The sequence below is a fragment of the Halococcus salifodinae DSM 8989 genome (assembly GCF_000336935.1).
Classification (GTDB): Archaea; Halobacteriota; Halobacteria; order Halobacteriales; family Halococcaceae; genus Halococcus; species Halococcus salifodinae.
Window position 1 is genome coordinate 225,596 of sequence record NZ_AOME01000054.1, and the last position, 55,802, is coordinate 281,397.

Annotated in this window: 52 protein-coding genes, 1 tRNA gene and 2 pseudogenes (1 of these 55 cut by a window edge); 25 read left to right on the forward strand and 30 right to left on the reverse strand. The window is 66.2% G+C overall.

The window, feature by feature from the left end; all coding sequences use genetic code 11:
• From arsN2 to C450_RS10850, 5 genes are all read right to left on the reverse strand, one after another.
• On the reverse strand, positions 1-69 hold the beginning of the coding sequence (gene arsN2 / locus C450_RS10830; protein WP_005043411.1) for an arsenic resistance N-acetyltransferase ArsN2. 543 nt of this gene lie to the left of the window's left edge; only the first 69 of its 612 coding nucleotides appear in the window; its start codon is at positions 67-69; its stop codon lies off the left edge, out of view.
• A 144-nt stretch (positions 70-213) separates the two neighbouring features.
• The gene (locus C450_RS10835) at positions 214-1,518 is read right to left on the reverse strand and encodes an ABC transporter ATP-binding protein (protein WP_005043412.1); all 1,305 of its coding nucleotides are present in this window, start codon (positions 1,516-1,518) and stop codon (positions 214-216) included.
• Positions 1,515-2,585: an ABC transporter ATP-binding protein gene (locus tag C450_RS10840; RefSeq protein WP_005043413.1), complete on the reverse strand. Its 1,071-nt coding sequence runs from the start codon at positions 2,583-2,585 to the stop codon at positions 1,515-1,517. The genes C450_RS10835 and C450_RS10840 overlap by 4 nt, the downstream gene beginning before the upstream one ends.
• Positions 2,582-3,583 (reverse strand): ABC transporter permease, encoded by a 1,002-nt coding sequence (locus tag C450_RS10845; protein ID WP_005043414.1) that lies wholly within the window; start codon positions 3,581-3,583, stop codon positions 2,582-2,584. The genes C450_RS10840 and C450_RS10845 overlap by 4 nt, the downstream gene beginning before the upstream one ends.
• Positions 3,580-4,017: an ABC transporter permease gene (locus C450_RS10850; protein WP_241430344.1), complete on the reverse strand. Its 438-nt coding sequence runs from the start codon at positions 4,015-4,017 to the stop codon at positions 3,580-3,582. Before C450_RS10850 ends, C450_RS10845 begins: the two co-directional genes overlap by 4 nt.
• A 37-nt stretch (positions 4,018-4,054) precedes the next feature.
• Here C450_RS10850 and C450_RS22930 point away from each other — a divergent pair.
• Positions 4,055-4,156 (forward strand): annotated as a pseudogene (locus C450_RS22930) (cytochrome c oxidase subunit 3); the annotation flags it as partial.
• Positions 4,157-4,333: 177 nt separating this feature from the next.
• On the opposite strand, the pseudogene C450_RS22935 reads toward C450_RS22930, so the two are convergent.
• Both C450_RS22935 and C450_RS10860 read right to left on the reverse strand, forming a co-directional pair.
• Positions 4,334-4,576 (reverse strand): annotated as a pseudogene (locus C450_RS22935) (glutathione ABC transporter permease GsiC); the annotation flags it as partial.
• 1 nt (position 4,577) lies between these two features.
• Positions 4,578-6,296 (reverse strand): ABC transporter substrate-binding protein, encoded by a 1,719-nt coding sequence (locus tag C450_RS10860; RefSeq protein ID WP_005043415.1) that lies wholly within the window; start codon positions 6,294-6,296, stop codon positions 4,578-4,580.
• A 152-nt stretch (positions 6,297-6,448) separates the two neighbouring features.
• Between C450_RS10860 and C450_RS10865 the strand changes: the two genes are divergently transcribed.
• A complete protein-coding gene (locus C450_RS10865) occupies positions 6,449-7,159 on the forward strand; it encodes a helix-turn-helix domain-containing protein (RefSeq protein ID WP_049910078.1) in 711 nt (236 codons plus the stop codon).
• A 1-nt stretch (position 7,160) separates the two neighbouring features.
• A complete protein-coding gene (locus tag C450_RS22090) occupies positions 7,161-7,334 on the forward strand; it encodes a hypothetical protein (protein ID WP_161606953.1) in 174 nt (57 codons plus the stop codon).
• Here the strand turns inward: C450_RS22090 and C450_RS10870 are convergent.
• On the reverse strand, positions 7,318-8,184 hold the full coding sequence (locus C450_RS10870; protein WP_005043417.1) for a cytochrome c oxidase subunit 3: 867 nt from the start codon (positions 8,182-8,184) through the stop codon (positions 7,318-7,320). The genes C450_RS22090 and C450_RS10870 overlap by 17 nt on opposite strands.
• 146 nt (positions 8,185-8,330) lie before the next feature.
• Between C450_RS10870 and C450_RS10875 the strand changes: the two genes are divergently transcribed.
• Complete coding sequence (locus C450_RS10875; protein WP_005043418.1) at positions 8,331-8,561, forward strand: hypothetical protein; 231 nt, start codon at positions 8,331-8,333, stop codon at positions 8,559-8,561.
• 24 nt (positions 8,562-8,585) lie between these two features.
• On the opposite strand, the gene C450_RS10880 is transcribed toward C450_RS10875, so the two are convergent.
• Positions 8,586-8,882 (reverse strand): DUF6684 family protein, encoded by a 297-nt coding sequence (locus tag C450_RS10880; protein WP_005043419.1) that lies wholly within the window; start codon positions 8,880-8,882, stop codon positions 8,586-8,588.
• A gap of 135 nt (positions 8,883-9,017) precedes the next feature.
• On the opposite strand from C450_RS10880, the gene C450_RS10885 reads away from it, so the two are divergent.
• Positions 9,018-10,883: a glycoside hydrolase family 15 protein gene (locus C450_RS10885; protein WP_005043421.1), complete on the forward strand. Its 1,866-nt coding sequence runs from the start codon at positions 9,018-9,020 to the stop codon at positions 10,881-10,883.
• Positions 10,884-10,906: 23 nt separating this feature from the next.
• On the opposite strand, the gene C450_RS10890 is transcribed toward C450_RS10885, so the two are convergent.
• Positions 10,907-12,256: a PGF-CTERM-anchored ABC transporter substrate-binding protein gene (locus C450_RS10890; RefSeq protein ID WP_005043422.1), complete on the reverse strand. Its 1,350-nt coding sequence runs from the start codon at positions 12,254-12,256 to the stop codon at positions 10,907-10,909.
• A 58-nt stretch (positions 12,257-12,314) separates the two neighbouring features.
• Here C450_RS10890 and btuC point away from each other — a divergent pair, with 58 nt between their 5' ends.
• Entirely contained in the window at positions 12,315-13,424 is a 1,110-nt protein-coding gene (btuC, locus tag C450_RS10895) for a vitamin B12 ABC transporter permease BtuC (protein ID WP_005043423.1), read from the forward strand.
• Positions 13,421-14,662: a heme ABC transporter ATP-binding protein gene (locus C450_RS10900; RefSeq protein ID WP_005043424.1), complete on the forward strand. Its 1,242-nt coding sequence runs from the start codon at positions 13,421-13,423 to the stop codon at positions 14,660-14,662. Before btuC ends, C450_RS10900 begins: the two co-directional genes overlap by 4 nt.
• A gap of 2 nt (positions 14,663-14,664) precedes the next feature.
• Here C450_RS10900 and C450_RS10905 read toward each other — a convergent pair whose 3' ends face one another.
• Together C450_RS10905 and C450_RS10910 are read right to left on the reverse strand one after the other, a co-directional pair.
• Positions 14,665-14,925, reverse strand: a complete 261-nt coding sequence (locus C450_RS10905; protein WP_005043425.1) for a hypothetical protein — start codon at positions 14,923-14,925, stop codon at positions 14,665-14,667.
• Between the two features lie 2 nt (positions 14,926-14,927).
• Positions 14,928-15,470: a PH domain-containing protein gene (locus C450_RS10910; protein ID WP_005043426.1), complete on the reverse strand. Its 543-nt coding sequence runs from the start codon at positions 15,468-15,470 to the stop codon at positions 14,928-14,930.
• A gap of 237 nt (positions 15,471-15,707) precedes the next feature.
• Between C450_RS10910 and C450_RS10915 the strand changes: the two genes are divergently transcribed.
• The 3 genes from C450_RS10915 to C450_RS10925 all read left to right on the forward strand — a co-directional run bounded on the left by C450_RS10915 (position 15,708) and on the right by C450_RS10925 (position 18,168).
• The gene (locus C450_RS10915; protein WP_005043428.1) at positions 15,708-16,460 is read left to right on the forward strand and encodes a polyprenol monophosphomannose synthase; all 753 of its coding nucleotides are present in this window, start codon (positions 15,708-15,710) and stop codon (positions 16,458-16,460) included.
• A 66-nt stretch (positions 16,461-16,526) separates the two neighbouring features.
• Positions 16,527-17,852, forward strand: coding sequence for an arylsulfotransferase family protein (locus C450_RS10920; protein ID WP_005043429.1), 1,326 nt, complete (start codon positions 16,527-16,529; stop codon positions 17,850-17,852).
• Positions 17,853-17,979: 127 nt separating this feature from the next.
• A complete protein-coding gene (locus tag C450_RS10925) occupies positions 17,980-18,168 on the forward strand; it encodes a hypothetical protein (RefSeq protein WP_005043430.1) in 189 nt (62 codons plus the stop codon).
• A 46-nt stretch (positions 18,169-18,214) separates the two neighbouring features.
• Here C450_RS10925 and C450_RS10930 read toward each other — a convergent pair whose 3' ends face one another.
• Positions 18,215-19,567, reverse strand: a complete 1,353-nt coding sequence (locus C450_RS10930; RefSeq protein WP_005043431.1) for a sulfatase-like hydrolase/transferase — start codon at positions 19,565-19,567, stop codon at positions 18,215-18,217.
• A 306-nt stretch (positions 19,568-19,873) separates the two neighbouring features.
• Between C450_RS10930 and C450_RS10935 the strand changes: the two genes are divergently transcribed.
• From C450_RS10935 to C450_RS10950, 4 genes are read left to right on the forward strand one after another with little or no spacing between them, the layout of a single operon-like run.
• Complete coding sequence (locus tag C450_RS10935; RefSeq protein ID WP_005043432.1) at positions 19,874-20,917, forward strand: glycosyltransferase family 4 protein; 1,044 nt, start codon at positions 19,874-19,876, stop codon at positions 20,915-20,917.
• Positions 20,914-21,408 (forward strand): GtrA family protein, encoded by a 495-nt coding sequence (locus C450_RS10940; protein ID WP_005043433.1) that lies wholly within the window; start codon positions 20,914-20,916, stop codon positions 21,406-21,408. Before C450_RS10935 ends, C450_RS10940 begins: the two co-directional genes overlap by 4 nt.
• Positions 21,401-23,473 (forward strand): DUF2079 domain-containing protein, encoded by a 2,073-nt coding sequence (locus C450_RS10945; protein WP_005043434.1) that lies wholly within the window; start codon positions 21,401-21,403, stop codon positions 23,471-23,473. Before C450_RS10940 ends, C450_RS10945 begins: the two co-directional genes overlap by 8 nt.
• Positions 23,470-25,488 (forward strand): DUF2079 domain-containing protein, encoded by a 2,019-nt coding sequence (locus C450_RS10950; protein ID WP_005043435.1) that lies wholly within the window; start codon positions 23,470-23,472, stop codon positions 25,486-25,488. The genes C450_RS10945 and C450_RS10950 overlap by 4 nt, the downstream gene beginning before the upstream one ends.
• A gap of 35 nt (positions 25,489-25,523) precedes the next feature.
• Here C450_RS10950 and C450_RS10955 read toward each other — a convergent pair whose 3' ends face one another.
• From C450_RS10955 to C450_RS22425, 3 genes are all read right to left on the reverse strand, one after another.
• A complete protein-coding gene (locus C450_RS10955; RefSeq protein WP_005043436.1) occupies positions 25,524-27,596 on the reverse strand; it encodes a PQQ-dependent sugar dehydrogenase in 2,073 nt (690 codons plus the stop codon).
• 117 nt (positions 27,597-27,713) lie between these two features.
• Positions 27,714-28,430, reverse strand: coding sequence for a helix-turn-helix domain-containing protein (locus tag C450_RS10960; RefSeq protein ID WP_005043437.1), 717 nt, complete (start codon positions 28,428-28,430; stop codon positions 27,714-27,716).
• Positions 28,423-28,587, reverse strand: coding sequence for a DUF7563 family protein (locus tag C450_RS22425; protein ID WP_005043441.1), 165 nt, complete (start codon positions 28,585-28,587; stop codon positions 28,423-28,425). The genes C450_RS10960 and C450_RS22425 overlap by 8 nt, the downstream gene beginning before the upstream one ends.
• A gap of 121 nt (positions 28,588-28,708) precedes the next feature.
• Between C450_RS22425 and C450_RS10965 the strand changes: the two genes are divergently transcribed.
• Positions 28,709-30,190: an HPP family protein gene (locus C450_RS10965; RefSeq protein WP_005043443.1), complete on the forward strand. Its 1,482-nt coding sequence runs from the start codon at positions 28,709-28,711 to the stop codon at positions 30,188-30,190.
• Positions 30,191-30,267: 77 nt separating this feature from the next.
• On the opposite strand, the gene C450_RS10970 is transcribed toward C450_RS10965, so the two are convergent.
• Positions 30,268-30,342, reverse strand: a tRNA-Thr gene (locus tag C450_RS10970).
• Positions 30,343-30,426: 84 nt separating this feature from the next.
• Complete coding sequence (locus C450_RS10975) at positions 30,427-31,404, reverse strand: class I SAM-dependent methyltransferase (RefSeq protein WP_005043444.1); 978 nt, start codon at positions 31,402-31,404, stop codon at positions 30,427-30,429.
• A 129-nt stretch (positions 31,405-31,533) separates the two neighbouring features.
• Between C450_RS10975 and C450_RS10980 the strand changes: the two genes are divergently transcribed.
• Together C450_RS10980 and dph5 are read left to right on the forward strand one after the other, a co-directional pair.
• Positions 31,534-32,040: a pyridoxamine 5'-phosphate oxidase family protein gene (locus C450_RS10980; protein ID WP_005043445.1), complete on the forward strand. Its 507-nt coding sequence runs from the start codon at positions 31,534-31,536 to the stop codon at positions 32,038-32,040.
• Between the two features lie 24 nt (positions 32,041-32,064).
• Positions 32,065-32,823 (forward strand): diphthine synthase, encoded by a 759-nt coding sequence (gene dph5, locus C450_RS10985; protein WP_005043446.1) that lies wholly within the window; start codon positions 32,065-32,067, stop codon positions 32,821-32,823.
• A gap of 197 nt (positions 32,824-33,020) precedes the next feature.
• On the opposite strand, the gene artA is transcribed toward dph5, so the two are convergent.
• The 6 genes from artA to C450_RS11015 all read right to left on the reverse strand — a co-directional run bounded on the left by artA (position 33,021) and on the right by C450_RS11015 (position 40,990).
• The gene (gene artA, locus C450_RS10990) at positions 33,021-34,001 is read right to left on the reverse strand and encodes an archaeosortase A (protein ID WP_005043447.1); all 981 of its coding nucleotides are present in this window, start codon (positions 33,999-34,001) and stop codon (positions 33,021-33,023) included.
• Positions 34,002-34,102: 101 nt separating this feature from the next.
• Positions 34,103-36,091, reverse strand: coding sequence for a DUF7282 domain-containing protein (locus C450_RS10995; protein ID WP_241430346.1), 1,989 nt, complete (start codon positions 36,089-36,091; stop codon positions 34,103-34,105).
• Positions 36,092-36,240: 149 nt separating this feature from the next.
• Positions 36,241-36,870 (reverse strand): fibrillarin-like rRNA/tRNA 2'-O-methyltransferase, encoded by a 630-nt coding sequence (locus tag C450_RS11000; RefSeq protein ID WP_005043449.1) that lies wholly within the window; start codon positions 36,868-36,870, stop codon positions 36,241-36,243.
• On the reverse strand, positions 36,857-37,744 hold the full coding sequence (locus C450_RS11005; protein WP_005043450.1) for an NOP5/NOP56 family protein: 888 nt from the start codon (positions 37,742-37,744) through the stop codon (positions 36,857-36,859). The genes C450_RS11000 and C450_RS11005 overlap by 14 nt, the downstream gene beginning before the upstream one ends.
• 27 nt (positions 37,745-37,771) lie before the next feature.
• Positions 37,772-38,977: an alanyl-tRNA editing protein gene (locus tag C450_RS11010; RefSeq protein ID WP_005043451.1), complete on the reverse strand. Its 1,206-nt coding sequence runs from the start codon at positions 38,975-38,977 to the stop codon at positions 37,772-37,774.
• A 108-nt stretch (positions 38,978-39,085) separates the two neighbouring features.
• On the reverse strand, positions 39,086-40,990 hold the full coding sequence (locus C450_RS11015) for a BCCT family transporter (RefSeq protein WP_049910114.1): 1,905 nt from the start codon (positions 40,988-40,990) through the stop codon (positions 39,086-39,088).
• Positions 40,991-41,200: 210 nt separating this feature from the next.
• Between C450_RS11015 and C450_RS11020 the strand changes: the two genes are divergently transcribed.
• Both C450_RS11020 and C450_RS11025 read left to right on the forward strand, forming a co-directional pair.
• Positions 41,201-42,463 carry an NAD-binding protein gene (locus tag C450_RS11020; RefSeq protein WP_005043454.1) on the forward strand — a complete coding sequence of 421 codons (1,263 nt, stop codon included), beginning with the start codon at positions 41,201-41,203 and terminating at the stop codon, positions 42,461-42,463.
• A 134-nt stretch (positions 42,464-42,597) separates the two neighbouring features.
• Positions 42,598-43,062, forward strand: a complete 465-nt coding sequence (locus C450_RS11025; RefSeq protein ID WP_005043456.1) for a universal stress protein — start codon at positions 42,598-42,600, stop codon at positions 43,060-43,062.
• A gap of 333 nt (positions 43,063-43,395) precedes the next feature.
• Here the strand turns inward: C450_RS11025 and C450_RS22095 are convergent, their stop codons facing one another.
• On the reverse strand, positions 43,396-43,545 hold the full coding sequence (locus tag C450_RS22095) for a hypothetical protein (RefSeq protein WP_206536849.1): 150 nt from the start codon (positions 43,543-43,545) through the stop codon (positions 43,396-43,398).
• Positions 43,546-44,242: 697 nt separating this feature from the next.
• On the opposite strand from C450_RS22095, the gene C450_RS11035 reads away from it, so the two are divergent.
• Together C450_RS11035 and C450_RS11040 are read left to right on the forward strand one after the other, a co-directional pair.
• Positions 44,243-44,827 carry a hypothetical protein gene (locus tag C450_RS11035; RefSeq protein ID WP_005043459.1) on the forward strand — a complete coding sequence of 195 codons (585 nt, stop codon included), beginning with the start codon at positions 44,243-44,245 and terminating at the stop codon, positions 44,825-44,827.
• Positions 44,828-44,926: 99 nt separating this feature from the next.
• The gene (locus C450_RS11040) at positions 44,927-45,169 is read left to right on the forward strand and encodes a hypothetical protein (RefSeq protein WP_005043461.1); all 243 of its coding nucleotides are present in this window, start codon (positions 44,927-44,929) and stop codon (positions 45,167-45,169) included.
• Positions 45,170-45,288: 119 nt separating this feature from the next.
• Here the strand turns inward: C450_RS11040 and C450_RS11045 are convergent, their stop codons facing one another.
• The 3 genes from C450_RS11045 to C450_RS11055 all read right to left on the reverse strand — a co-directional run bounded on the left by C450_RS11045 (position 45,289) and on the right by C450_RS11055 (position 51,101).
• Positions 45,289-47,079, reverse strand: coding sequence for a BCCT family transporter (locus C450_RS11045; RefSeq protein ID WP_005043463.1), 1,791 nt, complete (start codon positions 47,077-47,079; stop codon positions 45,289-45,291).
• A gap of 274 nt (positions 47,080-47,353) precedes the next feature.
• The gene (ilvA, locus tag C450_RS11050) at positions 47,354-48,592 is read right to left on the reverse strand and encodes a threonine ammonia-lyase (protein ID WP_005043464.1); all 1,239 of its coding nucleotides are present in this window, start codon (positions 48,590-48,592) and stop codon (positions 47,354-47,356) included.
• A gap of 1 nt (position 48,593) precedes the next feature.
• Positions 48,594-51,101, reverse strand: coding sequence for a GcvT family protein (locus C450_RS11055; RefSeq protein ID WP_005043466.1), 2,508 nt, complete (start codon positions 51,099-51,101; stop codon positions 48,594-48,596).
• Positions 51,102-51,356: 255 nt separating this feature from the next.
• Here C450_RS11055 and C450_RS11060 point away from each other — a divergent pair, with 255 nt between their 5' ends.
• Positions 51,357-52,247, forward strand: coding sequence for a bifunctional 5,10-methylene-tetrahydrofolate dehydrogenase/5,10-methylene-tetrahydrofolate cyclohydrolase (locus C450_RS11060; RefSeq protein ID WP_005043467.1), 891 nt, complete (start codon positions 51,357-51,359; stop codon positions 52,245-52,247).
• A gap of 68 nt (positions 52,248-52,315) precedes the next feature.
• Positions 52,316-52,702, forward strand: a complete 387-nt coding sequence (locus C450_RS11065; RefSeq protein WP_005043468.1) for a hypothetical protein — start codon at positions 52,316-52,318, stop codon at positions 52,700-52,702.
• Here C450_RS11065 and C450_RS11070 read toward each other — a convergent pair.
• Positions 52,689-53,096 (reverse strand): hypothetical protein, encoded by a 408-nt coding sequence (locus tag C450_RS11070; RefSeq protein WP_152424477.1) that lies wholly within the window; start codon positions 53,094-53,096, stop codon positions 52,689-52,691. The genes C450_RS11065 and C450_RS11070 overlap by 14 nt on opposite strands.
• A 150-nt stretch (positions 53,097-53,246) precedes the next feature.
• On the opposite strand from C450_RS11070, the gene C450_RS11075 reads away from it, so the two are divergent.
• Both C450_RS11075 and C450_RS11080 read left to right on the forward strand, forming a co-directional pair.
• The gene (locus C450_RS11075) at positions 53,247-53,510 is read left to right on the forward strand and encodes a hypothetical protein (RefSeq protein WP_005043470.1); all 264 of its coding nucleotides are present in this window, start codon (positions 53,247-53,249) and stop codon (positions 53,508-53,510) included.
• A gap of 254 nt (positions 53,511-53,764) precedes the next feature.
• Positions 53,765-55,399, forward strand: coding sequence for an MFS transporter (locus C450_RS11080; RefSeq protein WP_005043472.1), 1,635 nt, complete (start codon positions 53,765-53,767; stop codon positions 55,397-55,399).
• Between the two features lie 42 nt (positions 55,400-55,441).
• Here C450_RS11080 and C450_RS22100 read toward each other — a convergent pair.
• Positions 55,442-55,802, reverse strand: a 361-nt coding sequence (locus C450_RS22100) for a hypothetical protein (RefSeq protein WP_005043473.1), incomplete at its 5' end; no start/stop codon positions are given.

Here is a 55,802-nt window from a genome sequence, read left to right on the forward strand (position 1 = left end):
CAACAAGGCCTCGATGTACGAACAGTGGCTGTCGTCGGCTTGCTGGATCGTGATCGTTTCACCGCTCATGCCGGATGAACGCGATCGTGGGGCAAATATGCTTTCGGCGGCGTCGGGACAGGTCTCCCCGCCCACGATGTGCAGCCACTCGGACGTCCAGAGCCCCCGGACGTCCGTGAGAGCACCGTCGGCGATGCTCTCGATCGGCCACGTTCACTCCTCGACCCGGTGGCAGGCCGCGGTGTGGCCCGGACTCGCCTCCCGGCTTTGCGGGACCTCGCGTTCACAGGGCGAGGGGAACGCCTCGGCGACGATCGTCTCCGCGCGGTCGCGGTTGCCGGCCGCGAGCTCGTCGGCGGCCTCGCGGATGGCGTCGGCTGCTGCCGACGGCAGATCGGCGGGCTCTCGGGACAGCAGCTGTTCGACGAAGTACCCGGCGACGCTCCCCTCGTCGGTTCCCCGATCTTCCGAGCGGAGGCGGTCCTTCGCGGCCTCGCGGTCGAGCTCCGCCGAGAGTACGTGGTTCCGGAACGAGAACGCGTCGCGGAACGCTTCCTCGGTTCCGGGCCACTCCTCGGGCGGGATCACGGCCGGACACCGGGTGTGGAACCGACAGCCGGACGGCGGGTCCATCGGTGACGGCACCGTCCCTTCGAGGATGATGCGCTCGTCGCGGTCGCCGGGATCGATCCGCGGGACCGCCGACAGCAGCGATCGCGTGTAGGGATGGGCGGGGTTCTCGAACAGCTCGTCGACCGGTGCGGTCTCGACGATCTCGCCGAGATACATTACGGCTACCCGGTCGGCGACGTGGCGAACCACGCTCAGGTCGTGGGCGATGAACACCAGGGAGAGACCGAGGTCGGCCTGGAGCTCGTCGAGTAGGTTCAGGATCTGGGCCTGGACCGAGACGTCGAGCGCGCTCACCGGCTCGTCGGCGATGATGAGTTCGGGTTCGAGCGAGAGTGCCCGCGCGATGCCGACGCGCTGTTGCTGGCCGCCGGAGAACTGGTGTGGGTAGCGGGTGGCGTGGCCGGGCTTCAGCCCGACGCGTTCGAGCAGGTCGCGTGCGCGCTCCGTGCGGTCGTCGGCGTCCGTACCGATGTCGTGGACCTCCATCGGCGCGGTCAGGATCTCGCCGACGGTCTGGCGCGGGTTCAGCGCTGCTAGCGGGTCCTGGAAGATCATCTGGAGGTCGCGGCGGTGCGGCCGCATTTCGCCGGCCGAGAGTCCGGTGAGTTCCTCACCGTCGTAGTGGACCGATCCCGCGGTCGCGTCGTCGAGATTGAGGATCGTCCGGCCGAGCGTCGACTTCCCACAGCCGGACTCGCCGACGACCGCGAGCGTCTCGCCCGCCTCGACGGCCAGGTCGACGCCGTCGACCGCACGGACGGTCGTATCGTCGCCAACCAGGCGGTCGAGAACCCCGCCCGACTGATCGAAGTGTTTCTTCAACCCCTCGACCGCGAGCAGGGGGTCGTCGGTGCGTTCGTCGGTTCGGGTCGTTTGCAGGCTCATAGCTGCTCCTCCTCGGGTCCACGGCGGAGACAGGCCGCCACGTGGTCGCCCCACTCGTCGTCGGGCATCGTTCCGTCGTCGAGGGTTCGCCCGACCGGCCTGAAGTCGGGCGGAACCTCGTAGCACTCGCGTTTCGCCTCCGGACACCGCGGCGCGAAGTGACACGCGTAGGGGATATCGATCAGGTCGGGGACGTTCCCCTCGATCGGCTGGAGGTCCTCCGTCGGTGTGTCGAGTCGCGGCGTGCTGGCGATCAACCCCTGGGTGTAGGGATGCTGTGGGTTGTCGAACAGCTCGCGGGCCTCCGCGCGTTCGACGATCTCGCCGGCGTACATCACGTTCACCCGGTCACAGACCTCGGCGACCACCGAGAGGTCGTGCGTGATGAGCAGGATCGAGGTGTCGAAGGCGTCCTTCAGCGCCCGGAGCTCGTCGAGGATCTGGGCCTGAATGGTGACGTCCAGAGCAGTGGTGGGCTCGTCGGCGATCAGGAGATCGGGCTCGGCCGCGAGCGCCATCGCGATCATCGCGCGCTGGCGCATCCCACCGGAGAACTCGTGGGGGTAGTCGACCGCCCGGCTCTCGGGTTCGGGGATCTCGACGGTTTCGAGCATCTCGATCGCGCGCCGCCACGCCTCGCTGTCTTTCGCCGCGCCGAGGATCTTGCGCTTCACCTCCGCCGACAGGCGCGTCGACTCGCCGCCGTGGCCGTGGAGTCGGACCGACTCGGCGATCTGCTCACCCACCGTCAGGGTGGGGTTGAGGCTGTTCATCGGATCCTGAAACACCATCGAGATCGCCCCGCCGCGCATCTCGCGGCGCTCGGCGTCGGACATCGCCAGCAGCGACTCGTCGTGGAGTCGGACGTCGCCGTCCGCGATCTCGCCCGACTCCTCGACGATACCCGCGATGCTGTCGGCGAGCACGCTCTTGCCGGAGCCGGACTCGCCGACCAGCCCCACGATCTCGCCCGATCGGATGGTGAGATCGACCTCGTTCACGGCGTCGACGGTGCCGCGCGGGGTCGGGAACCGGGTGTGAAGCCCGTCGACTTCGAGCAGGCTCATCGGTTCTCGACCTCCCCTTCGCTCACGTCGAAGACGTCGCGCAGCCCGTCACCGAGCGTGTTGAACGCGAGCACGACGAACATGATGGCGAAGCCGGGCATCACGCTGATCCACCACGCCTGACTGATGAACTGCCGGCCGTCCGACAGCAGGAGCCCCCACGTCGGCGTGGTCGGCTTGACGCCGAGTCCGAGGAAGGACAGGCCCGCCTCCGCGAGGATCGCGAGCGGGATCATCAGCGTCGCCTGAACGATCAGCGGCGCGACCGCGTTCGGCAGGATCTCTCGCGTCATGATCCGCCGATCGGTCATCCCGATCGCGCGCGCCGCGGTGACGTACTCCTCCTCGCGCAGCGACAGTACCTCGCCCCGAATCAGCCGGGCGAAGTCGTCGATGTACGCGATCCCGATGGCGATGATGACGTTCTGCACCCCCAGTCCGCCGGAGATGGCGATGATCCCGACCCCGAGGATGAGTTCGGGAAACGCCCACTGGAAGTCGACGTACCGCATCAGCGCGCTGTCGATCCAGCCGCCGTAGAACCCGGCGAGCAGCCCGATCGACGTCCCGATCGTGAACGCGACCGCGACGGTAGCGAGCGCCACGAGCAGCGAGACGCGCGCACCGTAGATGATGCGCGAGAGCAGGTCGTGACCGACCGAATCGGTTCCGAGAGGATGCCAGACCCGTTCGGTGCCGGGGTCGTCGTCGAAGTTCCCGACCGAGTGGCTGTTCGGCTCCTGCATCACCCCGAAGGTCGCTTCGGGATCGTGCGGGGCGAGAAACGGCGCGAACACCGCGACGACGACGAACAGCACGACGACCACGGCCCCGAACAGCGCCAGCTTGTCCGCCAACAGCCCCTCGACGATCCGCTGGCGGGTGGTGCGGTGCTCCTCGACTGCATCGCCGGTGTCGCGGTACTCCGGCGGGACGTCCGTCGGCCCCGGTTCGGCGGGCGTGTTTGGCCCGACACCGGACTCGGTAGCGTCGCTCATGCGCCTTGACCCCCTCCGTAGCCGATACGCGGATCGAGGACCGTGTACGCGAGGTCGACCGCGAGATTCGTGAACACCATCACGCCAGCGACGAGCAGGATGACCGCCTGGGTCACCGGGTAGTTGCGATCGAGCATCGAGTCGACCAGCAACCGACCGAGGCCCTGGATGCCGAACACGATCTCGACCGTGACGCTGCCGACGAGCACGAGCGCGAGCTGGATGCCGGCGACCGTGACGACCGGGATCAGCGCGTTCTGGAGTGCGTGCTTGTAGAGGGAGGTACGGTCGCTCACGCCTTTGGCGCGCGCGGTTCGCATGTACGGCTCGTTCAGGACTTCGAGCAGCGACGATCGCATCATCCGCATCACGACCGCGGCGTACGGCAGCCCGACTGCGATCCCCGGCAGCAGGATGCTCTTCAGCCACGGCACGACCCCGCAGGCGGTCGCCGCGCTACGTGCCGAACTCGGCCTGAANTGGAGCGCCTTCTACGGTCTCACCGGGCTCCACGGTCTCCACGTCGCGCTCGGGACCGTTCTCCTGGGAATCCTCGTCGTTCGCGCGCATCGAGACCCCGAGGAAGGCCGTGATCGTCGCGACGTAGTCCGCGGGCTCGCCCTTCCGGGTCGCGCTCACGATGCCGGCCGGGATGGCGATGCCGAGTCCGACGACGATGGCGAACAGAGCGATCGAGATCGTCCGCGGTGCGGCCTGGCTCACGAGCGTCGCGACCGGCTGGCTGGTGCTCAAGCTCTGACCGAACTGGAGCGTCGCCATGTCGCCCAGCCACTCGACGTACTGGACGTACAGCGGCTGATTCAGGCCGAGTTCGGCACGTAGCGCGGCGACCGCCTGCGGGGTCGCCTCCTGGCCGAGCATGGACCGGACGGGACCGCCGGGGATCAGCCGGAGCCCGACGAACACCGTGGTGGCGACCATCCACATCACGAGGACGGCGTGGCCGACGCGCTTCGCGATATAGCGGCGCATGCTACTCGTCGACCCACGTGGTGTGGAAGTTGCGCAGGTAGGGGATGTGGGTGAACCCCTTCACGCTCGACTGCTTCGCCGCGAGGTCGTCCTGGTGCATCAGGTAGGCGTGTGGTGCTTGCTCGATGAGACGGTCTTCGAGGGTGTGGAGCACCTGCGCGCGCTGCTCGCGGTCGGTCGTCCGGCGCTGTTTCGCGAGTAGCTCGTTGACCCGATCGTCGACGAAGTTGATCCAGTTCAGCGAGCCGCCATCGTCGGGTTTGCGGTAGAACTGGTAGAGCGACTGGTCGGGGTCAGGGTCGCCGACGCTGCCGCTGACGGTCGTGTCGTAGTTGCCTTTCTCGTACCGCGACCAGTAGGTCGAGCTCGTGACCTGCTCGATGTTCACCGAGAAGCCGGCCTCGTTCAGCTGCCGGCGCACCTCCTTCGCCGAGCGCAGGTTGCTCTTGGTGGCGAGGATGCTGAACGAGGCTCCCATCGCCCCCGACTCCTCGAGTAGCTGCTGGCCCCGCTCCGGATCGTAGTCCTGTGCGCTCGGTTTGTCCTCGCGCCACACCCACTCCGTCGCCTTGTTGATCGGGCCGACATCGGGGAGGGCGTTGCCGAAGTACGCCGTCTGTACGAACTGCTCGTTGTTGATCGACTTGGCGATCCCGAGCCGGGTCTTCTTGGACCCGAACGGCTCGCGGCGCTCGTTCATCGCGAAGCCGTACCAGTTGACGCCCGGCGCGGAGAGCTTGCTCACGCCGCTCGCGCTCTCGACCTTGTCGACGTTCTGGAGCGGGACGAGGTTCGAGAAATCCACGTCGCCGCTCCGGAGCGCGTTGACCAGCGTCGCGGGCTCCGGGATGGGCTGGATGTCCACGCCGTCGAGGTACGGCAGCGAGTTGCCCTCGGCGTCGGTCCCGAAGTAGTCGTCGTACGCATCGAGCGTGATTCCGGAGCCGACCTGGTGATCGGTCACCTCGAACGGGCCGGTGCCGACGGGCGTGACCCGGTACTGATCCTTGCCCATCTCCTCGATGGCCTGCTTGCTCACGATGGTCGCCGCGCGGCCCGGACCGCGGGTCAGGTAGATGAGCGCGGGGGCCAGCGGTTCTTCGAACCCGATCTCGACGGTGTAGTCGTCCTGCACCACGACGCCACCGTCGTCGATCGGCTTCAGCGTCGACAGCTTCGGGGCGGCGGGGGTCTCCTCGGAGATGGTGCGGTCGATGGTGTACTTCACGTCCTCGGCGGTGAACTCGGCCCCGTTGTGGAACGTCACACCCTCTCGGAGGTCGAACGTGAACGTACTGCCGCCGTCGGTGACCTCCCAGTCCTTCGCGAGATCGCCCCGGACGGTGAGGTCCTCCTTCAGCGTGACGAGACCGTTGAACACGTTGGAAGCCACCTGGAAGTACTGCCCGACAGTGATGTACGGCGGGTCGAGGATGTCGATGCTCCCGGTGTACCACGCGGCCGAGAGGCGACCGCCACGCTGGCTCGACGAGGGCGTCGCCCCGCTGGCGTTTCCGCCGTCACCGGAGCCGTTGCCGGAGCCACCGGAACCGCCGCTGCCGCCGGAACCGTTGCCCGAATCACCGCCACCGCCACTACCGCCGCCGGTACAGCCGGCGAGGGCTGTCATGCCGGCCGCGCCGAGTAGCTCGATCGTCGTCCGCCTGTCGACGACCGGCCCGCTCAGATCCGCGTCGGTAATCGTGTCATCTGATCCCATGAGACGATGGTACGGAGTGATCGACTTCGCTATACACCCGAATATAGCCGGGTCGGAGCAGGAACGATGGTGACATGGCGTCCCATTCGATCCGAACCCGCCTCACAGCGCGTCGAGCAACGTTCAACTCCGTGGACACCGTAGGGTGTTCAATGCGAGAAGTGACCCTCCGGGTGCGCCACCACGGCGAACCCGAGAGCGACGTCAGCGCCGACCATCCCGACCTCACCCTCAAATCGGTGTCGTCGATGACGGGGAGTGCCGCCGAACGAAAACGTATTATCGAAATTTCAGGGTCGGAGACATCGATCGAGGACTTTCTCGCGGATTTCAGGGCGGCCGATGCCGTGCTCGATGCGTCGCCGCTGACGCCGCTCGCCGTCCCACGGGTGCTGATCGACATCACGTACGACAGCTATCGGTGGGACAGCATCTCCCAGCGCCTCGCCGACATGGGTGTCCACTACCGGACCGGGACGACGATCACCGCCGGCTGGGAGCGCTGGACGGTGTACCTCGACGAAGGCGACGATCTCCACGAGATCATCGACTCGCTCGAACACGCCGGCAACGAGACCGACCTCGTTCGGAGCGTCGAACTCGACGAGGTGAACGAGCGCGAGCAGCTCGAACTCTCCCCCGTCGTCGACGAGCTGACGCGCCGCCAGACCGAGGTTCTCGCCACTGCGATCGACCTCGGCTACTACCAACACAAGACCGACACCAGCATCGAGGACATCGCCGCCGCGGTCGACATCGCCTCCACGACGGCGTGGGAACACCTCGCACGGGCCGAATCGAAGGTGATGGCCACGATCGGAGGCCACCTCGCCTCGGTCAGTCACGCGTCCTCTGATCGGTAGGGTGATCCCCAGCGCCGACGCGAGCGACGAGAACACCCACAAGCACGACCAACAACGCTACGGACGAGTCGTACAGGAGTACGACACCGTGGCGGCGGTACGAGCGCGCCGATTCGGGCAGGTGTCGAGCACGCCGGTTCAGACGGGTGCCGAGCGCGTCAGAAAATCGGTGTGACCGACGCGCCGACGTAGAGAACGGCGACGAGGAACACCCAGACGATGTCGACGAAGTGCCAGTACAGCGAGACCGTCGCGATCGAGGTGTCACGGCCAGCCTCGTACTGGCCGAGATGCGCGCGAACGACGAGGATTCCCAGGAGAACGGTCCCGAGCGCGACGTGGAGACCGTGGAGCCCGGTGAGACCGTAGAAGGCGCTCCCGAAGATCCCCGACGCGATCGTGAACCCCTCGCCGACGATGAGGTCGTGATACTCGTAGATCTGCCCCCCGACGAACAGCAGACCGAGCACGAACGTCGTCACGAGCAGGAACCCGAACCGTCGCCGGTTGCCCGTTTCGAGCGCCGAGTGGGCGAAATGCAGTGTGAAACTGCTTACCACCAGCAGTGCGGTGTTCACGACCAACACCGTGGTCAGCAACTCGGGGATCTCGCCGGGTGGCCAGCCGCCCGCCCGGATGAAGAAGTAGTAGATGAACCCGCCGGCGAACGTGAACACGTCGGTCGCGAGGAAGAGGTACATCGCGCCCCGGAGCGATCCCGGCTCGCGTTCGTCCGTCGCGCGCGTCCAGAAATCCGCGATGAACCCCTGATACAGCCAGCCGAACAGCCCAGCCAGGAAGACGAGCGCGCCGCCGCCGAACACTACCGGCCCGACGAACCCGGGAATGATCGCGACCTCGCCGTGGCCGAGAAAGTAGAGCCCGGCTCCGAGATACAGCCCGGTGGCCCCGATCGCACAGACGATCGGCCACCACGTCGCCTCGCTTCGCCCGAGCGGGAAATCCATCCCGACCGGTGGCTCGTGGGCGTCCGTGTCCTCGCCAGTGTCGGTCGCCGTTCCCATGTACTCGGGTTGGACGCAGTCCGGCAAAAAGACCCTGGCTGCGCCCCGCCACTGTCCGCGATCGGTCAGCCGTGGTTCACTGCTCTCCTCCCTCTTCGGACGGGCGATTTATCTCCCCGGCCGTCGGATTCGAAACGACGCCATCGATGACGTCCACACCGAACACTCCCGTCGTCGCGTCGCCCTCGTGGCGGGTCGCGATCGGGCTGATCGCCGCCACGGTGGGCTACCTCGTCGTTCTCCTCGGCGTTGGGCTCGCCGCGTGGGGTGGGATCGACGCCGTGTATCGAATCCCGATTCTCGCCGTCCCTGCCGCGGGCCTCGTGCTCGCTGTCGCTGGCGGCGTGTTGATCCAGCGCGAGCGCTCGGCCGGCTGAACGGCTCCGCGACGCCTCGCTCGATCACCCCTCGTCCTCGTCTGACTCCTCGCCAGTGACGAGGGCGGTGATCGCCCTGGCGGTCTCGGAGTGGCCCGTCCGCTCGCTCTCGGCGATGATCCGGCCGGTGATATACGTGATGCCCACGAGCGCGACGAACGGCACCACGAGCAGCGCCTGACTGACGAGCCGCGCGACCGGGGCCGGGCCGCCGACGGTGGTCCCGGCGAACAGGAGGATGAAAAACAGCAACATCCCGAGCGGGATGAAGTTGACCGTGAGATCGAGCAGCGTTTCGCGGTCGAAGACACGCTCTGCCATCGACGCGGTGTAGACGCCGGAGCGGTATGTAGCTACCGAGAGGCACGTCGAACTCGGACCGTCGGCCGACTCGGTTCTGGCCGTCGTATCTGATGCAAGGACGAGCTATTTGTGGCCCCTCCATCCACACGAGGCATGGGATTCACGCCGATCGAGGACTACGGCGTCATCGGGAACCTCGAAACCTGCCCGCTGATCGGGAACGACGGTTCGATCGACTGGTGTTGTTTCCCCCACATCGAGTCGTCGAGCGTTTTCGCCGGGATCCTCGACGACGACGGCGGTGGCCACTTCGCCATTCAGCCCAGCGGGGCGTTCGAGTCGACACAGGAGTACGTCACCCGGACGAACGTGCTTCGGACGACCTTCGAGACCGACTCGGGAACGATGACGCTGACCGATTTCATGCCCGTGGTCGACGGGGTAGAGCTCGGCCACACCACGAGCGCGATCTACCGGAAAGTGACCTGTACCGAGGGCACCGTCGAACTGGATGCCGAGTTCGATCCACGGTTCGACTATGAGCGCGTCGGCACCACGGTCGAGCAGACCCACGAGGGCGTCCTCGCCCGCGGCAACGGCGAACAGCTCTACCTCTGGAGTCCGGCGTCGTTCGAGTCCTCGGAGGGTGAGGAAGAACACGCCGAGGCGACCGAACGTCTCGGCACCGACGAGACGATGTGGTTCGTGCTCCAGTACAACGACCGCGAACCGGTCGATGCCGCCGACTGCGCGGCACTGCTGCGCGAGACCATCGATTACTGGCAGGACTGGACCCACCAGTGTCTCGATGCATCAGGCTGCCCATTCGAGGGTCCCTATCACGACGACGTGATCCGATCGGGGCTCGTGCTCCGGCTCCTGATGAACCCCCAGACCCACGCCATCGCGGCCGCGCCCACCACCTCGCTGCCCGAGGAGGTCGGTGGCGTTCGCAACTGGGACTACCGCTACGCGTGGATTCGGGACGTCTCCTACACCATCCAGGCACTCAACGAGCTCGGCCACGAGCGCGAGGCGCGCAACGGGTTCGACTGGTGTCTCACGATGTGTCACAAGGACGATCCGGGCGAGATCGCCCACCCGCTGTACGGCCTCCACTACGAACCCGAGATGATCGAGGAGGAACTCGACCATCTTTCGGGGTACCGACACTCCAAACCCGTCCGGATCGGCAACGCAGCCGGCGACCAACAACAGCTCGACACCTACGGCGAACTCGTCACCGCGATCTACACCGCGACCGACTACGGCGAGGAGATCTTCGCGGGCGAGTGGGAGGTCATCGAGGAGGTGATCGATCACGTCTCCGGGGTCTGGACGAACAAGGACAAGGGCATCTGGGAGGTCCGAAACGAACCGAAACACGTCGTCCACTCGAAGGCGCTGTGCTGGGCGGCGCTCGACAGGGGGATCAAGATCGCGGAAGACAACGACTTCGACGCCCCCACCGACCGTTGGAAGGGCGAACGCGATGCGATCCGCGAAGCCGTCCTCGAAGAGGGGTTCGACGAGGAACTCGGTTGCTTCACGCAGACGTTCGAGGGCGAAACCGTCGACGCGGCCGCGCTCAGACTCGGCAGCATCGGTTTGTTACCCTTCGATGACGACCGGATGCAGAGCACGATCGACGCCGTGATCGACCACCTCGTGACTGATGACGGCCTCGTGATGCGCTACGAGGGCGACGACGGCCTGCCTGGCGAAGAGGGTGCGTTCGTGCTGTGTTCGTACTGGCTGGTCGAGTGTCTCGCGCTCTCCGGCCGTGTCGAGGAGGCCCACGACGTCTTCGAGAGCGTGACGGATCATCTGAGCCCGCTTGGACTGTTCGCCGAGGAGATCGATCCCGATACCGGCGAGCACCGCGGCAACTTCCCGCAGGCGTTCAGCCACATCGGACTGATCAACGCCGTGCTCTACCTCAACCGGGCCGAACCGGGCGAGGTCCTCGATCCGATCGGCAGGGGAGCGACCGAGATCACCACCGATTCGAAAAAGTAGCTCCGAAAGGTCAAAAATCGACGCTATCGTCCGTTTCGTCCGGCCAGGAGCACCGTTCCGGCGAGGAGTGCGATGGCCGCGACGACAGGCCCGAAGCCAGGACCGCTGCCCGAGCTGGTCGTCGTCGCGTTGCTGCTACCGCCGGTCGTGGCCACTTCGGCGTCGCCGTCGGCGGTCGCGGTGGTCGCTTCTTCGGTCGTCATCGATGCGTTGCCGGTTTCGGTCGACGTCGCGTTGCCGGTCGTTCCGTTGGCGGTCGCCCCAGCGGCCGTCTCGTTCTCGTCAGCCGTTCCGTTGCTGTCGGTCGTTTCGTTACCGTCGGCCGTCGCGTTTCCACCGTCGGTCGCGGCTGCGGTCGCGTTCGACGCCGTGAGGTTCGCGGGGCCGATGGCGGACTCGGTGAGGTTCGCCGCTTCGATCGCGTCCGGATGGAGCTGCTGGGCCATCTCGGTCAGCGGCAGCACAACCCGGGGTGCAGGCTGGCTGACGTAGCTGTTGTTCACGACGATCGTCTGGTTCTGCTGGACGGCGGTCGTGTCCGCCCACGGCGTGCCGTTCGGGATCATCGCCGGGCTGGTCGTCACGAGCCACTCGGGATCGCGCTGGGCGACGACCTCGTCGCTGATCTGCTTGTACCCCTCGATGCTGGCGTTCGCCGCGAGATTCGATCCGCCGGCAGTCTCGATCATCGAGCCGATGAACGTGTTGTTGCCCGCGACGTACCCGCCACTCAGCAGGTAGAGCGTCCGTGGCGTGGATTCGTTGGCGACCGCGTCGCGAACCGACTCGACGCGGGAGTCCATCGTGTCCGCGATGCGGTTCGCGCCCTCACACGCACCGACGAGTTCGCCGGTGAGTCGCGTCTTCTCGGTGACGTCTTCGATTGAGCCGGCAAAGCCGAACTTGAACACGGTCAGCCCGGCGCTACGGAGGCTTTCGACCGTCTCGTTCGGGACCACGTTCGGCGCGAGCACGAGGTCGGGTTCGAGTCCCACGACTGACTCGACGTTGGCGTACTGCTGACCCGCGCCCGAGACGTTCGTCCGCGTCTCGGCTCCGTCGAGGTAGCTGGCGTACTTCGTGAGTCCAACGACTTTCTCGCGCGCGCCGATCTCCCACATCGTCTGGGCGGCGCTCGGCGAGAGCGTGACGACCGATTCGGGCTCGCCCTCGACGGTGACTTCGGTGCCGGTCGCGTCGGTCGCCGTCGTCGGGAACGAGCAGTTCGCCTGTTGGACCGCCGGTGCCGTCGGACCACCGATCGTTTCGGTCGTCGTCTGTGCGGTCGCCGCGCCGGTCGCCGCCGCAGCCGGCCCGACTGCACCGAGCAGTACCACCGCAGCAAGAACCATCGAAAGAACGTTGCTTCGCATAGCGGGACGGTGCGACCGACACAATAAATATTTACCTAAAGCAACCCGGGTTGCAGTCATGGGTACGGGGACGCGAACCGGAGCCGAAACTGCCACAGCCACGGAGGCCGACGCCGACACGGACGCTGGCCCCGACACGGACGCGGCGGGATCGGGCGTGGTTCGACGCGCGGTCGCGTGGTCCGCCGGCCTCGCGATCGCGTTGATCGCGGTGGTGCTCGCCGGCGCGACGGTCGGGCCGGTCGGGATCGAGTACGGCGTGGTCGCGAAGGCCGTACTCGACGCGCTCCCGTGGTTCTCGGTTCGCGTCCCCGAAACCGCAGCGACGATCGTGCTCGGCATTCGGCTGCCCCGGATCGCGCTCGCGGCGGTCGTGGGGTGTGCGCTCGGCGGTGCGGGCACCGTGATGCAGGGCTTCTTCAGAAATCCGATGGCCGATCCCTCGATCATCGGGGTCTCGACCGGCGCGGCGGTCGGCGCGGTCGCGTCGATCGTCTTCCCGCTCGCGATCCCGTTCGGCCTCGGCCTCCAGGGTGCGGCGTTCGCCGGCGCGCTGATCGCGGCCTTTGCGGTCTACGCCATCGCCACCGAGGGCGGCCGGACGCCGGTGGCAACCCTCCTGCTCGCGGGCGTCGCGATCCAGACGTTTCTGGGAGCGGTGATCTCCTATATGCTGATCCAGTCGGGCGAGAGCCTCCGGCAGGTGACTTACTGGCTGATGGGTCACCTCCACAACGCGGGCTGGGACGAGGTCGCGATCACCCTCCCGGTCGTCGTCCTCGCTCTCGCCGTCCTACTCGCGTACAGTCGCGATCTCAACGTCCTCCTGCTCGGCGAGAACGATGCCCACGCGCTCGGAATCGAGGTCGAACGCACCAAGCGCGTGCTGCTTGCGGTGTCGAGCGTGCTGACGGCGGCCGCGGTCGCGGTCACGGGCGTGATCGGGTTCGTGGGACTGATCGTCCCGCACGTGATGCGGCTGCTCGTCGGCCCCGATCACCGAATCTTGCTGCCGACCAGCACGCTCGCCGGCGGGGGATTCCTCGTCGCCGCCGACACCCTCGCTCGGTCGGGGTCTGCCGAACTCCCTGTCGGAATCGTGACCGCAGCGGTCGGCGCGCCCTTCTTCCTCTACTTGCTCCGCCGCCAGGAGGTCCACGCGCTGTGATCGACATCGAGGATCTCTCGATCGCGTTCGGGGACATCGAGGCAGTAAGCGACGCCAGTCTCGCCGTCGACCGTGGCGAGATCGTCGGGCTGGTCGGCCCGAACGGCGCGGGCAAGACCACTCTACTGAGCGCGATCAACGGGCTGATCGACCCCACCGAAGGAAGTGTTCACATCGCCGGCGACGACGTCGGCGACCTCTCGGCGCGCGCGATCGCCCGCCGGGTCGCGACCGTGCCTCAGGAGACGAGCCTCTCCTTTGCGTTCCCGGTCCGCGAGGTGGTGGCGATGGGCCGGACGCCCTACCGCTCGCGGTTCGAGCGCGCTTCGGCGACCGACCGCGAGCACACCCGGCGCGCGATGGAGCGAACAGGGGTGAAGCGCTTCGCTGACCGCACCATCGACGAAGTCAGCGGCGGCGAGCGCCAGCGCGTGGTGCTCGCCCGAGCGCTCTGTCAGGATCCACAGGTATTGGTTCTCGACGAGCCGACCGCGAGCCTCGACATCAACCACCAGGTCCGCACGCTGTCGCTCGTCCGGGAGTTCGTCGCCGACGGCCGGGCGGCGCTGTGTGCGATCCACGATCTCTCGCTCGCCGCACGCTTCTGTGATCGGCTCGCCCTGATCGCTGAGGGGCGGATCGTCGCCACCGGCCCGCCCGAGGCGGTGCTGACCGAGACACACGTCGAGCGTGCGTTCGACGCCGACGCTGCCGTGACCCGCCACCCCGTCACGGGAGCGGTCGACGTGACCGCGACGACGGATCGAGCGGAGCGCGACAGCCGGGTTCACGTTCTCGGTGGCGGACGGACGGCCGCACGAGCCATCGTCACGCTCGCCGAGGCCGGGTTTGCGATCTCGGCGGGCGTTCTCCCGAGCGGCGACGTTGCGACCGAGGCCGCCACCGCCCACGGAGCCGAGACCCTCACCGCGGAGCCGTTCGCACCGATCGACGAGCGCACCCGTGAACGGGCTGCGGGGGCGGTTCAGGAGGCCGATATCGTGGTGTTGGCTGGCCCCACGGACGAAACGAACCGTGCGCTCGCCGCCGAGGCCGGCCGGCTGGTCGTCGTCGAGAACGACACATCGGACACCGAAACGCGGGCGACCACGGGCGCGCTGGACGGTCGGCTCCGGCCCGCATGTGTCGTCGACATTGAGGAGCTCCCTGCCGGTGTCGAGACGTCACTCCAGACCACGACCGATCCAGAACGGCCCGAGGCGGCGGCCGACGACTGAGGTCACTCGTCGATGTACCGCTCGTAGAGCAGGTCAGCGACCCGTATGGCGATCGCGAGTGGCGGGACGATCGAGAACGCCGCCAGCAACGCCAGTGTGAGCTCCCGGCTCGAAGGGACCCCAGTCGCAGTGAGAAGATCGACGTACGCGAACAGCGTCTCGTGGAACAACGCAACGAAGGGGACGAACACCACGACGACGGTGACGAGCCTGATCGCGGTCCGTGGATCGACGCCGTAGATCGATCGGGGCGGTCGTGACACGGCTACGTCGTCGGCTGGCCGGCCTCCGCCACCTCGCGGTCGGTCCCGCTGGCGGCCGACTCGCTGAGCTGTGTGGTCACCAGTCCGTTCACGTGCTCCGGATCGGGCACGTTGCTGAGCGCGAGGTTCACGCCGCCCGAGCCGGCAGTGTACACCGCGATATCGCCGTACGAGAGCGTGCGTTCGACCACCGACTGATCGAAGGCAGTGTTCTGGACTCGCCCGATCGGGATCCGTGTGACCGAACGCGAGAGCACGCCCGTCTTCTCGTAGATCGCCTTCGTCGTGAACACGTACCGGGTGCTCCACCGCGTGAGATACGCCCACGCGACGATCGCGAGCCCGATCGGGACGAGGACGAGTGCGACCCACTCGGGCACTCTCGGAACCTCGATCTCGCGCGAGAGCCACACACCGACCATGCTCAGCCCGAACCCGATCGCCATCGGGAGCGTCGCCGGGGCGAGGCTCGGCGTCCCGGCCCAGAGCACCTCCTCCCCGGCGGTGAGGGGGAGCCAGTCGGTCGATTCGACGCCCGAGGTCATCCCTCGAAACCATGGCGAGCACGGACTTACGCGTTTTCGTCCGTCGTGCGGGGTGGGGACATCGGTCGGCGTCGTTTCCGATCCGAGGACGAGCGGTTTTTATCCCTCGGCGCGGGAGGGTCGCTACGATCGAATGCAACGCATAGCGCCCGGTGGTGTGTCGACGACGCGAACCCCGAGCAGGAGCCCGGACGAGGGAGCCACAGCCGCCGGCTGGATGGGGGTGGCCGAGGAACCGTGACGGGGTCGGACGCGCGGTCGGTTTCGATCATCATCCCGACCTACAACGAGCGCGAGAACATCGAGCGCGTCGTCGATCGATGCCGGGCAGCGCTCGAAGACTACCGCTTCGAGATCGTGGTCGTCGACGACGACTCGCCCGACAAGACGTGGCAGCTCGTCGCCGACGCGTACGAGGGGGCGGAGACGGTGCGAATCGTCCGCCGGACCGAGGAGTCCGGTTTGGCGACCGCGGTTTCGCGCGGATTCGACGAGGCGACCGCCGAGCTGTGTGCGGTCATCGACGCCGACCTCCAGCATCCGCCCGAGAAGCTCCCCGCGTTCATCGAGGCGTTCGACACCGGCGCGGACATCGTGATCGGGAGTCGCCACGTCGCCGGCGGCGGTGTCGAGAACTGGTCGCTGCTCCGTCGGATCGTCAGCCGCGGCGCGATGGCGATCGCCAAGCTCGCACTGCCGCCGACGCGCGGCATCTCGGACCCGATGAGCGGGTTTTTCGCCATCCGCCGCGAGATCATCGACGGCGTCGCGCTCGCGCCCACCGGCTACAAGATCCTGCTCGAAGTCCTGATGAAATGTGAGTACGACCGGATCGCGGAGGTGCCGTACGTGTTCACCGAGCGCGAACGCGGCGAGTCGAAGCTGACTGCCGACGAGTATCTCGGCTTCCTCACGCATATCTACGACCTCCGACGTAACGGCTACGGCGGACGCGAGCAGGATATCCCGGTTTCAGTTGAGGGTCCGTAGTCGCTCGAACACTCGATCGACGAACCAATAGCACTAAATCGGATCCCGACCTTCGATTCGTGTATCATGCGTTCGCTCTCCCGCCAGCGACTCGGGGCGGTACTGATCCTTCTTGCCGTCGTGGGCGTCGTCGGATCGTTCGCGGTGAGTGCGGCGACCACACCCGGTGCCGGGGCGGGATCGGCGAACGACTCGACGGATCGTGGCCGGACGCTCGTCGGGATGCAGGCCGAGGGACGAGTCGCGATGCTCGATGCGAACGGCGACCCGCTCTGGCGGATCGGGAGCGACAACGTCGATTACTTCGACGTCACGATGCTCGACAACGGTAGCGTTCTCGCGGGGTTCGTTGCCGAGGGCCAGCAGTCCTGTGGCCCGTACGAGTCGCCGTGTTCCCGGACGGGCTTTCGGCTGATCGAACCCGGTCCGGAGCCCACCGTCGCGAACGAGTGGTCGTTCCCGGTACGGACGAAACTCAACAGTGAGGTTCACGACGTCGAGAAGCTGCCCTCGGGCGAGTACCTCCTGACCGACATGGAGTACGAGCGCATCTTCACTGTCGCCGAAAACGGATCGATCACCTGGCAGTGGAACGCCAGCCAGCACTACGACGCGCCGCCTGACGTGACGACCACCGACTGGCTTCACATCAACGACGTCGACCGGATCGGCGACGGCCGGTACATGGTGTCGGTCCGGAACGCGAATCAGCTACTGGTCGTCGAGCGCGGTGAGGGCGTGGTCGACGTGATCAACGAGGACCGCGAGCAGGGCAACGACGCGAACTGCAAACGGAACAACGGGCTCGCGGACTACAGCAACGACAGCGGTGGCGACGTGCTGTGTGGCGATCCCGAGGTCATGGACCACCAGCACAACCCGCAGTCGCTCGACGACGGCGCGGTTCTCGTCGCCGACAGCGAGAACGACCGCGTGATCGAACTTCACGAGAACGAGGGCGAGTGGGACGTTTCGTGGGGGGTCGACACCTCGAACGGCGTGCGGTACGACTGGCCGCGCGACGCCGACCGCCTGCCGAACGGCAACACGCTGATCACCGACTCGCGGAACAACCGTGTCGTCGAGGTCACGCCGAACGGCACCACGGTGTGGAGCGCCGACACCGGGATCTGGCCCTACGAGGCCGAGCGACTCCCCTACGGCGAACTCCTTGACGACAACCGAACCTCGCGGCTCAACGGGAGCGGCGACACCCCCGGTCGATCGACCGGGTCGGCGCTTCCGCTCGTCGATCAGGCCTACGCCGGACTCTCGTTCGTGGTTTCGCTCCCCACGTGGTTCCAGCCGTGGCACATCGGTGTGATCGCGGGTGCGGTCGTCCTCACGCTCGTCGGGGGCGTGTTGATCGTGAGTGGTCGGTGGAACCGATAGCTCCTGTCCGCCAAGCAGCGTCAGGGATGCCGTAGTCAGTCACCGAACGGGGTGCTATCGGCGGGGTAATATACGCCGAGCACACGCAGGCCGCGAGGACTTTCTCGACCTGCTCGATAACGGGTGTATGGGGAGTGGAACGTACCCGACGAACGAGAGTGGGACGCCGGTGTGCGCCCGTCCTGGGGAGGACGAACAACCGTGTTTGCAGGAGGTCTCGGTTCCGGGAGCGCCCTGCGAGGAGCACCGCGGCCGGAGCCCGATGTTCGACGAACGGGTGATCTGGCGGCCACGCGATCCGCAGTGGACGCTCTGAGAACGCCAGCGACTCGACCGCACGAGCGGAAAACTCCGGACGGTGCTTATTCGAGGTAGCCGAGGTCTTGAAGTCGTTTCTGGACGTCTTCGTCCCGTTCGACCCCGTCGGTATCGGCGATCTCTATCGCGGCGAGGCGGTCCTCGAGTGCGGCGCGGAGCGCGTCCCAGCCTTCGCCGGTCGGGTCCGCGAGCGGATCACGCTCGTTGGGGTCGTCGCGGCGGTCGAACCCCTCGATCCCGTCGTTCGTGTAGATCAGTTTGCGCTCCGGCGTCCGGACCGCGACCTGGAGCGCGTCGGGTGCGAGCCGGCCGGGCTCGGTCGGCGTCGAGGCGACCTCGCTGATCGCGAGTTCGTCGTCGAGGTCGTCGCCCTCGATCGCCGGTCTGAGTGATCGGCCGCGGTAGCTCGTCGGCGCGTCGACGCCGGCGTAATCGAGGATCGTCGGTGCGATGTCGATGTGGCGCGCCTGCGTGTCGACGGTCTCGGTGTTCGTCTCCACGTCAGCGGGTGGTCGGATCAGGAACGGGACGTGAACAAGCTCGTCGTGGAGGTTCGGTTCGTGGCCGACCTGGCCGTGCTCGAACAGCGCCTCGCCGTGGTCGGCGGTCACGATCACGAGCGTGTCGTCGTCCACACTTCGGAGAAGTTTGCCCGCCTTCTCGTCGGCGTGGCGGACCGACGCGGCGTACAGCCCCCGGACGACCTCGCGCTCGCGTTCGGTGAACGATTCGGGCTCGTGCTGGGCGCGCGTCACGAGCTGTGCAGGGCTGTCCTCGATCTCGGGCACGCCGACCGCCTCGCGGTGGCGCTTCGGCGGCGTGTAGGGGGCGTGGGGTTCGAGGAGGTGGGTCCAGACGAACGTGTCGTCGTCGGCGTCTTCGAGCGCCTCGCGGGCGACCTCGATCTCGGCGGCGTCGCCCGTCACTGCCCGAAGTGGTTTCTGGGCGTAGCGGTAGAGCTGCTGTGCGGCCCGATAGACGGGATGATCGAGCGAGAAGTTGTTGAGCAGGAACTGCCGGCCGCGTTCGAGTCCCGGGAGGCCAAACTCGCCGACGTCGCGGTAGTCGGTGTACCCTCGGGCGTAGCCGTACTTCTCGCCGAGCCACGGGTTGGCGTGGACGCCGACCGACCGCCAGCCCGCCTGGTCGAGTGCCTCGCTCACGAGGGTCCGGTCCTCACTCAGACGCTCGTACCCGCCGTGATCGAGCGGGAGCGTCGAGGTGAACACGGAGGGGAAGGCGTACGGCGTCGCGGGGCCGTGACTCACGCCTTCGGTGAACACGCTCCCCTCGTCGGCGAGCCGTGCGAGGTTCGGCGTGTGATCGCCCGCCGGATCGGGCATGAACGAAGCGTGCGAGGCGCGCCACGCGTCGATGGTGAGCAGCAGCGTCTTCATTGTCGGACCGAACCGCTCGGGCGGGGATTTATCTTACTATACATCGGAGCGCCGTCGCCACCGGACGCGAAACCGCGACCGAAGCGACTGACGGAAGTAGCGGCCGTTCGGGCGTCGACTGGCCGTTCGGACGGAGTTCGTCCCGGATGGCGGCCCGAGCGAGCAACGATAGGTATGTTTAATTGGCTTCGGCCAATCGGTTCGGTCAATGACTGTTCCTCCACGCGACACCGGCTTCTCCGTTCGCTCTTCGTCACCGACACCGCCTGAATCGACCGCAAACGACGATCGCGCCACTGCATAGTCATGACCGGGACGCGCATCGCTCTGTGCCCCCATCTCTCGGTCGAGCACTACCGCGGCGGCGAGAAATGGGTCACCGCGCTCGCGAACCGACTCGCAGCCGACGGGGTCGACGTTGCGATCCGCGCGCTGCCGTACGCCCCCGGCGGCGAGCGCCGCGTCGACGTTCGTGACGTCCTCCACCCGGAGGTCCCCTACCGCGAGGCGTGGCACCACGATCTCTCCGGGTTCGACACCGCGTACGTCTTCTACAACCCGCTCTCGGAGGTGTTCTTCTCCGGCGGCGGGACCCGCATCGCTGGCGTCCACTCGTGGGCGTTCGTCTCACGAAAACTGTTCGAGTCGCACTACGGGGTCGTTCCTACCGCGACAAAGCTCCTCTACCGCGCGATCGGCGAGCGCGATCTCGGTCGGTTCGACGCGGTCCACACGGTGACGCCGGCCTACGATTCGCCCCATCCGAACACGATCCACATCCCGAACTTCGTCGATGTCGAACGGTTCCGCCCCGACAGACAGGACTGCGCCGAGGAGTTCACCGTCCTGACGACCGCCGCCCACATCCAGGAGAAAGGATGGGACACGATCCAGAAAGTGGCCGAACGCCTCGCACCCGATATCCAAGTCCTGACGACCGGCGACGGTGCTGGAGCAGTAGAAGGGCTCGGCTTCCTTGACGAGGACGAGCTCGCCGACGCCTACGCCCGCGCCCACGTCGTCCTCCATCCGGCGCGAGTCGACACCGACAGCATGGTGATCAACGAGGCCTGCGCGTCGGGCACCCCCGTGGTGACGACACCGCTCGCGACCCACGTCCGTGAGAACGACGCCATCCTCCAGGCCGAGACGCCCCGCGGGATGGCTCACGCGATCGAACTCCTCCACGCTGGGTGGCGGCACGACGACGGCTACGACGAGCGCTGTCAACGCGCGCGTGAGGAGGGGGAGGCACACGGTTTCGACGAGATCTATCCGCGGCTCAAGGACCTGCTCACGTCGCCGCCGACCGCCCAGGCCGGCACGAGCCGGACGGAGGTCCACGTATGAGCGTTCTCGATTCCGTTCGCGAGCGGTCGCTGTTCGATCCACAGAACAAGCGACTGGTGAAGTATCTCCTCGTCGGGGTCGTCGGTATCGCCATCAATCAGGCCGTGTTCGAACTCACGATCGGGAGTGTTCCGTACGTCATTGCCGGACTCTTCGGTAGCGCTGTGAGCATCTTCGCCAACTATATCATGAACGATAGCTGGACGTGGCGTGAGAACGGCGCAGCTGGATTCGGCCAGTGGCTCTGGCGCGGGGTGAAGTACGGCGCAACGCGCGTTGTCGGGGTCGGTATCGGCCTCGTTTCGCTGTTCGTTTTCGTCGATCTCCTCGCCATCGACCCGTCACTCTCGAACATTCTCCGGATCGGCGTCGGTGTAGTGTGGGGGTTCGGTGCGAGCGAGAAATGGGTCTGGGCCTCGGAGGACTCCTCGCTGTCGTTCGAGAAAGTCAAGCGGATGCTCTCACCATCGGGCGAGGGCAAGCGTGAGTAGGCTCAGCGACGCCGTCGGTACGGCCGAGTCGTCCGACTCCGCGACCGACAGAGTGCTCGACGTACTTCCCGATCGCGGCGATCCGACGTGGTACGTGGTGGGCCTCGCGTTCGTGCTGTTCGTCGGCTTTTCGATCTACACTTCGATCGTTCACGCGCGCTTCGGCTCGACCGGGGCCGATCTCGGTGCGTACACCCACATGTTCGCGAGCACGCTCGACGGCGAGGGCTGGCTTCTTCATGGTAAGTACCGCGTGAGCCAGCCGACCGGCTCGTACTGGGGAGCACACTTCTCGCTCACCCTCCTCCTGTTCATGCCGCTGTTCGCGCTCGTCCCCTCCGTCTACACGCTGCTGGTCGCCAAATCGTTCGTGCTCGCGTCGAGCGTCGTCCTCTGCTGGCTGCTCGCGCGTGAGGTTCTCGACTCCGATCGACTCGCGGGCGTCGTGACGCTCTCGTACGCGTTCAACCCGTTTCTCTGGTCGGCGTGGTCGTTCGATTTCCAAGAACAGATACTGATCCCACCGTTGCTGTTCGCTGCCTACTACGCCTACCGGAAGGAACACCATCTCGTCTTCCTCGGTCTCCTCGCCGCCGTGCTGTTCACCAACGAGTTCGTGATCTTCGTCACGGTGGGGTTCGTCGGCGGCCTGGTCGTCGCGGCGGCCCGGGCGGGGCGGCTGCGCGAGCGCGCACCCGCACTCGTGGGAGGGTTCGTGCTCGTGGGAATCGCACGCTTCGTCTCGACGAGGGTCATGAGCTACTACAGCGAGTTCGGTGGACTGCCATCGTACGTTGTGGCGGAACCCCTCCAGCCGTTCATCGAGTCCGCACGGGTCTCGCTGGTCGATCTCCTCGGTGTCGTCCTCGCGAACCCGGTTCTACTGATCGACTCGACGACGTTCGCGGTCGAACAGAAGGCGGTCTTTTTCGCTGCGTTCATGCTGCCGGTCGCGTTTCTCGCACTGTTCGACGAGCGGTCGCTGTTCGCGCTCCTCCCGTTTCTGGGCTTCGCGTGGGTGTTCACGGGTGAGGCGAAGGCGGTCTACTACCAGTTCGGCGCGCACTACCCGCTGTATCTCCTGCCGTTCGTCTACGTCGGCGCGATGTGCGCACTCGATCGGCTGTCGGCTCGGTTCGGATCGATCGAAACCCCGTCGCGAGCAGTGTTCTCCGGGCTCGTCGCGTTCGTGCTCGTCGCGAGCCTCGTGGCCGGCGTGGCCTCGGGTGGCGGTCATCTCGCCCGCCCGCCCGACGCACAGCCGGACCACAGCGAAACCCTCGACGCGGCGATCGATTCGATCCCACCGAACGCCTCGCTGATCGCCCAAAACGACATCTACCCGCACGTCGCCACCCGCGAGAACGCGGGGTTCATCGTGAGTCAGGGCACTTTCAGCGCGTACGAGCGCGAGTACGGCCCTGTCACGCCCGAGTATATCCTGATCGACAGCCAGCTCAACCAGAACGCACCGTGGGCACGCACCGTCCAGCGGACCTACGCCGATCGTCTCGGCTCGGAGTACGGACTCTACCGCTACGAGGACGGCATCCAGGTCTTCAGACAGGGCTACGACGGGCCGGTGCGCGGCATCACGAGCAAAGAGCCCGGCGCACGTCGCTACGCCCCCGCGGACTTCGCCACGGGCACCGGGACGGAGCGCAACGGCCAGATCGTCAGCACCAACGGCTCATCGGGTGATTACATCTGGTTCGGCCCGTACGATATCCTGACACCGGGGACCTACACGGCGACCTTCCGGATCAACGCCACCGACGACGACGCCGACCCGGTACTGCGAGCCGACGTCGCGGCCGGGAGCGATCACGAGATCGTCGCGAGCGAGGACGTGACGCCACAGCCGGGCCAACAGAACGTCACGATGCAGTTCACGATCGACGAGACCGTGACCGACGTCGAGTTCCGCGGTATCCGTCAGGGCGAGGGCCAGATTGCCTTTGACGGTGTCCGGGTGAACTACGGATCGCCGGACGCCGGCGCGAACGCCAGTCGGCTCGCTGCCGACACGACGGCGACCACGATTCCGGCGGAGGGTGACGGATGAGCACTGCCGACCGGCTCGGCGAGACCGCACGTGCGTACCTCCCCGAGCGTGGCGATCCGACGTGGTACGTGCTCGGCCTCGCGCTCGTGCTGTTCGTCGGCTTCTCGGTCTACCTGTCGCTGCTCTACCGGAGCTTCTGGCTGACTGGCGCGGACTTCGGCAGCTACGTCCACATGTTCGAGACCACGCTCGGCGGTAGCGGCTTCCTCGAACAGGGGAAGTACACCGTCCGCGGCCCCGACAGCTCCTACTGGGGTGGGCACTTCACCGCGACGCTGCTCGCCTTCCTCCCGATCTACGCCCTCGTCCCGTCGCCGTACACGCTGCTCGTCATCAAATCCGCGCTACTCGCGGCGAGCATTCCGATGCTCTGGGTGCTCGCACGCGAACACATCGACTCCGACCGGATCGCGGGGCTGTTGACCGCCTCGTACGCGCTCAACCCGTTCCTCTGGTCGGCGTGGCTGTTCGATTTTCAGGAGCAGATCCTGCTGCCACTCCTGCTGTTCGCGGCGTACTACACCTACGCCCAGCGGCGTTACGTCGCCTTCCTCGCCTTTCTCACGCTGTCGCTGTTCACCAACGAGTTCGTGACGCTGCTGGCCGGGGGCTTTCTCGTGGGTCTCGCGGTCGCGTCCTATCGCGGCGGTCGACTCCGGGCGGAAGCGTGGGTGTTCGGTGCGGCGGGCGGCATCCTCGTCGCCGCCCGTGCGATCGCGGGCTGGGCGATCGGCCAGTACAGCGAGACTTCCGGGCTGCCGACCGACGTCATCGCGGCCCCATTACAGGCGTACGTCGAGGGGTCGCGGGTCGGTCTCGGCCGACTGATCGAGATCGTGCTCGCCAACCCGACGCTCATCGTCGACTCGATCGCGGTCGACGTCCTCGACAAGGCGACGTTCCTCGTCCTCCTACTGATCCCCGTGCTCTTCGTCGCGGCGGTCGACGAGGTCTCGCTCGGCGCACTCGTCCCCTTCTTCGGGTTCGCGTGGGTGTTCGCGGGACGGGACGTCTACTACACCTTCGGCGCGCATTATCCACTGTATCTCCTGCCCTTTGTCTACATCGGCGCAGTGCGCGTCCTCGCGTGGCTCGACCTCGACGCCACGATCGAACGAGAGGACGTCCGGGCGTCGGCGCGGACGGTTCTCTCCGGCTTGCTCGTGCTCGTCCTCGTCGCCAACCTCGTGGTCGGCGTGGGGATGGCTGCCCAGAAGGACGCGGTACCGACGACCAACGACCACACCGAGACCCTCCACGAAGGGATCGGGGCGATTCCCGCGAACGCCTCCGTGCTCACCCAAAACGACGTCTTCCCTCACGTCGCCGACCGCGAGAACGCGACGTTCACCGCGAACCGGACGCTGTTCTATCGGTACCAGCGTGCGAACGAGCGACCGGAGCCCGAGTACATCCTGCTCGACACCCGGCTCGAAACCCAGCGGGTCGAGTGGGCACAACCGATCCGCCAGATCTATCTCGACCAGTTCGGCGACACCTACGGCCTCCGGCACTACGAGGACGAAGTCTGGGTGTTCCAACGGGGCTACAACGGCTCACCGTCGGGACTCTCCGGCTCGTACGCCGTCGAGCCACGCACCTACGAGCCGAACGACTTCATTCCGAACGACGCGCTGACCATCGACGGCCAGCTGGTCGGGTCGGGCGGTGCGGAGGGCATCTACTACTGGTACGGACCGGGGACGATGCTCCCGCCCGGTGAGTACACCGCGACGTTCCGGGTCAACGCGACCAGCGAGACCTCACAGCCCGTCGCGAACCTCGAAGTCGCTGCGGGCGTCACGCCCCGCCGGGTCGCCAACGAGACCGTGACGAACACCGACGGAACCGAGAACGTGACGGTCGAGTTCTCGCTCGATCGGATGGAGTCGAACGTCGAGTTCCGCGCGGTCCGGGCCGGCGGCGAGGGACGGCTCGCGCTCGAAAACGTCACCGTCGCGTCGAGAGAAGCAGTCGGCGACACCAACGGCACCACCGCGAACGGATCGGCCTGAACGGGTCCCTTACTCGCGTTTCGAAAACAGTGTTACTACTCGCGCTTCGAAAGCAGCCGAGCAGCGACGCCGCCGAGGGCGGCGAGGGCCGCGACCACGCCGAATCCCGGGCCGTCGACGCGACTGACCCATCCCTCGCTCTCACCGGTGTTGGTGGCTCCCGTCGTCCCGTCGTCCGTCGTTGCGGTGGATCGATCGGTCGTGGTCGTCGCGTCGTTCGTCGGTGTCGGTGACGCCGTTGGCGTCGGAGTGGGTGTGGGCGTCGGGGTCGGCGTGGGCGTTGGTGTCGGCGTTGGCGTCGCGGTCGGTGGTTGGTCGGGCGTTGCGGTGGCAGTCGACGTCGCCGGTTCGGGACTCGGCGGGTTGATCTTGTGGACCGCACCGGTCTCACCACGAACCCCGAGGTTGTCGGTCGTCAGGACGTAGAGCTCGCCGCGTGCATCGGGGTAGACACCGAGCACGTACGAACCGAGCGTCCCGTTCTCGTTTCCTTCGAACGTGACCTCCTCCAGCGACCACTGCCCCTCTCTCGGGGGTGTTGCGGCGAACACCGAACCGTTCGGACTGCCGGAGCCCGCGCTGTAATCGCCGAAGACGAACTTCCCGCGGAGTGCGGGGATCGTCGCGTTCTGGTAGATCGTTCCGCCGGTGACTGCGCTCCCGACCGGGTTGCCCTCGTAGGTGTGGGGGTACTCGATGACCGGGTCGATGAGGGGTTCGCCACCGCGAACGCTCTCGGGGGTCCGGTCCGGACAGTCCTCGACCTCCTCGACGCCCCCGCTGGCGAAGCAGTGTGTGCCCTCCTTCACGTTCCAGCCGTAGTTGCCGCCCTTCACGACGATGTTGACTTCCTCGTATTTGAACTGGCCGACGTCACAGACGAACAGGTTACCATTGTTGAAGCTCATCCGCCAGGGGTTGCGAAAGCCCCACGCGAACTGCTCGTCGAGGCCCTCCTCGCCGACGAGGGGGTTGTCGTCAGGAATGGTGTAGGGGTTACCGTCCTCCTGGCTGTCGACGTCGATCCGGAGGATCGATCCCAGCAGGTTCTCGGTGACGTCCTGGCCGTTGCCGCCACGATTTTTGTACCAGTCGTCGACGTTCCCGGGTATCCGGAGATCGCCGCCGCCGTTGCCCATCCCCATGTAGAGGTAGCCGTCGTCGGGACCGAACAGGACGTCTCCGGCGTTGTGGGTGTAGTACGGCGACGGGATTTCGAGGATGGTGCGTTCGGAGTCGGGATCACCGGCCGAGAAGTCCTCGGTTGCCTGAAACTCAGAGAGCACCTGGGTGTGCGTGTATCCGTCGGGCGTTCCCGACCGTGGTGGCGCGCTGTAGTGGAGGTAGAACTTCCGGTTGTCGCGAAAATCGGGATGGAAGGCGAGCCCGACCAGCCCGCGTTCGTCGATCACCTTGTCGTCGGGGAGGTTGTCGAAGTTCACGAGCTGGTCACCGATATCGATGAACGGCTCGATGCCACCCTCACCGAGCGTGTAGACCTGCCCGACCTGATCCACCACGAACCGGCGATCGTCGTCACCGGATGGGACTTCGAGCGCCGTCGGTGCGGTCATCCCGCCCTCAGCGATGGTTTCGATTCCGACCGTCGCACCCGTCGGCATATATCCATCTGTCTGGTCGTCGGGCGTCTCGGTCGTGGTCTGTGTTGTGGCTGATTCCCCGCTAAAGCGGACGCTCCCGCGCATCGAGCTCGGGTGCCGACTACAGTAATACTCCGCCATCTCTTCGGTTGCGGTGAAGGCGACCGAAAGGGTCGTCCCCTCGTTAGTCGTGATATCGGTCCCCGTGATCCGGTTCCCGTCGGCGTCGAGGATCACGAAGTCGTGTGGTGCCCCGTCGACGTTCGTCCACCTGATCTCGTAGCGTTCTCCCGGCGTGAGAACGAGATCGGGGTTGGTCTGGCCCGCGATCGAGTCGGGACTGCGGCCAACCCACCCCGATATCTTTCCGTCGAACGTGAACGCGGTCGTCGACTGTGCGCTGGCGACGCCACTCGCTCCGAGTGCGGTTATCGCCGTGGCGGCCTTCAGGAACCGCCGCCGGGACGATGCCGGAAGGATGGAGGGCGTAGGCGGTCCTCTCGTCACGGTTGTATCTGTACGCAAAGCGGATTAAGACTAACGGCTCCAGCTTGTGTGGGTAGCTGACACCTAACAACGGTATCGAGCGGGAATGTGGTTTGACGGACTGTGCTGTCCGCGGATTCACTCGGTCATCGAGTCGTGACCGTCGACGACCGCGCCACCGACGATCTGGCCGTAGGCTCGGCGGAACCGCTCGGAGAGCGCCTGGTGGGAGATGTCGAGGTCGTCGGCGAGATCGGCCGCTGTGACCGCGCGGGGCACTTCGTAGTAGCCCGCCTCGTACGCCGCGACCAGTGCCTCGCGCTGCTCGTCGGTGAGGTCGAACCGGCCACCACGACTGCCGCCGTACGTGCCGATCCGTTCGAGTTCGGTCCCACACTCACAGTCCACGATCGCCTCGTACGCCCGGGCGAGGGCGTCACGATCGGGAAACAACAGCTGGAGTGTCCACCCGCCGGCCCGACCCCGTGCCGACAGGATCGTGGCGTCCTCATCGCGCACGCGTTCGACGAACCGGTCTGGATGCTCGCCCCACGCGACGCGGAACACCCAGCCGTCGCCCCGATCGGCGAGATACTCGATCGCCGTCACCGACGGGTCCGCGCGGAGCGCGGCGGCGATGTCGTCCCGGGTGACCGCGTCACTCCGGATCACGAGCAGTACCCGGCTGTCCGGGCCGGCGACGGCGGGTTCGAGTTCGACCCGCACGCCCGGAGTGCGCTCGAACAGGGTTTCGAGCGCGAACCCCTCGGCTGTGACCGCGATTCGGGCCGTCGTCGCGTCGGATTCCGTGGATGCGTTCGGGTGTGGCTCGGGCGTCGACACCTGCTCACCCATCGGCGTGGCGTGGCGAGCGTGCGCTCCGGACCCCGTTGCCGTCGCGCAGCTTGTCCTCGCAGTTCGGACAGACGCGTGCGTTCTCCATTTCGTCCGGAGCGAACACGCGCACGTACTGTGCGGTCACGAACCCTCCGCAGTTCTTGCACTCCGGCATACATCAGAACGCCAGCGCCCAGTGAAATACGTGTACGCCCTTATTACGCACCCCACTTATCAGCAGGCGACGAGCTATCCGAGAGGGAAACCCACTTCTACGCCGCCAGGCAACAGCCGGTATGCTAGACGGGGTGCGTGGGACTCTCGCCGCGCTGTGCTCGCGCGCCAGACGGCTCGAACGACGCGAGATCCACGAGTTCCGGCGCTGGATCGAGAACACCAGAAACCTCGTCCACCTCTCTGTGCTCCTGTTCGTCCCATTGGTGATCGCCGGCGTCACGGCGATCTCGAACCTCTCGGCCGAACTCTCCTTCCTGCTCTTTCCGCCACTCGCCTCCGGGGCGTACCTGCTGTTCGCCCACCCGACGGGACAGTACGCGTCGCCGGGCCGGTTCGTCGCCGGGCTGACTCTCGGTGCGCTGTGTGGCTGGCTCGCGCTCCGCCTCTCGGCGGCGCTGTTGTACCACGCCCCGCCGAGTCAGCACCGGGTTCACGCCGCCGGCACGGCGCTTGCGATGTTCCTCACCGGCGCGACGACGTGGGGGTTCGATATCGAGGAACCCGCGGCGTACTCGACCGCGCTGCTCGCGCTCGTCGGCGACGCCACCGACGTCTCCTACGTGATCTCGATCGCCGCGTCGAGCGCGCTGGTCGCGGGCGTGTTCGTCCTCTGGCATCGCGCGGTCTACGCCGACCGCGCACGCTATCTCTATCGCTCCACTAAGGGTGACGACCACGTTCTCGTACCGATGCGCGGCGAGCATTCCGACACGACCGCCATGCTCGGTGCCCGCCTCGCCGCCGCCCACGACGCCGGCAAGGTCGTGCTTCTCGACATCGTGGACGAGAGTGAAGCTGATGACACCGAGGCGGCCCAGCGGACGGCCACCGACGGCGGCGATCACCTCGCGACCGACGGCGGTACGACCGAGGCGATGGAGGGCGAATCCTCCGCTGCAGCCGTCGCCACGGGGCTCGAAGACCGCGCCACCGCGATCGAGACGACCGTCGGCGTGCCCTGTGAGGTCGCGGTCGTCGACAGCGGGGCGGAGTCCCTCGCCGCTGCGGTGCTCCGGACTGCCCGCGAGAGCAACTGCGACCTGATCGCGACGCCCTACGAGGAATCGGACGGGGCCGCCGCACCGTACATCCGGTCGCTGTTCCGGACCGACATGGACGTGCTCGTCCACCGCTCGGCCGACGGTCGGACCGACTGGGAGCGATCGCTGGTTCCGGTCCGGAGCGTGAGCGACGTGGCCCACAGCATGCTCGGATTCGCCTGCCGGCTCGCGGGCTCCGCGGGGGAGGTCGCGGTCTGTCACTGCATCGACTCCTCGGCCGACCGCCGACACGCCGAGGAGATGCTCGCCGATCTCGTCGAACCGTTCACCAACCGGATCGAAACCCGCATCCCGCAGACCTCGATCGAATCGTTCCTCGAAACCGTCGCGCCGCAGTACGACCTCGTCCTCGTCGGCGCGAGCACCGATCGGAGCAACGTCTCGCGACTCCTCTCGCCCGCCACGTTCGAACGCCTGCCAGAGATCGACTGTGACCTCGCCATCGTCGATCGACGGTCTCGACCGCTGTCGCGCGAGTGATCGATCAGCTGTCGCCGCCACTCTCTATGCAGCACCGCTGCTACTATTGCGTGTGGGTTTGTAGAGAAGCGAGCGCAAGCCGGTGGGGGGATTTGAACCCTCGGCCTAATCCTTACGAAGGATTCGCTCTAGCCAGTCTGAGCTACACCGGCGCGCGGATGAAACACCGTTCACGACGGGTATAATCGTTGCGAATCGCCGCCGGCTCGTCGCCGGGAGAGCGGTCCCGATTCGTCTCACGCCCGAAGCCGCACGTCGAGACAGACGTTCAGTTCGTGAGGCGCGTACGATCGGACCGTGTGCCGTGTTTCGACCGTCACTTCGTACTCCTCGGCCGCCGCCCGGATCGCGCGCTCGCCCGGCCCGTAGGGATCGTTCTCGTGCTGGATGTCGTAGTAGTGGAGGACACAGTCCTCGCCGGCGAGGTCGATCGCCGTATCGAGGAATTGGTCGGCGCTGTGGGGGAGGTTCATCACGAGCCGGTCGACTCCATCCTCGATTTCGGTGGCGACCTCCCGGACGTCGCCTTCGATCGCCTCGACCCGCTCGTCGACGTCGTTCCGCCGGACGTTCTCGCGGAGATACTCGATCGCCACCGGGTTGCGATCGACCGCGATCACCGCCGCGCCGCGTCCCGCAAACGGGATCGCGAAGGGGCCGACACCGGCGAACATGTCGACGATCCGCTCGTCGGCCGCCGCCTGCTGGACCACGCGGTGGCGTTCGGTCGCGAGCCGGGGCGAGAAGTACACCGTAGCGACGTCGAGCGCGAACGCGTAGCCGTACTCGCGGTGGACGGTTTCGGTGCTCTCGCCCGCGAGCACGTCCCACTCGCGCGTTCGAAACTCCCCCTCGACCTTCGAGGCGCGATTCAACACTGTCTTCGTCGGGATCGAGGAGTCCATCACTGCGTTGGCAACCTGCCGTGCGCGTTCCGTGTCATCTTCACGGAGCAACACGATGTCGCCGAGTCGCTCGTAGCTCGGATCGAAGCCGAGCAGGTCGGCGGGCATCGTCTGTGTCTCGCGGTCGGGCACGTCGCGCTCCTCGATCGTGTATTCCTCAGGTATTGCGTCGGGATCGACGATCGGGGCGTAGAGCCAGCCCTCGGCGACGGTGATCTCGTGATCGTGATCGAGGAGATCCCGTTCGGCGAGCGCCTCGCGCGTCCGCTCGCCGTCCTCGCGCGCGACGCGGACGCACGGCACTTTCATATCCGTACTCGCCGGCAGTCGGGCCTAAGGCTGACGCTTCGCGGAGCGACCGTCCGCAGCGGACCCGACTACTCGACAATCGCGGTCGTTCGGCACAACGGCTATCTCCGGTCGCCGCGTCCATCGCCCATGACACCACCGAACGAACCGGCGAACGCGACCCACGAACGACCACACACGGAATCGAGTTACGGGATCCCCGACGACGAGGAGGGCTTGTTGCCGTGGGCGTTCGTCGCCGACCGACTCCGCGAGAACCGCAATTTCTGGGTCTCGACGACACTTCCCGACGGCGGTCCACACGCCAGGCCCGTCTGGGGTGTCTACGTCGAGAGAACGTTCTACTGCGGTGGCGGCGAGCGGACACGGTGGGTGCGGAACCTCGAAGCGGATCCGCGCGTCGTCGTTCACTCCGAAAGCGGTGACGAGGTGGTCATCCTCGAAGGCCAGGTGGAACGCGTCGACGAAGGGACCGCTACTCAGGAACGAATCGAGCGGGTGAATGCCGCCTACGAGCGGAAGTACGGTGTCGAACACGGAACGCCCCTCTTCGCCGTCCGTCCCGAACGCGTCCTAGCGTGGAACGAGTACCCGACCGACGCGACCCGCTGGACGTTCGCAGAGCGCGGTGTTTAATCCGGCTCCCGCCCGAACCACGCCATGCTCACTTTCGTCGGTCTCGGGCTCTACGACGAGCGCTCGATCACGGTCGAGGGCCAGGACGCACTCGCCGACGCCGACCGCGTCTTCGCTGAGTTCTACACCAGCAAACTCGCCGGAGCCTCAATCGGGGACCTCGAAGCGTACCATGACCACGAGATCGAGATCCGCGACCGAGCGGGCGTCGAGCAGGAGCCCGCACCGATCCTCGACGCTGCCGAGGGCGGCGAGGTAGCGTTCGTGGTCGCCGGTGATCCCATGATCTCGACGACGCACACCGACCTCCGCCTCCGTGCGCACGAGCGCAACATCGATACCCGCGTGATCCACGGCACGACCGCCCAGGCCGCCGCGAGCTCGCTGACGGGACTCCAGAACTACCGCTTCGGGAAGGCGACCACGATCCCGTTCGCCTACGGTGACGGGGATATCCCCCAAAGCGTCCTCGACACCATCGACGCGAACCGTGAACGCGGCCTCCACACCCTCTGCTATCTCGACATCAAGGCCGCCGAGGATCGCTACATGACCGCAAGCACCGCCGCCGAGCGACTCGCGCCGGGCCTCGACGATCCGCTCGGCGTCGTCGTCGCCCGCGCGGGAAGTCCCGATCCGGTCGTGGCCGGGGACCGGCTCTCGGCGCTCGCCCAGCAGGATTTCGGCGATCCCCTTCACCTGCTCGTGATCCCCGGCGATCTCCACCACGTCGAACGCGACGCGCTCGTCGGCCTCTGCGATGTGCCGGAAGACCTCGTCTAGACTACATTTCACTCGTCGGGTGCGCCCGTTCGCGGTAGAAATGGTGATGCCCTCCGCCCTCGCAACCGCACAGCACCGCCGAAGCCCTCGGGCGCTCACTCACTTCGTTCGCTCGCACCCTCGCCCTTCATCCACCGAGGACCGCACCGCAGCCGCACCGTCTACTCGCCGCCGGAACCGCTGCCGTCGGCGCGCACTCACGGGCTTCGCCCGCTCGTGCCATCCGAGACGCTTCGCGTCTCGCGCATCCCAACGCCAAGCGCGCGCTGGAGATCGTACTCGGTGCCGGTCGCCATGTAAAGCACGTCCTCGATCACGACCATGATCTCCGGGAGCTCGTGGATCACGACCCACGTGATCGCCACCATCGCCACCACCGAGAGGCTCTGGGCGAGCATGCGGTCGGCGATGAAGTAGGAGACCTTGTACGGATCCGAGGAACCGAACAGCGACATGACGGTATCGGGGAAGAAGTGAAAGCGCTGAGTGCCGAACCCGACCGCGATGAAGACGTTCCGCACGAGGTTCAGCCCGTAGATCACCGGGAGCGAGACGGCGAGCGCGCGGAGCTTTCTACCAAGTGGCGCGTCGGTCGCGGCGATCAGCCCACCGAAGATCGCCATGCTCCCGATACCGGTGCAGGCGATCAGGATGGTGTACGTGATCGTGTGATCGCCATCGACGAACCAGAACGTGCTCTGATAGTCGGGGTACGTCCCGGTCGGGACCTGCGTTCCCGAAACCACCGTCGGATCGACACCGACGAGATCGATCAGGAACGCGGTCTGTCGGGTGACGGTCTCGATCAGGGGCTCCTTGAGGAGTGGGAGCGTCTCGAACGGGAAGAAGATCAGTCCCATCGCGGCGATCGCCCGCGAGAGCACGAACAGTGAGTCGCGCCCGCGGGCGAGCAACAGGCCCGCATAGAGGCTCGCGGGCACCGCCACCAGCGTCCCGATCCCTTCGATGAAGCTCTTCTGGACGAACGCGAAGTGATGGAACACCGAGAGCCAGAACACCCCGAAGAGGACCCACGCCGTGACCGTGAGGGGGCGCGCAAAGCGGCTCTCGCGCCACGAGAGGGCCGCACCGGCGGTGAAGGTGGCGACCACGAGCCACGCGAGCGGGTCGGAGAATCGACCGAACCACGCGAGCGCGGCGAGCACTCCGTCGAGCATTCATCGACGCTACGACGATGGCGGTGATAGGTCTTACCGTCGCGGGCCGGGTCGCCGGCGTGTGGATCGGAGCCGCTTCCGCTCCCGCTCCGCCGAGGACCTCACTCTCGGCGTGTTCGGCGGGCGGCGACAGCCACGGCGGCCGCGACAGCCGCGACGACCGCGGCGGTGATCCCGAACCCGGGACCGTTCTCGCTCGTCGTCTGTCCCGACGCGTCGGTGCCGTTCGCACTTCCAACCGCTGTGGTGTCGCTTCCTTCACCTGTCGTGGTAGTGTTGTTGACGGTCACGCTGACGGTCGTGGCGACCGGCTCGCCATCGTTCGCCGCAGCACCGGTGACGGTCGCCGCTTCCGCGCTGGTTTCGGCTCCGGCGGCGGTCGATCCCGCCGACGTGTAGGGACCGTCCTCGCTCCCGTTCGAACTCACGAAGTCGAACACACCGTTGTCGTTGGTGTCGCGGTGGGCCATCACCACCACGTCGGTGCTCTCGGTGAGCGGTTGGCCGAGCGTCACGGTGACGTTCTCGGTGGTGCCGTTCTCGAGATAGCTCGACGTGCCGAGAACGCTCCCGACGGGTGATTCGGAGGCGTTCGGCGCGTGGACCACGACGTAGCCACCGTCGGCGAGCGTGGCGTTTCGGATCCGAACGGTCTCTCCGGTCGTCGTCTGGTCGGCGGCGGTGAGCCGGGCACCCCCGGCCATCGGCTCGGACTCTTGGCTCGGTCTGACGGGTACCGTGATGTCGTCGCTGGTGTTGAGCGGCCCGACCGCGCGCACGTCGACCGTGGTGTTCGGCGAGGTCTCAGAGAGGTTGAACGTGGTGGCGAAGGTGCCGTTCGGCGAGACCGTGGTGGTGTTGGTCTTGACGAACGACCCGGTGCCGTTGGCCGTGAGACTGATCGTCACCTCGCTTTTGGGCGCGACGCTCGTCGTTCCGGTGACGGTCTGGCCGTCGCCGGCAGCGAGCGAGACGTCACTGAGCCCGAGCTCGGCCCCGATGGCCGTGACGTTCGCACCGATCGACTGGTTGCTCGTGGCGAGGCTGCTCTCCTCGCGTACGGTGAGTTCGGTCTCGAACTCGTCGCCGGGTCGTGGCGGGCCGCGTTCGAAGACCGCCGCCTCGGTGTCGATGTTGACGTAGAGGATGTCCGTGTCCGGGTCGGGGATCACCCGTATCGAGTCGTTCGCGAGGCTCCGGTCGAGATCGAGCTGCTTCGGCCGACGGTTCGTGCCGGGATTGGTCTGGCGCACTGTCAGGTTGAACATCCCGCGCTCGACCAGTTCGGTGAAGTTCGCGGCCGCGAACGCGCCGTAGACGCCGGAGAGCTTGGACTGGAGCACCAGCACGTCGCCGACGGCGACGCTATCGGTGGTGGTGATCCGGTCGTTTTCGATGGCGGCGGCGACCTCGCTCGCGTTCGTCACGTTGTCGAAGCTCTCGGCCGGGGCGGTCCACGTCACGAGTTCGTTGGACGTTCGCTCGGCCAGCCTGAGCGTCGCGGTGTCGGTTTCGCGCCCGTCGACCGTGGCCGAGAGGTTGTACGTGCTGGTGTCGAGCGGGGCGTCGAGTCGTTCGGTCGTCCGGTTCGTCCGGACGATCGAATCCTCGTCGGCCAGCGTGTCGTACGCCTGGCTCTCGTTTTCGGTGGTGCCCGCGAGATACGAGTTCATCAGGAGCGTGACCTGCCCGTCGCCGCCGTCCGCGACGGTGACGTTGGTCTCGTAGTTGACGGCGGGGCTACCGACCGTGACGGTGGTCTCGTTCGTCCCGGAGATATTGAGCCCGATGGCGGCGATGTCACCACGGTCCTCGGCCACGGTCGAGCGGTTGAACGTCGCGACGCTCGCGTTGGTTTCGTTGGTTTCGTTGGTCTCACCGCGCTGAAATTGGGTTTCGTTGATCGACGATTGGCTGTCGTTGGTGGGAGCGGCCGTCCCGTTGGCCGCCACATCGGTCCCTTGGGCGCTCGCCGGCCCGAGAAAAGCCGCCCCACCGAACGCCGCAAGGATCACGAGCACCGCCAGCCAGCAGCCGGCGGCCCGCTCGCGGTGGTCGCTCGTCACGGTTCGGTATCGACGTGTCTGCATATCGCCGCTCCAGCCGACACCGCGTCCGTGGAGGGCGAACACGAGGACTCGGGGAGGGCGTTCGATCCTGGCATCATCGGTCGAATACGCATTGAGGGAACTCCTTCATTAATAAAGGTTTTGTGGTGGACCCCGTCGCTGGCGGGGAGTTAGCGCGGTCGAGCGACCACCGCAAGGTGGTCGGCGTGGTGGGGGTCGAGTCGGCGGGTGTCGAGGATCTCGTAGGTCGTCTCGAGTTCGTCGAGCGCCGCGTCGAACACGGTCTCGGGATCGGCGGTCGCGTCCTCGCTCCGGGCCTTGATCGCAGCCAGGAGCCGGCCGTCCGCGGCGAGGAACTGCCGGTTCGCACACGCCACCCGTGCCTGCCCTCGGGTGGCGACGTCCTGAACGATCGCATCGAGATCGGCCTCGACCACGTGGGCGTACGTCTCGGGCTGGTGGGCGTCCTTGAGCAGTGGGAAGAGCGTGGTCCGCGACTCCGCAACGTCGACGAGATCGCCCATCGGCCGTGACGCGAACTCGACGGCGTAGACGACACGCGCGAAGTCCGCGACGTGGCTCGCGGTGGTGCCGTTCGCCGCACCGAGATATAGCACCTCGTCGTCGCCCGCGAGGCCGGTGTCCATTCCGGCGTCGATCATCGCGCCGAGTTTCGATCGCCGAACGTCCCACGCGCGCCACCCGCCCTCCGTGGGTTCGCCGTAGACCGTCGCTCCCTGGGTCGCGAGGCGCTCCTCGCCGTCGATCTCGCGATAGACGACCCCCTCAGGCAGCGCCATCGTCACCTCGATCATCGATATCCTCGTCGTCGTGCCGCGCCCGGATCCGTGCGATGCGTTCGTCGAGTTCACGTTCGAGGTCGGGACGGCGGTCGCCGGCGTAGTGATCGATCCGCGCCGCGATGGTGAGTTTGCCAGCGAGCGCCCGGGCTGCCGATCCCCGCTCATCGGGATGGGTGTGGCGGACGTACTCGTGGGTGTAGATCACGCCGTGTTTCGGCGACGGGGCCGACCCTCGGAGGTGGGCGAACAGCGCGTCCTCGGCTCCGAGGACTTGTACTGTCGAACTCGACGTCCGCGCCAGCGACTCCAGCCCGCCCGCGAGCGCGAGCAGCCGCGCCGCGAGCGTGGGTCCCGCGAGCGCAGCGAGATTTGGGACCACCGTTCGAACTGTACGCTCGACGTACGCTTCGAGTTCCGCCGCCTCGTTATCGAGATCGACGACGCGTTCGGCGAGCGCCGCCAGGCGGTCGTCGGCCGGGTCGGGGTTTTGGTCCTCTCGGTCGACGAGTTCACGACAGTATTCGATACCGGTTCCGGCGTCTTCTGTCCGGCTCGCGGCCCACTCCGCGACTCGTTCGGCGAGTTCGTTCGCCATCCGTTCGGTGTCGTCCATCGCGCGGACCGCGTGGATCACCTGGCGGTCGTCGGCGCGCTCGCGCTCGGCGGCCGCCTCGCCCGCAGCCGTGATCGTCGCCTCGCGGAGCGCCGCGTAGTACTCTTCTTCAGTGTCGGCGAAGCCAGCCTCGACGGCCCGTGCGGGCCAGTCAGCGGCCTCCTCGGCGCTCCCGGTCTCGATCGCGTCGCGCGCACCGTCGGGATCACCCCGCTCCAACCCTTCGAACCATCCTGTCACCGGCGCTCCCTCGCTCATGACTCGGATCGTGGCCGGGCCGACAAATCAGTTCGTGGTTTCGACGCTGCCGGTGCGCAGGAACGCGACGAGCTCCTCGGGATCGGTATCAAACCCACCGGCCTGGGCCACCGTCTCGCTCCCGCCGCCACCGCCGCCGAACTCGGCCGTGAGATCGGCGACGACCGCGTTCGCATCGATCTCACCCGTCGTGGCGACGGCGATGCCCCCGCCGTCGGCAGCGACGAGCGCGACGGCGTCGGCGGCCGAGCCAGAGAGGTCGTTCGCTCGCTCCGCGAGTCCGTTGGTGTCGAGGTGATCGACTGTCCCGGCGAGCCACGTCCGGCCATCCCGCTCGACCACGGTCTCGCGGAGGTCGCCGAGCCGCGAATCGACGAGTCGCTCCTGTAATCCCGTCCGTTCATCCGCGAGCGCGTCGCGTTCGTTCCGGAGCCGCGCGACCGCGTCGGGAAGGTCGGTCACGCGCGTTTCGAGCGCGGCGGCCGCGTCGAGCGCCGCGGTCTTCTCGGTACTTCGATGCTGGATCGCCGCCGGCCCGACCGCGAACTCGATTCTCGTCACGCCTTTGCCGGGGTTCGATCGGTCGAGCACCGCCACTGGCCCGATCTCGCGGGTGTTCCGGACGTGGGTTCCGCCGCAGGCAGCGACGTCCCAGCCGTCGACGTCGACCAGGCGAACCTCCTCGCCGCCGATTCCCTCCTCGGTCTTGGTGTTGAACGCCACGTCGTCGCGGGCGAGCGCCGCCTCGCGGGGCGCGGTCTCCCACGTCACGTCCTTCGAGTCCCAGACCGCGCGGTTAACGAGGCGTTCGAGGGTCACGAGCGACCCGTCGTCGATCGCCGTCGGGGTGGCGAAGTCGACTCTGACCTTGTGCTCGTCGATGTCGAATCCGCCGTACCCGAGATCGTCGAACAGTCGGCGTCCGGCCCCGTAGAGGACGTGGCTGGCGGTATGAGAACGCATGCAGTACGTCCGAAAGGCGGGATCGATCCGGCCGGCGACCGTCTCGCCAGCCTCGACTGTCGGTGCGTCCGCGAGCGTGTGGACGATCTCGCCGTCGCGCTCCTGAACGTCCACGATCCGTTCGCCAGCGAGCGTGCCCCGATCGGGCGGCTGGCCCCCGCTCTCGGCATAGAAGTACGTCTCGCCGAGCAGGAGTTCGTCGTCGTCCCGCGATTCGACGACCGCCTCGAACTCGGTCGTGTACGGCTCGGCGGGCGCGAGCGTCTGCATACCGTGGGGACTCGACGAGCCGGCAAAACCCTTCGGTGGGTTGAGCGCTGCCGGCGGATGGGGGCTCGTGGGGACTCGCGAGGACTCGTTCCGCCCGATCAGTCGCGTTCAGTCGTCCTCCCGAAGCACCTCGCTCGGGCCCGCAATGCCGCGGTCGCGAACGGCGGCGCGGAGTCTGGCAAGCGGCGAGCGGTGGCCGCGCTCGTGGCGGCGGAAGGTCAGCGTCAGCCCGACCAGCGCCACCACCACCAGCACCGCGAACGGGCCGCCCGTCAGCACCGCGAGCGCCTGTAACGCCTCGCCGCCGCCGACGAGCAACACCGCCACCGCGACGCCGCCCTGGAGCAGCCCCCAAAAGACGATGCTCCCGGTCGTTGGCGCGCGATTTCGCTTCGTCGCGAGGATCGCGACCACCAGCGTCGAGGTGTCCGCGGAGGTGACGATGAACACGATGATGAGCGCGAGAAACAGGAACATCAGGAGCTGGCCGAGCGGGAGCGCCGCGAATATCGGGAAGCCGGCGACCGCCTCGGGCGTGGCGTACGAATCGATGGCAGCGAGGATGTCGGTCGTCCCGGAGCGCTGGAGAGCCAACGATGTGCCGCCCAGCAGGACGAACCACACGGCGGTCGCAGCCGACGTTGCGACTGCACCCGTGAGAACCACAGTCCGAACCCGCCGGCCCTTCGAGAGCGCCGCGAGGAAGAGTCCGGCGAAGGGGGCCCACGAAAACCACCACGACCAGTTCCAGACTGTCCAGTTCGCCACCCACTCGTTTGCGACCAGCTCCCCGCCGAGATACAGGCTCATCGGCACGAAATCCACGACATAGCCGCCGACGGCGGCAGAACCGATGTCGAGAACGGCCGATCGCGGGCCGACGGCGATCAGCAGCGCCGCGAAAAGTATGAATAGGACGATAGCGATCCCGGCGATCCGACGGATACCACGGTGGACGCCGCTCTGGGCGGAGACGACGTAGATGAGCGTCAATCCGGCGACGACGAGGACGGGGGCTACGCTGCCGTAGCTCACGCCCCACTGGTAGCTGACGCCGGCGAGGAACTGCTGGCCGACGAGCGCGACGGAGGTGGCGATCCCGCCGATGGTGGCGAACACCGCGAGCACGTCGACGAGCGTCGCCCAGCGGCTGTCGAGACCGTCGATTCCCAGAAACGGTGTCAGGATCGACGAGACCCGCAGCGGCGCGCCTCGCTGGTAGGTGAAGTAGGCGATCGGCACGCCGATGACGACGTAGGCGCTCCACGCCGAGAGCCCATAATGAAAGATCGCGTAGGTGAGCGCGCCGGCGACGACACCGCTCGATCGCGGCTGGGCGTCGAGAAACGGCGGCGGCGTCTCGTAGTGAAAGAGCGCCTCGGCAGGGCCCCAGAAGACGATACCCGCGGCGATGCCGGCCGTAAAGAACATCGCGAAGTACGTCGGATAGGTGTAGGTCGGTTCGACGTCGGGGCCGCCGAGTTTGATCTCCCCCCACGGCCCGACCAGCAGGAACAGACAGTAACACACCGCGAGGAACATCGCGCCCAAAAACAGCCAGCCGAACTCGAAGAGCAGCACGCTCTCGACGGTACCGACGACCGACTGGGTGTCCGACGGCGCGAGGGAGTACGCCGCGAAGAAGAGAACGAAGGCCGCCACCGGGACGCCGAACGTGAGTGGGTCCTGGCGAGCGAGAAAGTCCGTGAGCCGCGCCACGCCGCCCTTGAGCGTGCCGATCCATCCGAGGCGACGGATCCGCAGCAGATACGGGGCGTCGCGCCGAGCCTTTTCGGCGTCCGTGTCGACCGTGATCGGCAACAGCGCAACGTACGCCAGCCCCGAACCGAAGAACAACAGCGAAACGATGAGAATGGCCCGTCCGGTCAGCAGCGAGCCGACGACCTTCGGGAAGAAAAAAACCGAGACGACGGCCGCGCCTGCGATCACACAGACCGGCACGAGGACGCTCCGGAGGACCGTTTCCACGGGACCGGCCCCCTGGGAACTCATAGCACGAATATGCGACACACTCCCATAGTCCTGTCGTTGACGCGATCGATGGCTCGAACCGTGTCCTCGTTCGTCGTTCGTCCCGTGGACCACGACGGCCCCGGCGACGGGTGATCCGTAGCCGTGGCCTGCGATCGCGGCGGTCGCGTCCGTCAACGGCGGTCACACTGGCGACGACCCTTTATGATCGTACGGGTGATACGTTACGGGGTGGCGAACGATCCCCCCGAAACGTCGATGGACGCCGCTCTCCAGGAGCTGTTCCACCACGACGACAGGGTGCCGTTCGTCTACTGGCGGGAGTACACGGGAACGGATACTACGGTACTGCTGACTGCGGCGGTCGCGGTCCTCGCGTTCGTCACCGGCCTCTCGCATTTCAGTCAGCGCGACCTCGCGTTCGATGGTCCGCTCGCATCGCACCTCCCGACCGAATGGGCGACCCTCGTCCCGTTCGGAGCCGTACTCCTCGCGTTCGTGCTCGGGGGGCTCGCGGTGGGGCTCCGCCGTCGCCTCCGGGTCGCGTGGTACGGCACGGCCCTCGTGCTCCCGCTGGTGGTGTTGTTACCGCTCGTGACGGCGGAGCCGACCGACGTCCTGCTGTTCGTGCTGTCGCTCGGCACGTTCCCGCTCGTCGTGCGGAACCGGACCGCGTTCGATCAGTCGCTCGATCTCTCGCCGTTCCAGACCGCCGCCATCGTGGCGTTCGTCGCGGGTCAGGTGTACGGCACCGTCGGGGCGTACAGCCTCCGCGCGAACTACACCGGTATCGAGACGTGGACCGACGCCCTCTACTACATCGTCGTCACCGGAACCACCGTCGGCTACGGCGACGCGACGCCGACCAGCCAGGGGGCCAAACTGTTTACGCTCTCGGCGATCATCATCGGTACCGGTACGTTCGCCGTCGCCTCGGGATCGCTCATCGTCCCGGCGATCGAATCCCGGGTGTCGGCCGCGTTCGGCACCATGACAGCCTCGGAACTCGCACTCATGGAGGATCACGTCGTGGTTCTCGGCTACGGCGATCTCACGGAACCGCTGGTCGACGAGCTGGTGGCCACGACCGACGTGGTTGTCGTGACACCCGACGCCGACACGGCGTCGGCGCTCGACGAGGAGGACGTGAACGTGCTTACTGCGGACCCGACCGACGAGGAGGCACTGCTCGATGCGCGGATCGACGCCGCGAGCGGGGTGGTGGCCGCGACCAGCGACGACGCCCAGGACACCCTCGCGGTGCTCGCCGGACGGGAGGTAAACCCCGACGTCCGAATCGTCGCGGCGGCGACCGACCACGGCCACGTCGGCAAACTCGAACGCGTGGGTGCCGACGAGGTCATCAGCCCGTCGGTCATCGTCGGCCGTCGCCTCGGCCGCTCCGTCCTCGGCGATACCGACGCGTCGGACGACGAGACGGACACGAACACGACGAACGACCCCGAGAACGGTGGGAACGGAAACGCGACGTGAGTCCCGCGATCGGTAGCGAGCTACCGCTACTCACCACACGGTCGGCTGTGGCCATCACACGGACGAATAAAGGGGTGCACCAGCACGACCACGAATTTATACTGCTGCGTGGCCGTGTTCTTTGTGGATAAACAATGTATGATACGGTTCTCATTCCGACCGACGGGAGCGACGAGGCGCGGAAGGCGGCCCAGCACGGGATCGAGCTCGCGGGGACGCTCGGCGCGACCGTCCACACGCTGTACGTGATGGATCTGCCGGGTGTGCCTCGGGCGCTCTCGATCAGGGACGACGAAGAGCAGGTCCGCAGGGAGTATCAGGAGTACGGTGAGCGCGTCACCGGAGAGGTGGACGAGATGGCAAGCGATGCCGGCGTCGAGTGTATCACCGCGATCAAAAGCGGCACGATCCACGAGGAGATCGTCAAATACGCCGACGACGAGGGCGTCGATGCGATCGTGATGGGGACCGGCTATCAGGGCCGATTCGGCGCGCTGCTCGGCACTATCGCCGAGAAAGTCGTGCGACTGTCGACCGTTCCGGTGATCTCGACCAAACTAAGCGAGAGCGAAGCACGCAGTCGATTCGTCGACTCCTGACGGCGGATGGGCAGTCGGGTGGAGCGGAGCCGACGGTCCGATCTCAGGACAGCGCTGTATCGACTGCGGCCTTGTCGTCCCCGCGCCACACGCTGCGGAGACACGACGATGAGCAGCCAGAGACCGGCGAGACCGAGCGTCGCTGCTGTCGCGATGCCAAGCGTGAACGCTTCCACCGCGGTGGGACGATGGAGCGACGAACGACGGCAATCGTCCGGCGCTACCGCAGCGGTCGTGATTGATCTCACGATACCCGTCCCGTGAATCCACAAGGAGAGGTGGTGCTGCGGTGTGGTGTGGTGTAGTGTAGTCGTCCGGAAACGACGACGTGAGCTACACCCGCCGCTCCCGGAGGTAGATGACGATGCTTGCGGCCAGGAACAGCGCCCCGGCGACGCCGAAGTTCCCCGACGTCATCACCAGTGCGCCACCCACCATCAGCACGGTCGCCACGATCGCCAGCGCCAGCGCGACGGTGTTCACGACCGCCACTCCATGAGCGTGCGTGTCGGCGATCGGATCGACGGAGTACGGATCGCCGGTCGAGTACCGATCATCGTTAGAAATCCTCGAACTCCCAGTGGTAATGACAGTTTCGACACGTAGCCCACTCGGGGACGTCGTACGCGTTCGGATGCCGCCGTCCGTGTCGCATGTGATCGTTGCAGACGGGGCAGTGAAGCGTGAGCAGTTCGAGGTTCGGAAACGCGTGGCGGGTGAACTCGGCGACACATCGGGGGCAGTCGATCGGGTCCATGCCCCCCGCTTGGTAGATCTCGTTCTCACACCGCGGACACTGGAGGGTGGCTGGCGGGCGCTCGTGCCATCCAACGGCCCCCTCGACCGTCGTGGTCTGGGCCTCCGGGATCGACAGCCGGAAGTTTTCGAGGTCGTCGTCGGTCCGGAGGGGTGCAATCAGCCGGTCTGCGAGCCACTTGAGACGTCCGAGAATGGTGTCTCTTGAACGATCGTTTCTCAGCGACTGCTACGCGAACCCTGGTAATAAGGCACACGCCCATTCGCCGAACGTGGGCGGCCGAACGGACGGCGAGACCATCGCCGATTTCGAGCGGTTCCCGCCGGCTCACGGCTCGCATCTGCGCCGACGGAAGGACAGCGGAGACCGTCGACCGCACGACCGCCGATAGGATCTTCCGGCCGGAGCAGGTACCGAACCACCATGGACCCCGATCGCAGGGCGAGTGTGGTGGACGCGGTCGGTTCCGGTGCGAGCAGTGTCCAGGCCATCGATCCGACCGCGGTGGTCGACGCACCACCCGCCCGAGCGATCGGTGCGTTCGTGTTCGTGATGCTGTTCGGCGGCTTCCTGCTGTGGCGGTTCGACGGATTCGTCGACCAGTCCGTCGATTCCTCGATGGAACGCCCCGCGGTGTCGACGGTTTACGGCGTGACGGCACACGCGTGCGTGCTGTTCTTCGGCGTGTATTTCTTCGGTCAGGTGACCCGACTCAGCGCCAACAGGCTCGTCGCCGCCGGAGCGGGCGCAGCGGTCGCCGTCGGGGTAGTTGGTCTCGCGGGGCTCGGACTGACGGTTGTCGGCGCGCGTCTCACCGAACTCGTCGGCGAACGCCGCCCGTGGTACGGGCTCGTCGTGGGGGCAGTGCTCGGCGCGAGCGCGTGGCTCCTGCCGGCGGCTGCCGCGAGCCTGGCTGTTTGGGTTCTCCTCGTCTCGATCGGGATCGGCGGGCCGACACGGGAGTGGATCCACGCTTCGCGAGCGCCCGCTACCGAGGACGACACCTGAACAGTCACCGAGAGAACAGCGAGTGGACGTGGTCAGTCGCACTCGCGTGGTAAGTTGACATGTGACAATGTTCATATCGATGGCTGTACTCGTTTTCACATGGTACACATCGTGATGCAGGTGTTCTCTGTCGCGGTTACGGTCGCGGTCCTCGGACAGGCCACGTGGGCTGTGACGGCCGCCGCAACGCTCGTGTTGGTCCTCCTGCTGGTCGCGTTCGGGGGGGTCGTCTATCAGAGCGTGACCGGTGATGGCATCTCGTGGCCGGACGAGGCAAGTGACGACATGGACGACGAGGACGTGGAGCGGGGCCGTGGCGACGACGAGTGGGACTACTACTGAGCGATCGCTGCACCAGCCGTTCGATGGGACATCGCGTGAGTCGTGGACCGTCCCGCCGAATCGTAGCAGGACAGTCGAACGAACGGAACCGAAAGAGAACGAATGGATCGGGTCGAGAATCAGTCGTCCGACGTGGTGTCACCCCCGTCGGAGACGCCGGTCACCACGTCCCCGCCAGTGCGATCCACGGCCACGTCTTCCTGATCGCTGATCTGGTCGATCTGCTCGCGGAACGCCTCGGATTCGAGGATCGTGTACTCGTTATCGAGTCCCAGATAGACCGTATAGCACATCACGAGGAGGATGACGGCGAACGGCAGGCCGGTCGAGATGGCCGCCGCCTGAAGGCCAGTGAGGCCGCCGCCCCAGAGCAACACCGCCGCGACGATCCCCTCGGTGGTCGCCCAGAAGACCCGCTGGGCGCGCGGCACGTCGTGCTTGCCGCCCGAGGTCAGGTGGTCGATGACCAGCGATCCCGAGTCCGACGACGTGACGAAGAAGGTGACCACGAGCAGCGTCGCGAGAATGCCCGAGATGGCACCGAGCGGATACTGCTCGAGCATGATGAACATCCCGAGCGTCTCGAACGTGGCGTATTCCATCGAGCTGTACGCGCTCATGATTGCCCCGCCCCCGCTCCCTTGCAGCGCCGTCGCCAGGGCGCTCCCGCCGAACGTCGAGAGCCAGACGACCGAGAACAGCGTCGGCAGGACCAACACACCGAGCACGAACTCTCGCACCGTACGGCCCTTCGAGATGCGCGCGATGAACATCCCGACGAACGGCGACCACGCGATCCACCAGCCCCAGTAGAAGACGGTCCACCCCGAGACGGTCGAATCGAGCGTGTTTCCAGCTGTCGCACCGAGGGTGCCGGTGAAGAGACTCAGCGAGAGGAAGTTACCGATGTACGCCCCGAGCCCCTCCGCCATCGAACCGACGATGAACAGCGTCGGGCCGACGATGAACAGGAACCCGAGCAGGAGGAGCATCAGGTAGAGGTTGACCGTGCTCAGCCGCTTGACGCCACCGTCGAGGCCGGCTGCGACCGACATCACCGCGATGAGGGTGATGCCCGCGATGAGCACGATCTGTATTGCCGTGGTGATCGGGATGTCGATGATCCCGAGCATATCGCCGCCCACGTAGGAGATGCCGGAGTTCACCTGCGCGACCCCGAGGCCGAGCGAGGTACACAGGCCGAACAGGGTGGCGAACACCGACACGAGGTCGATGATGTGGCCCGGCCAGCCGTAGATGCGGTCGCCGAGCAGCGGCCAGAAGATCGATCGGAACGTCAGCGGTAGGCCGCGATTGAACGAAAAGAAGGCCAACCCGAGGCCGACCAACCCATAAATAGCCCACGGGGAGAGTCCCCAGTGGAAGAACGTCTGTGCCAGCGCCGCCGTGCCCGCCGCCGCTGTCCCGGCTTCGGCACCGAAGAAGGCCGGCGGACTGTTGAAGTACACCACCGGTTCGGTCACGCTGAAGAACATGAGTCCGATCCCCATGCCGGCGCTGAACAGCATCGCCATCCACGCGAACGTGCTGAACTCTTTTTCGGCCTCCACGCCGCCGATCCTGATCGACCCGTACTTGCTAACCGCGAAGTACACGATCGTGATCAGGAAAACGTTCACCGCCAGCAGATAGAACCAGCCGAACGTCGACTCGATGAACGACTTGGTCGCGGCGAACGCGCCCGCGGCTTGGTCGCCCAGTATGACGGTGACCGCGATGAACAGCACGATCAGCAGTAGCGCGCCGGGGAAGACGATAGGATGGATGTCGAACCGCCCGCCGAGCAGCTCCTTGTTGGTGTCTCCTACCTCCCGGTCGGAGTCCGGGTGGAACAGCTCTACTTGCAATCCATCAGACATTTCGCCGGTAGTGTCGTCGGAGCTAGCCATGGGTCTGCCTTTCGCTGAACGCGTCGCCGGTCTCGTACAGTTCTCTCATGATTGGTATCACTGTGTTGGTGGTTTTGTTGGGCGTGGTCGAGTCAGCTACTTTCGTGCCCGCCTACGTTCACACCGTCAACCACGCCGTGAGCCATCATACCACGAAAGTCCGTGTCATGCTATCACAGAGACTGGGTTAAGGCTTCGTAATGAACTATGGGGATGTTTTTAACCGGTACGCCGTCCTCGTCCATGATCGCGTGTGCGCTGAGAGTCGCCTGGCTCAGGCATTGACGTGTCTGACCTCGTACCCGTGATCGCGGATCGTCCGGATGATGGTGCGAGCGTGGCTCGCGCCGCTGGTCTCGACCTCGAAGACGAGGTGGGCCTCGCCCACGTCGAGTTCGGGGGCCGAGCGGTCGTGGCGGACCGTTTGAATGTTGGCGTCGTGGTCGGCGATCACCCCGGAAACCTCACGCATCTTGCCCGGCTGGTCGTCGATCCGCACGCGCAGTCGGAGCAGCTGTTCGCGATCGGTGAGCGCGTGGACCAGCACAGTCTGAAGCATCGTCATGTCGAGGTTTCCGCCACACAGCAGCGCGAGGACGCGCTCGTCCTCGACGTCGAGATCGTCGCTGAGGACGGCGGCGACCGACGCTGCACCCGCACCCTCGACGACCTGTTTCGCCCGCTCCAAGAGGAGCAAGATCGCCCGCGCGATTTCCCCGTCGGTGACGGTAACGATCTCGTCGACGTGTTCCTCGACGAGCGAGAGCGTCAGTTCGGAGATTCCTCCGGTGGCGATCCCGTCGGCGATGGTGTCGACGGAGTCGAGGGTCTGTGGAATTCCTTTATCGAGACTATCCGGAACGGTCGCGGCTCCCTCCGCCTGGACGCCCACGACGCGCGTTTCGGGCGAGAGTTCGCTGTACGCCGTCGCGATCCCCGAAATGAGTCCGCCGCCGCCGATCGGCACCACCACGGTGTCCACGTCGGGGCAGTCCTCGACCATCTCGATCCCGAGCGTGCCCTGTCCGGCGACGATCGCGGGATCGTCGTAGGCGTGGACGAACGCCGTTTCGTCGTCTGCAACGAGACCCTCGGCGTGGCTCATCGCCGCCTGGAAGTCCTGGCCGACGAGCTCGACCGTCGCACCGTACTCGCGAGTCGCGTCGACCTTCGCCTGCGGGGCGGCCTTCGGCATCACGATCGTCGAATCCATCCCGAGTTTCGTCGCCGCGAGCGCGACTCCCTGGGCGTGGTTGCCGGCGCTCGCGGCGACGACGCGCTCCGTCCCACCCTCGGCGACGAGCTGTGAAACCTTGTTGTACGCGCCGCGAGGCTTGAACGACCCCGTCCACTGGAGGTGTTCCATCTTGAGATGGACCTCGCCACCGGTGACATCGTCGAGTGAGGTGCTTCGCTCGACCGGCGTCGATTTCACGACCGACTCGTCGTCGAGCCGATCGCGGGCCGCTTCGATCTCGGCGAACGTGACGGTGGGCTCGGCGTTTCGACTCATCTCAACGGAGCATCCGGTCCATGTCGGGATCGAACAGTGGTTCTTGGCGCACGGTTGCTGCATACCGTTCGTCCTCGTAGCTGATAGTTACGTCGGTCCCCGGCTCGGCGTAGCTCGTCGGAAGGTACGCGTAGACGATCCCGGCGTCGATCGTGTAGCCGTAGTCAGCCCGACAGCCGTAGCCGATCACGTCGTCGCCATCGAGAACCGGATGACCCGCGTCGACGATCTCACCGGTGTCGTCGAGCGTGATCGGCACGAGCTTCTCGTCGATGCCGTCCTCGCGCGCCGCCACGATCGCGTCTTTCCCCACGAACTCGGTGTCGAGATCGACCGCGAACCCGATCCCCGCCTCGTAGGGGTTGTACTCCGGCGTGACGTCGGTCCCCCACAACCGGTAGCCCTTTTCTAAACTGGTGGAGTCGAGCGCTTCCCACCCCATCGGCACGACATCGTACTCCTGACCTGCCTCCCAGATCGTGTCCCAGAGCTGCGCGCCGTACTCGGTGGGCGTGTAGAGCTCCCAGCCGAGTTCACCGGCGTAGGAAAGCCGGAGCATCGTCACCGGCAGGCTCCCCAGGTAGGTTTCCTCGACGGAGTAGAAGGGGAAGGCGTCGTCCGAGAGGTCGACCTCGACCAGCGGCTGGAGCAGGTTCCGGGATTCCGGACCGAACACGCCGATCCCCGACCGACTCGAATCGTGGATCGTGATCGATACCGAATCGGGCGCGTGCTCTTTGATCCACCGGGAGTGCAGCGTCGCGGAGTTGCCGCCACCCGTGGTCAACAGATAGCGTTCGTCCCCGAGCCGCGCGACGGTCAGATCCGCGAGGATCCCGCCGTCCTCGTTCAACATCGTGGCGTAGCGCATCCGTCCCACCGAGCAGTCCATGTCGTTCGTCAGCAGGCCCTGAAGGAACTCCTGAGTGCCCTCTCCGTCGACCTCGATCCCGGTGAAGGTGGTCATGTCGAACATCGCGACCCGGTCCCGGACGGCCTGATGTTCGACGCCCTGGGCCTTCGACCAGTTGCGCGCGAGCCAGTCGGAGCGGTCGGGAACGTCGTACTCGCTCAGGAGGGATTCGTTCGATTCGTACCACTGGGGGACCTCCCACCCATCCGTATCGTAGAACTCCGCGCCGAGGTCGGCCTGCCGGTCGTAGAACGGGCTCCGCCGGAGCGCGCGCTGGTCCTCGGGCTGCTCGCGCGGGTGGATGAGCTGGTAGACCTCCTGGTACTGCTGAGCCCCGCGGCCGTAGGTGTACTCCCGACTACCGGCGTGCGATTGGAACCGGCTGATGTGGGCCGGACCGGCGTTCACGCGCTCGCCGTCGAGGCGCGGCGTACCCTCGTCCATCCACGCGGCGACGATGTCGCCCGCGCCGCCCGACTGGGTGACCCAGATCGCGAGCGACCACCAGAGGCCATCCGTGTCCTCGTCGGGCCCGAGGATCGGCATGCCGTCGGGCGTGAAACAGAACATTCCGTTCATCTCGGTCTCCCACGAGTCGTCGTCGAACGCCGGCACGAGTTCGCGGGCGGCGTCGTACGCGCTCTTGTCGTGGTCGGGATGGGTGTTCTCGTAGAAGTGGGTGGCGGTGAACTCCCGCAGGGAGGGGTACTCCAGCCCGAGGTCGTCGAGTTTCTCGGGACCGTAGATGTCCTCGGGGTCGACGAGCAGCGGTTCGTGGTTGTACGACCCCACGCCATAGGAGTCGCCGTGCTGGCGGAAGTAGAGCGAGTAATCCTGGTGGCGAAGCATCGGCTGTTCGATCTCCTCCTCCGCACCCGCGAGTTCGTCGATCGAGTCGCTCACGAGATACTGGTGCGAGCAGGGCACGAGCGGAATATCCCTGTCGACCATATCGCCGAAGAGCGGGCCCCAGATGTTGGTCGCGACGAGGAGGTCGTCGCACTCGATCCGCCCCTGATCGGTGACGACCGCCTGCACCGCGCCCTCGGCCGTTTCGATGTCCGTGACGAGAGTGTTCCCGTAGAACTCGTGGCCGGCGAGTTCGCTTGCGCGCTCGGCCATCGCCCGCGAGGCGTCGACGGCGTGGGCCTTCCCGTCGGACGAAAGGTAGTACCCGCCGTGGATCACACTCGAATCGATCTGAGGAACGTGCTCGGCGACCGACTCCGGCGAGAGGAGGTCGCCGCCTTCGAGGCCGTATGACTGGCCCCACTCGCGCTTTCGCTTCAGGAAGTTCCATCGATCCTCGGTGTACGCGACCTCGATCCCGCCCGACATCCGGTAGCTGTCGAGATCGGTGTAGAGCTCTCGGGTGTACGCCGCCATCTCGGTCATCATTTTCCCGCCGGCGGTCTGGAACACCAGTCCGGGGGCGTGCGACGTGGAGCCGCCGGTCTCGAACAGCGGTCCGCGATCGAGAACGACGACGTCCTCGCGACCGCGTTCGGCGAGATGATACGCCGCCGAGCAGCCGACACAGCCCGCACCCACGACGACGGTCCCGGCGCTCTCCGGCAGTGTACTCTCTGTGCTCATAGTGATACTCGCCGTTCCCGCCGGATTAAACGACGGGGTGGACTACCACACCCGTTTATACTGCCGAAGCCACAGTCATGAAATCGCCCGTCGAATTCCGGTTTCCTCTGTCGGTTTCGGCCACTCATTCGGAGGAAATCCCGCCGACAGAGTGTCACGCCGATCGGTCGAGATCTGGTCTGCTGGATCGATCGCACTTAGTGGGCGCAACTACCGATCCCGAACGCTTTTGCCGTGACTCGTCGACCTCGATTCATGACCGAGATCATCGACGGCGAGGCGGTCGCGAGCGAGATCCGGGACGGCGTCGCCGAGTGTGTGGACACTCTCGACGAGGCTGGCGTCCAGCCGGGGCTTGCGACCGTGCTGATGAGCGACGACGACGCGAGCAAGACGTACGTCTCGATGAAACAGCAAGACTGCGAGGAAGTCGGGATCGCAGCCCACGACATCGAAATCGATCCCGACGCGCCCGCCGCAGAGCTCTACGACACCGTCGACGAGCTGAACGCCGAGGACGCGATCAACGGCATCCTCGTCCAGATGCCGGTGCCCGACCACGTCGACGACCGCGAAGTCCTCCGTCGAACCCGCCCCGCGAAGGACGTCGACGGGTTCCACCCCGAGAACGTCGGCCGACTCGTCGCCGGCGACGCCCGATTCAAACCCTGCACGCCCCACGGCATCCAGAAGCTCCTCGAAGCGTACGACATCGAGACCGAGGGGGCCGACGCGGTGGTGGTCGGTCGGTCGGACATCGTCGGCAAGCCGATGGCGAACCTCCTGATCCAGAAAGCACCGTTCGGGAACGCCACCACGACCGTCTGTCACTCCCGGACCCAGGATCTCGCCGCGAAGCTCGGCGACGCCGACATCGTCGTCGCCGCTGTGGGCGTCCCGGAGTTCATCGATGGCTCGATGTTGAAGGAAGGTGCGACCGTGATCGACGTCGGTGTCAACCACGTGGAGACGGACGAGGGGGACTCCGAACTCGTCGGCGACGTCGACTTCGAGAGCGCGCGAGAGGTCGCGGGAGCGATCACGCCCGTCCCGGGTGGCGTCGGTCCGATGACCCGTGCGATGCTCCTGTACAACACCGTGAAGGCAGCGAGCCAGCAACACGACATCGAGATCGAACTCCCCTGAGCGGACCTCGGTTGGGTGGCGCTGATGAACGTATTGCTGTCGAACAAACGTTCGATACAATATCGTCGATGAACGGTGTGAAGCTCGGTGCCCCGGCACTTATGTATTTGTGCAGCGGAGACACCAGTATGAGTGTCGAGATCGAGGGGTTCGAAGAACTGGCAGACAGACTCGACCAGCTCGGGGAGAACGCGGCGTCAGTCGATGGAGAGAACACGGTTTCGTTCGATGAGTTATTCACGAGCGACTTCATGCGGACGCACACCGAGTACGACTCGATAGAGACGTTCTTTGAACGGAGTCCGTGGACGGTCGAGACGCAGGACGATTTCGAACACATTCCCGAAGACGAGTTCGATCGGTACATAGACGACCACACCGGTTTCAATTCGTGGGACGCTATGCTGTCCGCTGCTGCCAGAGAATGGCTCGGTCGACAAGTCACCCTCGAGTAGTGTCTGTCTGCTCCTCGCCTTCCGCGTCCGTTCCTGCGTCTCCTTTTTCGCCGGGATGTGAACTGTCGTCGTCAGATTCTTCTTGGACTGGCTCACTCTCCCCACCGACGCGCTCTCGTCGCTCTCTCGACCAGTGTAGATGGACATCGACATCGTGCCCCTCCCCTTCGATTTTGAACCCCGTCGACGGTCCGCTGTCGCCGTTGCCATCGGTGGTGAGATTGTAGATGCCGATCGCAAACGAACCGACCGTCGTGATGCCGAGTATGACACGCCAAAGAGTTCTCACTCCGGCAGTTACGTCGCCGTAGTTGGGGTTTTCGACGATGATGCGAACATCAACCAGATAGCTTGCGCTGAAGAGCACCAAGGCTACCACACCGACGAACAGCACCGCCCGGGAGGAATATCGTCGGAGATCGAGATAATCCAGCGGCATCTGTTCTGCTACCGATATCTTATCCGTAGTATATAAAAACCCGGAGTCGATGACAGCGAATCTTCGGCGACTGTTTATTCGGCTCCGTAACGTAAGCCCACGCAGATGGTCGCGCCGAAACACTCGCCCGGACCAGCCGCCGAGTACGCCTTCAGGACAGGAATGATAGCTGCGGCGCTGGTCGGGCTCACGGGGATCGGATTCCTCTACTGGACGGGGACGATCGCGCTGCTCCTGGCAGGCTACTCGTTGGTACTCCTGTTCCCGCTGTATCTCGTGGCCGCGGCGGTGGTGCTCAGCGTGTGGCTCGGCTACAACACGGACGCAACGGATCTTCGGCCGGTGTATCGGAACGACCGGCGGTCGTAAGCGAACAGCATCCAACGTGCCGACAGCACGACTGGTTCCGAGAGCTACTGTGTGGTCGATATCGCCGTTCGCGATGCTGGATCGCCTTCGTCCGGATAACTCCGGTATCGAGATCGTGTTCCAAGACTGCTTAAGTCGAGAATCCACTCGTGGAGACTCGGTGAAACTGTTCGTCGGATCCAGAGTCTGCCCCGTGCTGTGAGAGGTGTGAAACGACACGCGGATTTTTATCACTCGCTAGAAATTGTAGACGGATGACCGAGACCGGTTCGGTGAAACGGGAGTCCGGCTCCGGGTTCGAATTTTGGGCTCCAGCGATCGTCGCCGGCACGGCCCTGTTCCTCGGTGTCCTCGATATGTCGATGATGAACGTCGCCGTCCCATCGATCGTACAGGACCTGAACACCACGGTGAGTGCGATGCACGGCGCGATCGCGGTGTACTCGATGGTGATGGCCGCACTCATCATCCCGGGTGGAGCGCTCAGATCGGTCGTCGATACGAAACGGCTGCTCGTGATCGCGCTCGTGATTTACAGCATCGGGACGCTGCTCGCAGGGGCCAGCCCGAACATGCTCACGCTCTTCGTCGGCTGGTCGATAATCGAGGGGATCGCCGCTGCGCTCCTCCTCCCGATCACCTACTCCATCATCGTCGAGAACTACGCGGACAGCGCCCGAACCAAAGCCTTCGGTGCGATCGGCGGCGTGACGGCGGTCGGCATCGCCATCGGACCGATGATCGGCGGGATCCTCACGACGTTCGCCACGTGGCGATGGGGGATGTTCGGCGAATTCGGCATCGTGCTCGTGGTGCTCGCGTTGACTCGCTATCTCGACTCTCAGCCGAGCGATCGTCGTGTGGCGATCGACGTCGGCGGCACAGTGCTGTCGATCCTCGGTGCGGTCACGATCATCGGTGGGACCCTGCTCGCCGGTCGGTACGGCTGGGTGCGCCCGTTGCGCCCGGTCGTCGTGAGCGGGGTACGGATCGAACCATTGGGGTTCTCGCCCGCGATCTGGTCGATCGCGATCGGGGTGGCGTTGCTCGCCGTGTTCGTCCAGTGGGAGCAGCGCCAAGCGCGTACCGGTCGCCCGCTGCTGATCCCGCCGGACGTGCTCCGCAATCGGACGTTCGCCGCCGGGATCGCCACCTTCGCCGCCGAGTCACTCTTTCTCTCGGGGTTCCTGTTCTCGATGCCGGTCTTTCTCCAGTCGGCGCTCGGCTACTCGGCGTTCGAGACCGGGCTCGCGCTCCTCCCGTTCTCGGTCGTGACGCTGCTCGTGACGACGATTTCGACTGGCTGGCGCGCGTACGTCGCGCCGAAGCACATCGTCCAGGGCGGGATCGTGCTGATGGGCGGCGGACTGTTGCTCCTCGTTTCGCTGACGGACCTCGATCTCACGCTCCTCGAGATGGCACTGCCGATGGCGGTGATCGGCGTCGGTCTCGGGCTGTTCACGGGCCAGCTCGTCGATCTCACCATGTCGGCGGTGCCGTCCTCTGAGGCCTCGGTCGCGTCGGGCGTCATCAACTCGCTGAGCCAGCTCGGGTACGCGTTCGGGACGGCCGTCGCCGGCTCGTTCCTGCTCGCCGGATTTTACGGAAGCGTCGTCGACGGCGTGACGCGATTCGCGACGGGATCGTCGGTCTCCGGCGACGAGCGACGACAGCTGGTCGTGGCGCTCGAGGATCGGCTCGATGCGACGACACAGGCTCAGCAAGAGGCGTTCGTCAACCAGCTCCCACCAGCGACGCGCGAGCAACTGCTCGATGTCGTCCGGACGGCGATGGAGACCGCCCAGCGGAGCGTGCTGTTGCTCATCGTGATGTTCGTCCTTCTCACTCTCGTCGCAGCGAGTCTCCTCCCTGCAGTACGGCCACGGTGAGGACGGGGCGGCGCTCCCGCCAATGGCGTGCCGTGGCGGCGTCTACACCAGCGTCAGGGCGAACGTCAGGAGGAACCCGACGGCGGTGGCGATCGCGACCGCCGGGCCGCCCTCCTCGAACGCCTCGGGCATCGTGGCGTCGGCGAGCGTGGCGAGGACGGCACCGCCGGCGAACGACCGGACCACCGCGAGCGCTGCCGGCGACGCTTCGCGGAGGAAGACGCTGCCGGCGACGACGGTGAGCGAGAGCACGATCCCCGTTGTGGTCCAGAGAACGAGGATCGCGGTGGTCGAGAAGCCACCCGAGCGCATGTCCGAGGCCCCGCCGATCCCCTCGGGAACGTTGTTGATCACGATGGCCGCGAACAGCGGGAGCGTGCCGGCGTCGCCGACGAAGGTTATC

Excerpts from the sequence above, each read along its gene's own strand:
- C450_RS11010 (WP_005043451.1), bottom strand. The coding sequence starts at position 38,977 with ATGCAGACGCTCGCGCCCGCCGAGCCGTACACGACCGAGTTCGAGGCG.
- C450_RS11035 (WP_005043459.1), top strand. The coding sequence starts at position 44,243 with ATGGACCCCGATCGCAGGGCGAGTGTGGTGGACGCGGTCGGTTCCGGT.
- C450_RS10925 (WP_005043430.1), top strand. The coding sequence starts at position 17,980 with ATGGGGAGTGGAACGTACCCGACGAACGAGAGTGGGACGCCGGTGTGC.
- C450_RS11060 (WP_005043467.1), top strand. The coding sequence starts at position 51,357 with ATGACCGAGATCATCGACGGCGAGGCGGTCGCGAGCGAGATCCGGGAC.
- C450_RS10950 (WP_005043435.1), top strand. The coding sequence starts at position 23,470 with ATGAGCACTGCCGACCGGCTCGGCGAGACCGCACGTGCGTACCTCCCC.
- C450_RS11065 (WP_005043468.1), top strand. The coding sequence starts at position 52,316 with ATGAACGGTGTGAAGCTCGGTGCCCCGGCACTTATGTATTTGTGCAGC.
- C450_RS10995 (WP_241430346.1), bottom strand. The coding sequence starts at position 36,091 with ATGCAGACACGTCGATACCGAACCGTGACGAGCGACCACCGCGAGCGG.
- C450_RS11080 (WP_005043472.1), top strand. The coding sequence starts at position 53,765 with ATGACCGAGACCGGTTCGGTGAAACGGGAGTCCGGCTCCGGGTTCGAA.
- C450_RS10865 (WP_049910078.1), top strand. The coding sequence starts at position 6,449 with ATGCGAGAAGTGACCCTCCGGGTGCGCCACCACGGCGAACCCGAGAGC.
- C450_RS10840 (WP_005043413.1), bottom strand. The coding sequence starts at position 2,585 with ATGAGCCTGCTCGAAGTCGACGGGCTTCACACCCGGTTCCCGACCCCG.
- C450_RS10975 (WP_005043444.1), bottom strand. The coding sequence starts at position 31,404 with ATGAAAGTGCCGTGCGTCCGCGTCGCGCGCGAGGACGGCGAGCGGACG.
- C450_RS10935 (WP_005043432.1), top strand. The coding sequence starts at position 19,874 with ATGACCGGGACGCGCATCGCTCTGTGCCCCCATCTCTCGGTCGAGCAC.
- C450_RS10940 (WP_005043433.1), top strand. The coding sequence starts at position 20,914 with ATGAGCGTTCTCGATTCCGTTCGCGAGCGGTCGCTGTTCGATCCACAG.
- C450_RS11045 (WP_005043463.1), bottom strand. The coding sequence starts at position 47,079 with ATGGCTAGCTCCGACGACACTACCGGCGAAATGTCTGATGGATTGCAA.
- C450_RS10890 (WP_005043422.1), bottom strand. The coding sequence starts at position 12,256 with ATGCGAAGCAACGTTCTTTCGATGGTTCTTGCTGCGGTGGTACTGCTC.
- C450_RS10870 (WP_005043417.1), bottom strand. The coding sequence starts at position 8,184 with ATGGGAACGGCGACCGACACTGGCGAGGACACGGACGCCCACGAGCCA.
- C450_RS10920 (WP_005043429.1), top strand. The coding sequence starts at position 16,527 with ATGCGTTCGCTCTCCCGCCAGCGACTCGGGGCGGTACTGATCCTTCTT.
- ilvA (WP_005043464.1), bottom strand. The coding sequence starts at position 48,592 with ATGAGTCGAAACGCCGAGCCCACCGTCACGTTCGCCGAGATCGAAGCG.
- C450_RS10885 (WP_005043421.1), top strand. The coding sequence starts at position 9,018 with ATGGGATTCACGCCGATCGAGGACTACGGCGTCATCGGGAACCTCGAA.
- C450_RS10960 (WP_005043437.1), bottom strand. The coding sequence starts at position 28,430 with ATGGGTGAGCAGGTGTCGACGCCCGAGCCACACCCGAACGCATCCACG.
- C450_RS11015 (WP_049910114.1), bottom strand. The coding sequence starts at position 40,990 with ATGAGTTCCCAGGGGGCCGGTCCCGTGGAAACGGTCCTCCGGAGCGTC.
- C450_RS10965 (WP_005043443.1), top strand. The coding sequence starts at position 28,709 with ATGCTAGACGGGGTGCGTGGGACTCTCGCCGCGCTGTGCTCGCGCGCC.
- C450_RS11040 (WP_005043461.1), top strand. The coding sequence starts at position 44,927 with ATGGTACACATCGTGATGCAGGTGTTCTCTGTCGCGGTTACGGTCGCG.
- C450_RS10980 (WP_005043445.1), top strand. The coding sequence starts at position 31,534 with ATGACACCACCGAACGAACCGGCGAACGCGACCCACGAACGACCACAC.
- artA (WP_005043447.1), bottom strand. The coding sequence starts at position 34,001 with ATGCTCGACGGAGTGCTCGCCGCGCTCGCGTGGTTCGGTCGATTCTCC.
- btuC (WP_005043423.1), top strand. The coding sequence starts at position 12,315 with ATGGGTACGGGGACGCGAACCGGAGCCGAAACTGCCACAGCCACGGAG.
- C450_RS10930 (WP_005043431.1), bottom strand. The coding sequence starts at position 19,567 with ATGAAGACGCTGCTGCTCACCATCGACGCGTGGCGCGCCTCGCACGCT.
- C450_RS10875 (WP_005043418.1), top strand. The coding sequence starts at position 8,331 with ATGACGTCCACACCGAACACTCCCGTCGTCGCGTCGCCCTCGTGGCGG.
- C450_RS11075 (WP_005043470.1), top strand. The coding sequence starts at position 53,247 with ATGGTCGCGCCGAAACACTCGCCCGGACCAGCCGCCGAGTACGCCTTC.
- C450_RS11055 (WP_005043466.1), bottom strand. The coding sequence starts at position 51,101 with ATGAGCACAGAGAGTACACTGCCGGAGAGCGCCGGGACCGTCGTCGTG.
- C450_RS10860 (WP_005043415.1), bottom strand. The coding sequence starts at position 6,296 with ATGGGATCAGATGACACGATTACCGACGCGGATCTGAGCGGGCCGGTC.
- C450_RS22425 (WP_005043441.1), bottom strand. The coding sequence starts at position 28,587 with ATGCCGGAGTGCAAGAACTGCGGAGGGTTCGTGACCGCACAGTACGTG.
- dph5 (WP_005043446.1), top strand. The coding sequence starts at position 32,065 with ATGCTCACTTTCGTCGGTCTCGGGCTCTACGACGAGCGCTCGATCACG.
- C450_RS11025 (WP_005043456.1), top strand. The coding sequence starts at position 42,598 with ATGTATGATACGGTTCTCATTCCGACCGACGGGAGCGACGAGGCGCGG.
- C450_RS10845 (WP_005043414.1), bottom strand. The coding sequence starts at position 3,583 with ATGAGCGACGCTACCGAGTCCGGTGTCGGGCCAAACACGCCCGCCGAA.
- C450_RS11000 (WP_005043449.1), bottom strand. The coding sequence starts at position 36,870 with ATGGCGCTGCCTGAGGGGGTCGTCTATCGCGAGATCGACGGCGAGGAG.
- C450_RS11005 (WP_005043450.1), bottom strand. The coding sequence starts at position 37,744 with ATGAGCGAGGGAGCGCCGGTGACAGGATGGTTCGAAGGGTTGGAGCGG.
- C450_RS10835 (WP_005043412.1), bottom strand. The coding sequence starts at position 1,518 with ATGAGCCTGCAAACGACCCGAACCGACGAACGCACCGACGACCCCCTG.
- C450_RS10910 (WP_005043426.1), bottom strand. The coding sequence starts at position 15,470 with ATGACCTCGGGCGTCGAATCGACCGACTGGCTCCCCCTCACCGCCGGG.
- C450_RS10880 (WP_005043419.1), bottom strand. The coding sequence starts at position 8,882 with ATGGCAGAGCGTGTCTTCGACCGCGAAACGCTGCTCGATCTCACGGTC.